The organism is Gordonia cholesterolivorans (genome assembly GCF_039531975.1).
Lineage (GTDB): Bacteria > Actinomycetota > Actinomycetes > Mycobacteriales > Mycobacteriaceae > Gordonia > Gordonia sihwensis.
In genome coordinates, this window is record NZ_BAAARB010000008.1 from 113,142 (window position 1) to 168,122 (window position 54,981).

At 68.6% G+C, this 54,981-nt stretch carries 48 protein-coding genes and 1 pseudogene (1 of these 49 cut by a window edge); 40 read left to right on the top strand and 9 right to left on the bottom strand.

What is annotated here, in order from left to right; all coding sequences use genetic code 11:
• From ABFX36_RS09590 to ileS, 15 genes are all read left to right on the top strand, one after another.
• Window positions 1-1,714: the 3' portion of a UDP-N-acetylmuramoyl-L-alanyl-D-glutamate--2,6-diaminopimelate ligase gene (locus tag ABFX36_RS09590; protein ID WP_062366713.1), read on the top strand. Its footprint begins 362 nt before the window's first position; only the last 1,714 of its 2,076 coding nucleotides appear in the window; the start codon falls outside the window, past its left edge; its stop codon occupies window positions 1,712-1,714.
• A 64-nt stretch (window positions 1,715-1,778) separates the two neighbouring features.
• Entirely contained in the window at window positions 1,779-2,870 is a 1,092-nt protein-coding gene (mraY, locus tag ABFX36_RS09595; RefSeq protein WP_006895326.1) for a phospho-N-acetylmuramoyl-pentapeptide-transferase, read from the top strand.
• Window position 2,871: 1 nt separating this feature from the next.
• Complete coding sequence (murD, locus tag ABFX36_RS09600; RefSeq protein WP_045540523.1) at window positions 2,872-4,368, top strand: UDP-N-acetylmuramoyl-L-alanine--D-glutamate ligase; 1,497 nt, start codon at window positions 2,872-2,874, stop codon at window positions 4,366-4,368.
• Window positions 4,365-6,161, top strand: a complete 1,797-nt coding sequence (ftsW, locus tag ABFX36_RS09605; RefSeq protein ID WP_346076093.1) for a putative lipid II flippase FtsW — start codon at window positions 4,365-4,367, stop codon at window positions 6,159-6,161. Before murD ends, ftsW begins: the two co-directional genes overlap by 4 nt.
• The gene (gene murG, locus ABFX36_RS09610; RefSeq protein ID WP_051999607.1) at window positions 6,140-7,330 is read left to right on the top strand and encodes an undecaprenyldiphospho-muramoylpentapeptide beta-N-acetylglucosaminyltransferase; all 1,191 of its coding nucleotides are present in this window, start codon (window positions 6,140-6,142) and stop codon (window positions 7,328-7,330) included. Before ftsW ends, murG begins: the two co-directional genes overlap by 22 nt.
• Entirely contained in the window at window positions 7,327-8,805 is a 1,479-nt protein-coding gene (murC, locus tag ABFX36_RS09615; RefSeq protein WP_346076096.1) for a UDP-N-acetylmuramate--L-alanine ligase, read from the top strand. Before murG ends, murC begins: the two co-directional genes overlap by 4 nt.
• Complete coding sequence (locus tag ABFX36_RS09620) at window positions 8,802-9,551, top strand: cell division protein FtsQ/DivIB (protein WP_052692379.1); 750 nt, start codon at window positions 8,802-8,804, stop codon at window positions 9,549-9,551. Before murC ends, ABFX36_RS09620 begins: the two co-directional genes overlap by 4 nt.
• Before the next feature lie 176 nt (window positions 9,552-9,727).
• On the top strand, window positions 9,728-10,891 hold the full coding sequence (gene ftsZ / locus ABFX36_RS09625; protein WP_006895332.1) for a cell division protein FtsZ: 1,164 nt from the start codon (window positions 9,728-9,730) through the stop codon (window positions 10,889-10,891).
• Window positions 10,891-11,628 carry a peptidoglycan editing factor PgeF gene (gene pgeF / locus ABFX36_RS09630; RefSeq protein ID WP_006895333.1) on the top strand — a complete coding sequence of 246 codons (738 nt, stop codon included), beginning with the start codon at window positions 10,891-10,893 and terminating at the stop codon, window positions 11,626-11,628. Before ftsZ ends, pgeF begins: the two co-directional genes overlap by 1 nt.
• The gene (locus ABFX36_RS09635) at window positions 11,625-12,365 is read left to right on the top strand and encodes a YggS family pyridoxal phosphate-dependent enzyme (protein WP_006895334.1); all 741 of its coding nucleotides are present in this window, start codon (window positions 11,625-11,627) and stop codon (window positions 12,363-12,365) included. The genes pgeF and ABFX36_RS09635 overlap by 4 nt, the downstream gene beginning before the upstream one ends.
• Before the next feature lie 84 nt (window positions 12,366-12,449).
• On the top strand, window positions 12,450-13,232 hold the full coding sequence (locus ABFX36_RS09640; RefSeq protein ID WP_006895335.1) for a cell division protein SepF: 783 nt from the start codon (window positions 12,450-12,452) through the stop codon (window positions 13,230-13,232).
• A gap of 87 nt (window positions 13,233-13,319) precedes the next feature.
• Window positions 13,320-13,619 (top strand): YggT family protein, encoded by a 300-nt coding sequence (locus ABFX36_RS09645; protein WP_006895336.1) that lies wholly within the window; start codon window positions 13,320-13,322, stop codon window positions 13,617-13,619.
• 327 nt (window positions 13,620-13,946) lie between these two features.
• Entirely contained in the window at window positions 13,947-14,729 is a 783-nt protein-coding gene (wag31, locus tag ABFX36_RS09650; protein ID WP_006895337.1) for a DivIVA-like cell division protein Wag31, read from the top strand.
• Window positions 14,730-14,785: 56 nt separating this feature from the next.
• Complete coding sequence (locus ABFX36_RS09655; protein ID WP_346076101.1) at window positions 14,786-15,568, top strand: hypothetical protein; 783 nt, start codon at window positions 14,786-14,788, stop codon at window positions 15,566-15,568.
• Between the two features lie 301 nt (window positions 15,569-15,869).
• Window positions 15,870-19,058 (top strand): isoleucine--tRNA ligase, encoded by a 3,189-nt coding sequence (gene ileS, locus ABFX36_RS09660; protein ID WP_062366730.1) that lies wholly within the window; start codon window positions 15,870-15,872, stop codon window positions 19,056-19,058.
• A 12-nt stretch (window positions 19,059-19,070) separates the two neighbouring features.
• On the opposite strand, the gene ABFX36_RS09665 is transcribed toward ileS, so the two are convergent.
• The gene (locus ABFX36_RS09665) at window positions 19,071-19,835 is read right to left on the bottom strand and encodes an SGNH/GDSL hydrolase family protein (protein WP_039866949.1); all 765 of its coding nucleotides are present in this window, start codon (window positions 19,833-19,835) and stop codon (window positions 19,071-19,073) included.
• 44 nt (window positions 19,836-19,879) lie between these two features.
• Here ABFX36_RS09665 and ABFX36_RS09670 point away from each other — a divergent pair, with 44 nt between their 5' ends.
• Entirely contained in the window at window positions 19,880-20,065 is a 186-nt protein-coding gene (locus tag ABFX36_RS09670; RefSeq protein ID WP_006895341.1) for a hypothetical protein, read from the top strand.
• Between the two features lie 58 nt (window positions 20,066-20,123).
• Window positions 20,124-21,473, top strand: a complete 1,350-nt coding sequence (locus tag ABFX36_RS09675; RefSeq protein ID WP_045537446.1) for a DNA polymerase IV — start codon at window positions 20,124-20,126, stop codon at window positions 21,471-21,473.
• A 23-nt stretch (window positions 21,474-21,496) separates the two neighbouring features.
• Here ABFX36_RS09675 and ABFX36_RS09680 read toward each other — a convergent pair whose 3' ends face one another.
• A complete protein-coding gene (locus ABFX36_RS09680) occupies window positions 21,497-22,432 on the bottom strand; it encodes an asparaginase (protein ID WP_006895343.1) in 936 nt (311 codons plus the stop codon).
• 196 nt (window positions 22,433-22,628) lie between these two features.
• Between ABFX36_RS09680 and ABFX36_RS09685 the strand changes: the two genes are divergently transcribed.
• The gene (locus tag ABFX36_RS09685; protein ID WP_006895344.1) at window positions 22,629-23,210 is read left to right on the top strand and encodes a WKL family lipoprotein; all 582 of its coding nucleotides are present in this window, start codon (window positions 22,629-22,631) and stop codon (window positions 23,208-23,210) included.
• 53 nt (window positions 23,211-23,263) lie between these two features.
• Here ABFX36_RS09685 and ABFX36_RS09690 read toward each other — a convergent pair whose 3' ends face one another.
• Window positions 23,264-24,250 (bottom strand): hypothetical protein, encoded by a 987-nt coding sequence (locus ABFX36_RS09690; protein ID WP_006895345.1) that lies wholly within the window; start codon window positions 24,248-24,250, stop codon window positions 23,264-23,266.
• An 83-nt stretch (window positions 24,251-24,333) separates the two neighbouring features.
• Here ABFX36_RS09690 and lspA point away from each other — a divergent pair, with 83 nt between their 5' ends.
• From lspA to ABFX36_RS09760, 14 genes are all read left to right on the top strand, one after another.
• Window positions 24,334-24,936: a signal peptidase II gene (gene lspA / locus ABFX36_RS09695; protein ID WP_006895346.1), complete on the top strand. Its 603-nt coding sequence runs from the start codon at window positions 24,334-24,336 to the stop codon at window positions 24,934-24,936.
• Window positions 24,929-25,855, top strand: a complete 927-nt coding sequence (locus ABFX36_RS09700; protein WP_006895347.1) for an RluA family pseudouridine synthase — start codon at window positions 24,929-24,931, stop codon at window positions 25,853-25,855. Before lspA ends, ABFX36_RS09700 begins: the two co-directional genes overlap by 8 nt.
• Window positions 25,856-25,992: 137 nt before the next feature.
• Window positions 25,993-29,529, top strand: a complete 3,537-nt coding sequence (dnaE, locus tag ABFX36_RS09705) for a DNA polymerase III subunit alpha (RefSeq protein ID WP_006895348.1) — start codon at window positions 25,993-25,995, stop codon at window positions 29,527-29,529.
• Window positions 29,530-29,598: 69 nt separating this feature from the next.
• Window positions 29,599-29,880 (top strand): hypothetical protein, encoded by a 282-nt coding sequence (locus ABFX36_RS09710; protein ID WP_039866952.1) that lies wholly within the window; start codon window positions 29,599-29,601, stop codon window positions 29,878-29,880.
• The gene (ilvA, locus tag ABFX36_RS09715; protein ID WP_006895349.1) at window positions 29,837-31,219 is read left to right on the top strand and encodes a threonine ammonia-lyase IlvA; all 1,383 of its coding nucleotides are present in this window, start codon (window positions 29,837-29,839) and stop codon (window positions 31,217-31,219) included. The genes ABFX36_RS09710 and ilvA overlap by 44 nt, the downstream gene beginning before the upstream one ends.
• Window positions 31,220-31,507: 288 nt before the next feature.
• Complete coding sequence (locus ABFX36_RS09720) at window positions 31,508-32,353, top strand: MlaE family ABC transporter permease (RefSeq protein ID WP_006895350.1); 846 nt, start codon at window positions 31,508-31,510, stop codon at window positions 32,351-32,353.
• A 1-nt stretch (window position 32,354) separates the two neighbouring features.
• On the top strand, window positions 32,355-33,221 hold the full coding sequence (locus tag ABFX36_RS09725) for an ABC transporter permease (protein ID WP_006895351.1): 867 nt from the start codon (window positions 32,355-32,357) through the stop codon (window positions 33,219-33,221).
• A gap of 3 nt (window positions 33,222-33,224) precedes the next feature.
• Window positions 33,225-34,520 carry an MlaD family protein gene (locus ABFX36_RS09730; RefSeq protein WP_006895352.1) on the top strand — a complete coding sequence of 432 codons (1,296 nt, stop codon included), beginning with the start codon at window positions 33,225-33,227 and terminating at the stop codon, window positions 34,518-34,520.
• Window positions 34,517-35,551 (top strand): MlaD family protein, encoded by a 1,035-nt coding sequence (locus ABFX36_RS09735; protein WP_006895353.1) that lies wholly within the window; start codon window positions 34,517-34,519, stop codon window positions 35,549-35,551. Before ABFX36_RS09730 ends, ABFX36_RS09735 begins: the two co-directional genes overlap by 4 nt.
• Window positions 35,548-36,540 carry an MCE family protein gene (locus ABFX36_RS09740; RefSeq protein ID WP_006895354.1) on the top strand — a complete coding sequence of 331 codons (993 nt, stop codon included), beginning with the start codon at window positions 35,548-35,550 and terminating at the stop codon, window positions 36,538-36,540. The genes ABFX36_RS09735 and ABFX36_RS09740 overlap by 4 nt, the downstream gene beginning before the upstream one ends.
• Window positions 36,534-37,640, top strand: a complete 1,107-nt coding sequence (locus ABFX36_RS09745; protein WP_039866954.1) for an MCE family protein — start codon at window positions 36,534-36,536, stop codon at window positions 37,638-37,640. Before ABFX36_RS09740 ends, ABFX36_RS09745 begins: the two co-directional genes overlap by 7 nt.
• Window positions 37,637-38,737: an MlaD family protein gene (locus ABFX36_RS09750; protein WP_006895356.1), complete on the top strand. Its 1,101-nt coding sequence runs from the start codon at window positions 37,637-37,639 to the stop codon at window positions 38,735-38,737. Before ABFX36_RS09745 ends, ABFX36_RS09750 begins: the two co-directional genes overlap by 4 nt.
• Window positions 38,725-39,894 carry an MlaD family protein gene (locus ABFX36_RS09755; protein WP_039866956.1) on the top strand — a complete coding sequence of 390 codons (1,170 nt, stop codon included), beginning with the start codon at window positions 38,725-38,727 and terminating at the stop codon, window positions 39,892-39,894. Before ABFX36_RS09750 ends, ABFX36_RS09755 begins: the two co-directional genes overlap by 13 nt.
• Before the next feature lie 10 nt (window positions 39,895-39,904).
• Complete coding sequence (locus ABFX36_RS09760; protein WP_039866959.1) at window positions 39,905-40,642, top strand: hypothetical protein; 738 nt, start codon at window positions 39,905-39,907, stop codon at window positions 40,640-40,642.
• Window positions 40,643-40,669: 27 nt separating this feature from the next.
• Here ABFX36_RS09760 and treY read toward each other — a convergent pair whose 3' ends face one another.
• The 3 genes from treY to ABFX36_RS09775 all read right to left on the bottom strand — a co-directional run bounded on the left by treY (window position 40,670) and on the right by ABFX36_RS09775 (window position 45,866).
• Window positions 40,670-42,985: a malto-oligosyltrehalose synthase gene (gene treY / locus ABFX36_RS09765; protein WP_062366740.1), complete on the bottom strand. Its 2,316-nt coding sequence runs from the start codon at window positions 42,983-42,985 to the stop codon at window positions 40,670-40,672.
• Between the two features lie 42 nt (window positions 42,986-43,027).
• Complete coding sequence (locus ABFX36_RS09770; protein WP_006895360.1) at window positions 43,028-45,184, bottom strand: acyltransferase family protein; 2,157 nt, start codon at window positions 45,182-45,184, stop codon at window positions 43,028-43,030.
• A 115-nt stretch (window positions 45,185-45,299) separates the two neighbouring features.
• On the bottom strand, window positions 45,300-45,866 hold the full coding sequence (locus ABFX36_RS09775; protein WP_006895361.1) for a TetR family transcriptional regulator: 567 nt from the start codon (window positions 45,864-45,866) through the stop codon (window positions 45,300-45,302).
• A gap of 127 nt (window positions 45,867-45,993) precedes the next feature.
• On the opposite strand from ABFX36_RS09775, the gene ABFX36_RS09780 reads away from it, so the two are divergent.
• The 6 genes from ABFX36_RS09780 (at window position 45,994) to ABFX36_RS09805 (ending at window position 51,227) form a co-directional block, all read left to right on the top strand.
• Window positions 45,994-47,328, top strand: a complete 1,335-nt coding sequence (locus ABFX36_RS09780) for an adenosylmethionine--8-amino-7-oxononanoate transaminase (protein WP_006895362.1) — start codon at window positions 45,994-45,996, stop codon at window positions 47,326-47,328.
• Window positions 47,325-48,455: an 8-amino-7-oxononanoate synthase gene (locus ABFX36_RS09785; protein ID WP_006895363.1), complete on the top strand. Its 1,131-nt coding sequence runs from the start codon at window positions 47,325-47,327 to the stop codon at window positions 48,453-48,455. The genes ABFX36_RS09780 and ABFX36_RS09785 overlap by 4 nt, the downstream gene beginning before the upstream one ends.
• A complete protein-coding gene (gene bioD / locus ABFX36_RS09790) occupies window positions 48,452-49,150 on the top strand; it encodes a dethiobiotin synthase (RefSeq protein ID WP_006895364.1) in 699 nt (232 codons plus the stop codon). Before ABFX36_RS09785 ends, bioD begins: the two co-directional genes overlap by 4 nt.
• A gap of 108 nt (window positions 49,151-49,258) precedes the next feature.
• Complete coding sequence (bioB, locus tag ABFX36_RS09795) at window positions 49,259-50,296, top strand: biotin synthase BioB (RefSeq protein ID WP_006895365.1); 1,038 nt, start codon at window positions 49,259-49,261, stop codon at window positions 50,294-50,296.
• A gap of 68 nt (window positions 50,297-50,364) precedes the next feature.
• A complete protein-coding gene (gene bsaP, locus ABFX36_RS09800; RefSeq protein ID WP_039866961.1) occupies window positions 50,365-50,604 on the top strand; it encodes a biotin synthase auxiliary protein BsaP in 240 nt (79 codons plus the stop codon).
• Window positions 50,601-51,227: a DUF2567 domain-containing protein gene (locus ABFX36_RS09805; RefSeq protein WP_006895367.1), complete on the top strand. Its 627-nt coding sequence runs from the start codon at window positions 50,601-50,603 to the stop codon at window positions 51,225-51,227. Before bsaP ends, ABFX36_RS09805 begins: the two co-directional genes overlap by 4 nt.
• A gap of 26 nt (window positions 51,228-51,253) precedes the next feature.
• Here ABFX36_RS09805 and ABFX36_RS09810 read toward each other — a convergent pair whose 3' ends face one another.
• On the bottom strand, window positions 51,254-51,934 hold the full coding sequence (locus tag ABFX36_RS09810) for an NUDIX hydrolase (RefSeq protein WP_006895368.1): 681 nt from the start codon (window positions 51,932-51,934) through the stop codon (window positions 51,254-51,256).
• Window positions 51,935-51,988: 54 nt separating this feature from the next.
• Window positions 51,989-52,645, bottom strand: a complete 657-nt coding sequence (locus ABFX36_RS09815) for a hypothetical protein (protein WP_231650325.1) — start codon at window positions 52,643-52,645, stop codon at window positions 51,989-51,991.
• 84 nt (window positions 52,646-52,729) lie between these two features.
• On the opposite strand from ABFX36_RS09815, the gene nadA reads away from it, so the two are divergent.
• Window positions 52,730-53,740, top strand: a complete 1,011-nt coding sequence (nadA, locus tag ABFX36_RS09820) for a quinolinate synthase NadA (protein WP_051999609.1) — start codon at window positions 52,730-52,732, stop codon at window positions 53,738-53,740.
• A 5-nt stretch (window positions 53,741-53,745) separates the two neighbouring features.
• A complete protein-coding gene (gene nadC / locus ABFX36_RS09825) occupies window positions 53,746-54,636 on the top strand; it encodes a carboxylating nicotinate-nucleotide diphosphorylase (protein WP_006895371.1) in 891 nt (296 codons plus the stop codon).
• A 44-nt stretch (window positions 54,637-54,680) separates the two neighbouring features.
• Here the strand turns inward: nadC and ABFX36_RS09830 are convergent.
• Window positions 54,681-54,981: pseudogene (locus ABFX36_RS09830) on the bottom strand (HNH endonuclease signature motif containing protein); the annotation flags it as partial.

Here is a 54,981-nt window from a genome sequence, read left to right on the forward strand (position 1 = left end):
CATCTACGGCGACCCGTCGTCGAAGTTCACCCTCATCGGTATCACCGGGACGTCGGGCAAGACCACGACCGCCTACCTGACCGAGGCCGCGCTGCGGGCCGCGGGACGGGTGGTCGGACTGCTGGGGACCGTCGAGATCCGCGTGGACGGAACCGTGGTCCCGAGCTCGCTGACCACCCCGGAGGCCCCCGACCTCCAGCGGATGTTCGCCGTGATGCTCGAGCGCGGAGTCGACACCGTCGTCATGGAGGTCTCCAGCCACGCCCTCGAACTCGGCCGCGTGGACGGCTGCCGGTTCGCCGTCGGGGGCTTCACGAATCTCTCGCAGGACCACCTCGACTACCACCACACGATGGACGCCTACTTCGCGGCCAAGGCCCGGCTGTTCCGGGCGGATTCGTCGACCCGGGCGCAACGCGCCGTGGTCTGCGTCGACGATGCGTGGGGCGTGAAGATGGCCGCGGTCGCCGGTACGTCCGTGACCACCGTGTCGACCACCGGTGCGGCTGATTGGTCGGTGGTCGGAACGGTACGGACCGAGCCGGGGTCGCAGACGGTTCTGGCGGCCACGCCGGAGGGCTCGGAGGTGGAGCTGACGGTTCCCCTGCCGGGTGCGTACAACGTCGCGAACGCTCTCCTCGCGGTAGCGCTGAGTGCGGCGGCCGGAGTGAACGTGGGGACGGCGGTCACCGGTCTGGCCCGCGTGGCGGTGCCGGGCCGGCTCGAGAAGGTCGAGCGCGGACAGGATTTCCTGGCCGTGGTCGACTACGCGCACAAGCCGGCCGCGGTCGAGGCGGTTCTCGCGACCCTTGCGGCCCAGACGCCGGGACGGATCGCCGTCGTCCTCGGGGCGGGTGGCGATCGCGACACCGAGAAGCGGCCCCTGATGGGCGCGGCCGCGGCACGCGGCGCCGACCTGGTGATCGTCACCGACGACAATCCGCGGTCCGAGCGGCCCGAGGACATCCGGACGGCGGTGCTCGCGGGAGCGCGGGCGGTGGCGGACGCGCGCGGGGAGATCCGGGAGATCGGCGACCGGCGCGAGGCGATCGCCGCGGCGGTCGACTGGGCGCAGGCGGGCGACGTGGTGCTGGTCGCGGGTAAGGGCCATGAGAAGGGGCAGGAGATCGACGGCGTGAAATATCCGTTCGACGATCGGTCTGTGCTGGGCGAGCTGCTCGACGCCCGCGTGGTCGATGACGCCGTCGACGCGCGGCCGGCGCTGCGGGTGCTGCTGGTGGACCCGCAGGCGGGCATCGACGAGGCACGCCGGGCGGTCCGCGAACTCGTGGCGCTGGCCGCCGACACCGGAGTCGGCAGTGCCCACCGAGGAGGGGAGTCGGCCCGCCGGACCTGGGTGATCGCCGGTGAGTTCGCCGATGCGGACGGACGCGACGAGAACGCGCGGTGCGTCGACCACGACGGCCTGGGCCGGCAGATCGTCCGGCTGGCCGTCGATCAGGTGATCGCCGTCGGCGAAGATCTCCGTACCGTACGGGCGCTGCATCAGGGCGCGGTGATGGAGGGGTCGTGGGGTGACGAGGCCGTGCTGGTGGCCTCGCCCGCCGCAGCCGTCGACCATCTGCGTACACGGCCCGCCGAGTCTCCGAAGCCCGGAGACCTGGTGCTGCTGGCCGGGGGAGAACTCGGCGAGACGCTGCTCGCGTACTGGCGTGAGGACGCCGGACTCCCGGTCGAGGTGCTCACCCGCTGACCTGCCGGAGCGGCGGCTCGCGCTAGATTCTTAGTTCACAGATTCCGACAAGTAAGGACATGCAGTGACCCAGATACTGATCGCGGGCGCGATCTCGCTGGCAGTGTCGATTCTGCTGACGCCCGTCCTGATCAAGGTCTTCTCCCGGCAGGGCTTCGGCCAGGAGATCCGGGTCGAGGGGCCGCAGAGCCACCAGTCCAAGCGGGGGACGCCGTCGATGGGCGGTGTCGCGATCGTCGCGGCGCTGTGGCTGGGCTACCTGGGCGCGCATCTGTTCGGGCTGCTCGACGACGGTGGCGGCCCCACCGCCTCGGGTCTGCTGGTGCTCGGCCTGGCGACCGCGCTGGCCGCCGTCGGATTCCTGGACGACTTCATCAAGATCTACAAATCGCGCAACCTCGGTTTGAACAAGACCGCCAAGTCGGTCGGGCAGATGATCGCGGCGGTCATCTTCGGCGTCCTGCTGCTGCAGTTCCCGAACGCCGAGGGCCAGACACCGGCCAGCGAGTACCTCTCGTACACGCGCGACATCAACGTGATCTCGCTGACCGCGGTGGGCTTCGTGCTGTTCTGCTGGCTGGTGGTCGCGGCATGGTCGAACGCCGTGAACTTCACCGACGGTCTCGACGGTCTGGCCGCGGGTTCGGCGGCGATGGTGATGGGTGCATACGTTCTGATCACGTTCTGGCAGTACCGCAATCCCTGCGCGCCGCTCCCGGCCAACGCCGAGAACGCCAGCGCCTGCTACGACGTGCGCGATCCGCTCGACCTCGCGATCGTCGCGGTGGCGGCGGGCGGCGCCTGCCTCGGCTTCCTCTGGTGGAACGCCGCGCCGGCGAAGATCTTCATGGGCGACACCGGTTCGCTCGCGCTCGGCGGTCTGGTGGCGGGTCTGTCGCTGACGACGCGCACCGAACTGCTCATGGTCGTCATCGGCGCGCTGTTCGTCGCCGAGATGGTCTCGGTGGTGGTGCAGATCGCCTTCTTCCGCACCACCGGCAAGCGGGTCTTCCGCATGGCGCCCTTCCATCACCATTTCGAGCTCGGCGGCTGGGCCGAGACCACGGTGATCATCCGGTTCTGGCTGCTCACGGCCATCTCCTGTGCGCTGGGACTGACCCTGTTCTACGGCGAGTTCATCTCGCATGCGGGCTGACATGGGGCTTTCGCTGGAACAGGCCCGCGTTCTGGTGGCCGGCGGTCGTGCCACCGGAGTGGCCGTCGTCGACCTGCTGCTGGAACTCGGTGCGAAGCCCGAGGTGATGGATCAGACGTTCGCGGACCCGCAGGCGGGCGCCGATTTCGTACGCCGGGGCGTGCCGGTGCACACGCCGGAGGAGTTCGTCGCCGATGACGGCACCGCGGAGTTGCCCGAGGGCATCGAGCTGATCGTCGTCTCACCCGGCTTCCGCCCGGACACGCCGCTGCTGGTGGCGGCCGCGGCAGCGGGTACGCCGGTGTGGGGTGATGTGGAACTCGCGTGGCGCGCCGATCGCGCCGGGTTGTTCGGACCCGCGCGCACCTGGCTGGTGATCACCGGAACCAACGGCAAGACCACCACGACGGGAATGATCGAGTCGATCGTCACGGCCGCCGGACAGAGCGGTCTGGCCTGCGGGAACATCGGTCTCACGGTGGCCGATGCGCTCCGCGCCGAGCCGCGCGCCGACGTCCTGTGCGTCGAGATGTCGTCGTTCCAACTGCACTGGGCGCCGTCGGTCCGGCCGGACGCCGGCGTGGTGCTGAACGTGGCGGACGATCACCTCGACTGGCACGGCTCACGCGAGGCGTACGCCGAGGCCAAGGCCGGAGCGCTGACCGGCCGGGTGGCCGTGGTCGGTGAGGACGATGCGGGCGCGGCGGCGCTGCCGGTCGGGCCCGACTCCCGGCGGGTCGGATTCACCCTCGGCGTACCGCGACCGGGAATGCTGGGCATCGTCGACGGCACGCTGGTCGACTGCGCCTTCGGGGACGGCACCCTCGCGATGATCCCCGCCGCCGATGTGCGGCCGGCGGGACCGTCGGGACTGTCGGACGCCCTCGCCGCGGCTGCGCTCGCTCGCGCCGTGGGAATCGATCCCGAGGCGGTGGCGCGCGGACTGCGGGCCTACCGGCCGGCCGCGCATCGCGGTCAGGTGGTCGCGCGCATCGACGGCGTCGCCTTCGTGGACGACTCGAAGGCCACGAATCCGCACGCTGCCCACGCTGCGGTGGTCGCACACGAGCGTGTCGTGCTGATCGCGGGCGGATTGCTCAAGGGCGCACCCGTCGACGACCTGATCGCCGGAACAGTGTCGCGGTTGGCCGGAGTCGTCGCGATCGGCCGGGATCGGCAGATCATTCTCGACGCGATTGCGCGACACGCCCCAGAAGTCCCAGCCGTCACAGTATTCACAGGGGACGATGGCTCTGTGATGACTCAGCGGACTGGTGAACGGGCACGTGCCGTCTCCGCGACCGGATCGTCGGACGCGGTGATGAGCCAGGCGGTCGGTGCCGCCTGGGAGTTGGCGCAGGCGGACTCGCCAGGGGTGGACGCGGTGCTCCTCGCACCGGCGGCCGCCTCCCTGGACATGTTCGCCGGGTATCCGCAGCGCGGCGAGTCGTTCGCCGCCGCCGCGACCGCCCTCGCCGACTCCCGCGCGAACCGATGAGTTCCGGCGACGAGAACACCGGCGTCGCGGAGGACGTCGAGGATTCGGCGCCGCGCTCCGCCGCCGAGGGCGAGGACGCCGCCGAGGCGCCCGGCGACACCTCCGACCGTCCTGACGCCCCCGAAAGCGCTGATGGAGAGTCGGAGGCGAGAGTCGCAGACCGGTCGGCTCGGCGCCGGAATCGCCGGACCGCGTCCACTCGGAGCGCCCGGCGTGGCGGCACCGCGGACGCGGACCCGCTTCGCAGGCTTCGCCTGATGCGCGGATCGGATCTCAAAGCGGGTGCGGCGTTCCTCGCCGGGGGAGTCCGGAATCTGCTCGCGCGGCCCCTGACCTCGTTCCACCTGATCGTCTCGATCACCGTCATCCTCATCGCGCTCGGCCTGATGATGGTGCTCTCGGCGTCCGCTGTGGAGGGCTACGCGAAGGACGGCTCGGCCTACGGGATGTTCACCACGCAGGTGATGTTCGTGGCCCTGGGTCTGGTGCTGTTCTACATCGCGCTGCGGATGCCCGTGCGGACGCTGCAGAAGGCCTCCCTGCCCATTCTGCTGATCTCGATCGTCCTGCTGATCCTGGTGATGATCCCGGGCTTCGGCGTCGCCGGCGGCGGTGCGCGCCGCTGGCTCTCGTTCGGCGGGCTCACGCTGCAGCCGTCGGAACTGGCGAAGGCGGCGCTGTGCATGTGGGGAGCCGCGGTCCTCTCGACTCGCGATCCGCGCACGTCCACGGCCCGCGATCTGATCTTCCCGCTGATCCCGGTCGCCTTCGGCGTCGCCTTCCTGGTCATCATCGAGCCGAATCAGTCCACGACGATGATCCTGGGGATGATCGTCGCGACGCTGTTGTGGTTCGGCGGGCTGCCGGGGCGGTTCTTCGCCGCCTTCGGCGTGGTCTTCGCGGTGGCCGGCGTCGCGCTGGCCTTCGCCGAGTCGTACCGTGCCGCGCGCATCTTCAGCTTCCTCGGCCGTGACTCCGATCCGCTCGGCGCCGATTATCAGCCGAACCAGGCGAAGTTCGCGCTGGCCGACGGTGGACTGTTCGGCAAGGGGCTCGGCCAGAGCACCGCCAAATGGAACTATCTGCCCAATGCGCACAACGACTTCATCTTCGCGATCATCGGCGAGGAACTCGGACTGGTCGGCGGGATCATCGTCCTGGGGCTGTACCTGCTGCTCGGGTACGTCGGGATGCGGATCGCCCGCCGTTCGGTGGACCCATTCCTGCGTCTGATGTCGGCGACGATCACCGTGCTCTTCCTGGTGCAGGCCTTCATCAACATCGGATACGTCGTCGGCATCCTGCCGGTCACCGGCATCCAGTTGCCGATCCTGTCGTACGGCGGTACCTCGGCACTGACGATGCTGGCGATGCTCGGTTTGCTGGCGAACGCCGCACGGCACGAACCGCAGGCGGTCGCGGCGCTGGCCGGGCCGGCGCCGAAGGGGTTGTCGCGGTTGCTCCGTCTCCCGCGGCCCGAAACGTACCGGGCTGCGGGCTCGTCGCCGCGGCGCCGGCCGACCGCCGCGCCCATCCGGCGACCGGCACCCATCCGCGGTTCGTCCGGGACCGGCCGTCGCGAGGCGCCCCGCACATGGGCGGGCCGCCCGCGGACGCCCGAGGCATCCGGGCCGCGAATGCGACGCCGGTCGGGCGAATCGAGCTCGGGGGAGATCCACTATCCTCCTAGGGGTGCGCGACCGTCCCGGTCGTGGCAGGAGTCCAGGTCGCCGGCTCCGCGCGATCGTGCGCGGCGGACCGGCAGAGGCGGATGGGAGAACGGTCGCCGGTGAGCAAGCGGAAGCGGTCGCACGAGGGGGGATCGGCACTTTCGGTGGTGGTCGCAGGCGGTGGAACCGCAGGCCACATCGAGCCCGCGCTCGCGGTGGCCGACGCCGTGCGGGAACTGGAGCCGGACGCGCGGATCACGGCCCTCGGGACGAGTCGCGGTCTGGAGACCACGATCGTGCCCGCGCGCGGTTACGATCTGCGTCTGATCCCGCCGGTTCCCCTGCCTCGGAAGGTGGGCGTGGAACTGGCCAAGACTCCGTGGCGAGTGGCACATTCGGTGGCCGCCACGCGCAAGGTCTTCGCCGAGGTCGACGCCGATGTGGTGGTGGGCTTCGGCGGTTACGTCGCACTGCCCGCGTATCTCGCGGCGCGCAGTCGACTCCGCGGTGCCCGGCGGATCCCCGTGGTGCTCCACGAGGCGAACGCCAGCGCAGGTGTCGCGAACAAGGTGGGCGCCCGGCTCGCCGACCGCGTCCTCGCGGCCGTCCCCGACTGCGGGCTGGCCGGCGCCACGGTCGTCGGAATCCCGGTGCGCGGAGCGATCACCCGACTCGACCGTGCTTCGGCCCGTGCCGAAGCGCGCCGATTCTTCGGTCTGGACCCGGATGCGCCGACCCTGCTCGTCTTCGGCGGCTCGCAGGGGGCGCAGCGGCTCAACGAGGCGGTCGCGCCGGCCGCTACGGCGCTGGGCGCGGCCGGTATCGGTGTTCTCCACGCCTACGGCCCCAAGAACACGATCGACCCGGTCTCGCCGCCGGGCGCCCCGCCCTACGTCGGGGTCAGCTACCTCGACCGGATGGACCTCGCGTACGCGGCCGCCGACCTGGTGATGTGCCGGTCCGGAGCGATGACCGTCGCCGAGATCTCCGCCACCGGACTCCCGGCGGTGTACGTCCCGCTGCCGCACGGCAACGGCGAACAGCGACTCAACGCACTGCCCGCGGAACGGGCCGGGGGCGCCGTCATCGTCGACGACGCGGACGTGACGCCCGAGTGGGTCGAGCGAGAGATCCCCGCACTGCTGGGCGACACCGAACGCCTGCGCGCGATGAGTGCCGCCACCGCGGGGCTCGGCCACCGCGACGCCGCCGTCGAAGTGGCGACGGCGGCACTGGAACTGGCTGCCGCGCGGCGCGGCGACCGCGCGACGACGCAGGACGGACCCCGATGAGCGACCCGGCGATCGAGAACACGCTTCCGGCGCAGCTGCAGCGGGTGCACATGGTCGGCATCGGCGGCGCGGGCATGTCGGGCCTGGCCCGGATCCTGCTCGCTTGCGGCGGTCAGGTGTCCGGTTCGGACGCCAAGGATTCGCGCGGGGTGCTGGCGCTGCGGACCCGCGGCGCGCAGGTCCGGATCGGCCACGCACCCGACGCCCTCGATCTGCTCGACGGCGGTCCGACCGTCGTCGTCACCACCCGGGCCGCCGTGCCCGACGACAATCCGGAACTCGTCGAGGCACGACGCCGCGGTATCCCGGTGCTCTACCGGCCCGAGGTGCTCGCCCTGCTGATGCGCGGACACCGGACCGTGTTGATCTCGGGCACCCATGGCAAGACCTCCACCACGTCGATGTCGGTGGTGGCACTGCAGCACTGCGGTGTCGATCCGTCGTTCGCCGTCGGCGGTGAGTTGAACGAGTCGGGCACCAACGCGCATCACGGCAGCGGCGAGGTCTTCGTCGCCGAGGCCGACGAGAGCGACGGCTCCCTGCTTCAATACGTGCCGGACATCGTCGTGGTCACCAACATCGAGGCCGACCATCTGGACTTCTTCGGTACCGAGGCGGCCTACGTGCAGGTCTTCGACGAATTCGTCGCACTGATCCGCCCCGGCGGAACGCTGGTGGTCTGTCTCGACGATCCGGGAGCCGCGGCGCTGGCGCAGCGATGCGTTGCGAGCTGCGCCGAGCGCGGGGTCGCGGTCCTGGGATACGGCAGTGCCGCGCGGATCACGGTGGAGGGTGTGCCGGTGGTCGCCGAACTCGTCGAGCTCGCGGCGCACGGGACCGGGGGGCTGGCCACGGTCCGACTCTCCGAGCCGCTGGTCGACACTCCGCGCGTACGGGAACTGGCCGTCACTCTGCCCGGCAGGCATATGGCGCTCAATGCGCTGGGAGCCCTGATCGCATGCGCACGGACGGGGCAGGACGTCGACACCGTGGCGGAGGGTATCGAGAGCTTCGGCGGGGTGCACCGGCGGTTCGAATCGCGGGGCCGTGCCGCCGACGTCGACGTGTACGACGACTACGCGCACCATCCGACCGAGGTCCGCGCCGTGCTCACCGCCGCCCGGGACGTCGTCGGCGCGCGGTCGGGGCGTGTGCTGGCCGTGTTCCAGCCGCATCTGTATTCGCGGACGGCGGAGTTCGCCGCCGAGTTCGCCGCGGCGCTGAGCTTGGCCGACGAGGTGATCGTGGCCGACGTCTACGGTGCCCGTGAACAGCCGCAGCCCGGGGTCACCGGCAGGCTGATCTCCGATGCGGTGACCGCTCCCGCGGTGTTCGTCCCGGATCTGTCGGAGATCGCGAACGCCGTGGCTCACCGTGCCCGGCGCGGTGATCTGGTGCTCACCATCGGCGCCGGCGACATCACCATGCAGGCTCCGGCCATTCTGGAAGCGCTGGAGAGGGCCGCGGCCGAATGAGCCGGCGGCGTACGGCGGAACCGGACCGGGCGCGGCGCACGCGTCCGAGCGCCGCCTCGTCGCCGCGGCGGTGGCCGCTCATCGGCTCGGTGATCGCCCTCGTCGTCGTGGTCGGCGGGCTGGTGGCGATCGCCTATTTCACGCCGCTGATGTCGGTGCGGTCGGTGGAAGTGACCGGAGCGACCGCGATCGATGCGGGGGAGGTGCTGCGCACCGCGCAGGTACCTGAGGGCTCACCGCTGCTGCAGGTCGACACGGCGGAGATCGCGAATCGGGTGTCCGCGCTGCCGGAGATCGAGTCGGTGAACGTCAGCCGGAAGTACCCCTCGACCCTGACGATCGCGGTCACCGAACGGACGCCGGTGGTGACCGTCGAGCAGTCCGGACGGATCGGCGTGATGGATCGCCTGGGCATGGTCTATCTCACCTTCGGGTCGGCCAAGGATCTGCCCAAGGCCCTGCAGGGGCTGCCCGCACTGCAGATGACCGACCCGTCCGCGGCCAATCCGACGACGCGGGCGGCGCTGACCGTGGTGCAGGATCTCCCGGACTGGCTGGCCTCTCGGGTCGTGGCAGTCGCGGCCGACTCGCCGTCGGACATCACGCTCCGTCTCAAGAGCGGCAAGAAGGCCGTGTGGGGAGACGCGGGGCGGACGGCCGACAAAGCCGAAGCCCTGCGGAGTCTGCTGATCGTCGACGGACAGCAGTACAACGTCTCGAGTCCCGAGTACGCGTCGGTCAGCTGAGTCGGCGTGTCCGCGGACGGGGACTCGGGAGGAAATCCGACACTGATTTCGCGACACGCCGCGAGCCTCCTGGCACCACGGCGCCGCGATCAATACCGTCGTCCTCAACACCAGTACTTGACATAACTATAACCCTATGGTTGAGCTTTAGGGTTTGTTCGAAGTAGGAAGGCATCATGACGCCACCGCACAATTATCTGGCCGTCATCAAAGTCGTCGGCATCGGCGGCGGTGGCGTCAACGCTGTCAACCGCATGATCGAGCAGGGGCTCAAGGGCGTCGAGTTCATCGCCATCAACACCGACGCGCAGGCCCTGCTCATCTCTGATGCCGACGTGAAGCTGGACATCGGCCGCGAGTCGACCCGAGGCCTCGGCGCCGGCGCCAATCCGGATGTCGGCCGCATGGCCGCGGAGGACGCCAAGGACGAGATCGAGGAACTCCTCAAGGGCGCCGACATGGTCTTCGTGACCGCGGGTGAGGGCGGCGGCACCGGCACCGGCGGTGCGCCGGTGGTCGCATCGATCGCCCGCAAGCTCGGCGCGCTGACCGTCGGTGTCGTGACCCGCCCGTTCTCGTTCGAGGGCAAGCGACGTGGCAACCAGGCCGAGGCGGGCATCGCGGCGCTGCGCGAGTCGTGCGACACGCTCATCGTGATCCCCAACGACCGCCTGCTGCACCTGGGCGACGCGCAGGTGAGTCTGATGGACGCCTTCCGCAGTGCCGATGAGGTCCTCCTCAACGGCGTGCAGGGCATCACCGATCTCATCACCACGCCGGGCCTGATCAACGTCGACTTCGCGGATGTGAAGGGCGTGATGAGCGACGCGGGAAGTGCGCTGATGGGCATCGGGGCCTCGCGCGGCGAGGACCGGGCGCGCAAGGCGGCCGAGTCGGCGATCAACTCGCCGCTGCTCGAAGCGTCGATGGAGGGTGCACGCGGTGTGCTGATCTCGATCGCCGGCGGGAGCGACCTCGGTCTGTTCGAGATCAACGATGCGGCTTCGCAGGTGCAGGAAGCGGCACACGAGGACGCCAACATCATCTTCGGCACGGTCATCGACGACAACCTCGGCGACGAGGTTCGAGTGACGGTGATCGCCGCGGGCTTCGACGCCGGCGCACCGTCCAAGCGCCAGCAGGGCGCCCACGCCGCCACGGCGAGCAATGCCGGCGTCGCGCAGGCGCAGGCGGGGGAGACCGCCAAGCCCGATGCGAAGGACCCGCTGTTCGGCACCTCCCGGGAGCGCTCGGGCAACCCGTTCGGCGAGCCGACGCCCCGCCGCAACTCGGTGCGGCTCGACGACGATGACGTCGACGTCCCCGATTTCATGAAGTGATGGCGGCTGACGATTCCTTCGTCGTCCGGCGCGCGGTCACCACGCGCGCCGGCGGCGTCTCCGCGGCACCGTACGACTCTTTCAATCTCGGCGATCACGTGGGCGACGACCCCGCCGCGGTGGCGGCCAACCGGGAGCGGCTGGCCCGGGATCTCGGCGTGGAGCCCGCCCGGGTGGTGTGGATGGAACAACTGCACACGAGGAACGTGACCGTCGTCGACGGACCGGTCGCCGAACCGGTGCCCGCTACCGACGGACTGGTCACCGACCAGCGCGACCTGGTGCTCGCGGTGCTGACCGCGGACTGCGTTCCGGTGCTGCTGAGCGATGACGAGGCGGGGGTGATCGCCGCCGTGCACGCCGGTCGCGTCGGTGCCCGGATCGGTATCGTGCCGGAGGCGTTGCGCGCGATGATCCGGCTGGGAGCGCGGCCGGAACGGATCGGGGCCTTCCTCGGCCCGGCCGCGAGCGGCGAACGGTATGAGGTGCCCGCGGCGATGCAGGCCGATGTGGAACGGCATCTGCCGGGCAGTTCGTGCCGAACCTCCACTGGGACGCCCGGGCTCGACCTGCGTGCGGGTATCCGGCGTCAACTGCTCGAGGCCGGTGTGTCGGCGGTGGCCGTCGACCCGCGCTGCACGATCAGCGACACGTCGCTGTTCAGCCATCGGCGCGGCGCGCCGACCGGCCGCCTGGCTTCAGTGATCTGGATGGACAGCGCCGGAGCGCGGCGGTGACCGACGAGCGGGATCCCCGCTCATCCGAGCTCGCCGACGGACTGGCCGCCACCGCGCGTCGCATCGCGGCCGCCGCGACCGCGGCCGGACGCGATCCGGCCGAGATCGGCCTGCTCGTCGTCACGAAGTACTTCCCGGCCGACGACGTGGTGCGGCTTCTGCGCCTGGGTGTGCGGGAGTTCGGCGAGTCCCGTGAGCCGGAGGCCGGGCGCAAGACGGCGGCGGTCCGTGCGCGGGTGGACGTCGATTTCGCCGTCGACATGATCGGACGGGTGCAGCGCAAGAAGGCAGGCGGTATCGCCCGCTGGGCGCGCCGCGTGCATTCGGTGGACTCCCTCCCACTGATCGAGGCCTTCGACGGCGCATCGGCGCGCGCTCTGGAGGCAGGTGACCGGGACCGGACGCTGGGCCTGTTGCTGCAGGTGAGCCTCGACGGCGATCCGGAGCGCGGCGGTCTGGCCCCGGCGGAACTGGCTCCGGCCGCCGAACGGGTGCTCGCCTCGCCGGACACGCTCAGCCTGGACGGACTGATGGCCATGGCCCCGCTCGGAGCGGACCCCGACGAGGCCATGGAGCGGCTGGCCCGGATCCGCGCGGACTTCCTGCGACGGTTCCCACACGCAGTCGAGCTGTCGGCGGGGATGTCCGGAGATCTCGAAGCGGCGATCGCGCACGGATCGACGTGTGTGCGTGTCGGAACCGCAATTATGGGGACGCGGCCGATAGTCTCGCTTTAGTCACACTGGTCACAACAGAACCACTAGCGATCAGGTGTAGCGCCCATCCACCCGCAATGACTTCACCGTTCAGGAAGGCTCGTAATGACGACGATGCAGAAGTTCAAGGCATATTTCGGCATGGTGCCCCCGAGCGAGTTCGAGGACGACTACCTGGCCGACCCCGAGGACCAGCCGGCCATGTCGGCACGTGAGCGTGCGTACATGGAGAAGTACCGCAGCAACGGGACCCGCGAGGACGCCTTCTACGGCGACGAGCAGTTCCGCGAGCGGGACTACCGGGGCGAATCCCGCTACCGCGAGGCCGACTACCGGGAGCCGGAGTACCGCGAACCGTTCGGAGAGGCCGAGCCGCGCTACCGCGAACCGGCCTACCGCGAGGCGGAGTTCGCCCGTTCGGCCGACGACCGCGCTTTCGCGGTACGCGCCGAGTCGGATCGCCCGTTTGTGGGCGCCCGCCGCTCGCCCGACGTGGAGTCGGTCCGCAGGCTCGAGCCGCTGAATCGTTCGTCCAACGTCACGGTGCGCGGCGCCAACGCCGTCGCGCTCGACCCCCAGGTCGACAACGATCCGCTGTCGGAGAGTGCCATGAAGAAGATCTCGACGCTGCGGCCGGCCGACTACTCGGAGGCCCGCACGATCGGCGAACGGTTCCGCGACGGCAGCCCGGTCATCATGGATCTGGCGGATATGAGCAACGACGAGGCCAAGCGTCTGGTCGACTTCGCCGCCGGCCTCGTCTTCGCGCTTCGCGGTTCGTTCGACAAGGTCGCCACCAAGGTCTTCCTGCTCTCGCCCAACGGTGTGGACGTCAGCCCGGAGGAGCGTCGCCGCATCGCCGAGAGCGGCTTCTACAGTCAGTCCTGAGCCGCAGCTCGTCGTCGTCCGCCGCGCCGCCCCGGTCGTTTCCGGGGCGGCGCGGCGTTCTGCACGGTTATCAGGCACCCTTGAGGGGTGAGCACCTTCCTCTGGATCCTGTACTTCGTACTGTTCTGTTACGTTCTGCTGCTCCTCGGCCGCTTCGTCGTCGAGCTGGTGCAGTCCTTCGCGCGCCGGTGGCGTCCGTCCGGGCCCGGCGTGGTCGTCATCGAATTCGTCTTCACACTGACCGATCCGCCGGTGAAGTTGCTGCGGAGACTGATCCCGCCGCTGTCTCTGGGTCCGGTGCGGCTCGACCTCTCGCTGATGATCGTGCTGATCGTGTTGTCGATCCTGATGCGGGTGGTTCTGGGCTTCGCGATCCACACCACGTGACTTCCACGAATGTGATTAATCGAATAGTCGCTGGTGGTCGGTGTGCAACGCCAATTCTGCTGCCTCAGCGTGTCATTTACGAAGTCCACGGTGACCCGATGATTGGGCCTAGATTCGATTGCGAACGGGTCGCGGGCAGACAACACGCCTTGGTCCTGGTGTGACGAGATGACACGCTAGTTGCGTAGTGGTACTGGTATTAATAGAAACGCGATCAAGATTGGGGCAGTTCGTGTTCGCCTGTGCGGACCTACGTTCCGGCTGACCGTGCCAGAAGACGGCGTGTACGAAATCAACACGCGAAATGACCTAAGGGGAGAGGCAGAAATGCGGCTCACACCAGCTGATGTGCACAACGTCGCGTTCAGCAAACCGCCGATCGGCAAGCGCGGTTACAACGAGGACGAGGTCGATCAATTCCTCGACTTCGTGGAGGCTGAACTCGCACGGCTGATCGACGAGAACAACGACCTGAAGCAGCGCGTCGGCGAACTCGAGACCGAACTCGACGAGGCGCGTTCCGGTGCCCCGGATCGCACTCAGGCGTTCGCGGCCGTCGCGGAGCCTGCTCCCGCGCCCGCACCGGAGCCCGCCGCGGCGCCGGCTCCCGCCGCTGACGAAGAGGCCAGCATGCGTGCGGCACGTGTGCTGGCGCTGGCCCAGGACACCGCAGACCGAGTCACGGGCAGCGCCCGGAGCGAGGCCGAGAGCCTGATGGCCGACGCTCGCCAGCGCTCGGACGCGATGGTGGCCGAGGCGAAGTCGAACGCCGACGCCACGCTCGCCGACGCTCGCCAGCGCAGCGAGGCACTCCTCGCCGATGCACAGACCCGGGCTGAGACCCAGGTGCGCCAGGCGCAGGAACGCGCGGACTTCCTGCAGCGCGACGCGGAGCAGAAGCACACCGAGATCATGACGACCATCAACCAGCAGCGCACGGTGCTGGAAGGCCGCATCGAGCAGCTCAAGACGTTCGAGCGCGAGTACCGCACTCGACTCAAGACGTACTTGGAGTCGCAGCTCGAGGAACTCCAGCAGCGCGGCAGTGCCGCCCCGGTGGAGAACGGACAGGCGAGTTATGCCGCTGAGGGCGGATACTCGCAGAGCTGATCTGGGGCTGACACCGACGTGTACACGCACATCTTCCCCGAACCGACGAGGGTGACATGCTGAGCCTTGCGCTGGCCGCCACCCTCGTCGGTTTCGGCCTTCTGGTGGTCGCACTGGTGACCAGTAATCTCCCGCTCGCGATCGCCTGCGTGGCGGTCTGCGTCGTCGGCCTGATCCTTCTGGTCATCGACACACTGCGGGCCACCCGGCGCGGTGGCGCCGGCGCCGAGGACGAGCCCTTGTTCACGATCCGCGGGCGTGAATCCGCGGCGCGCGAGGAGCCCCTCGACGCCGAGGACGAGGGTCCGGCTCGTGAGCACGTGCCCGTCGACTCGGGCGATGTCGGCGGCGGCGAGTCGGCGGGTCTCGGTTCGATCGTCTCGGCCACACCCGAACCCGTCTCGGAAGTGCCCACCGATCCGGGCAACGGCGAACTGTCCGCTCTGTCGGGCGGATTCTCCGCTCCGCAGCCGGGTGCGGAGCGCGCTCCCGAGGGCGCCGGAGACGTCAACGACTACCTCCGCTCGACGGGGTCGTTCCCCGTGCAGTCGGCGAGCGGGCCGCGCACGGGACCGCAGCCGGTTCCGCAGGGGCCTGCGCAGACTCCGCAGCAGCCGGCGCCGTCGGCAGCAGCGGAGAGCGGCGCACCGGAGACGAGTGCACCGCAGGCGGACGCGCTGCCGGAGACATATGTCGGGCGGCGGCGTCTGGCCGGCGATCCGACGGACGACATCGTGGTGCGGTCGTCGGACCCCGAGTTGCCGGCCATGCAGTTCGTCTGGGACGACACCGAGGACGATGGCGGGCGGTCACCGAAGAGCGACCCTTCCGACGACTGAGCCACCGCCCGAGCAGACCTCCCGGCCCGGTGCGGTCGGGCCCCGTGCAGTAGACTGATTGTTCGCAGCGACGACCCGGCAATCACCGGTGAGCTCCCGGAAGAACGGACCCGCTGGGTCTCAGTAGAACCGGGCGGGTGCGGCCCGACACAGCCGTCACGATGAGAGGCACGCCCCTCGGGCGTGCAAGCGGGGTGGTACCGCGCGCAGACCGTGAACTCAGGCGAGTCCACACAGTCGCGTCCCCGTGCCCACAGGGCCGACGAGAGCGTCGGCGAAGACCAGGTACGAGGAGCAGCGCGTGAGCGACACGACCCCCGAATCACAGCAGAGCACCACGGCGCGCGCCTACCCGATCGTCGATCTGACCGACGGAACCGGGCGGGGAGCGCCGTCGTTTCCCCAGGTCGAGGAGACCGTCCTGCAGTACTGGGCGGAGGACGACACCTTCAAGGCGTCGATCGCCAATCGCGAGGACGCACCGGAGTTCGTGTTCTACGACGGTCCGCCCTTCGCCAACGGACTTCCGCACTACGGCCACCTGCTCACCGGTTACGTCAAAGACGTGATCCCGCGGTACCAGACGATGCGCGGTAAGAAGGTCGACCGCCGATTCGGCTGGGACACCCACGGTCTGCCCGCCGAACTCGAGGCCGAGCGGCAACTCGGGATCACCGATAAATCGGAGATCGAGACGATGGGCGTCGACAAGTTCAACGAATACTGCCGCGACTCGGTTCTCCGCTACACGGGCGAGTGGCGCGACTACGTCACCCGGCAGGCCCGCTGGGTCGACTTCGAGAACGACTACAAGACGCTCGATCTGGACTTCATGGAGTCGGTCATGTGGGCCTTCAAGCGCCTGCACGACAAGGGCCTGGTGTACCAGGGATACCGCGTGCTCCCGTACTCCTGGTACGAGCAGACGCCGCTGAGCAACCAGGAGTCCAAGCTCGACGACGCCTACCGCATGCGCCAGGATCCGGCGGTCACCGTGACGATGCCGCTCTCCGCGCCGGGATCACCGCTCGACGGCGTCAACGCGCTGATCTGGACGACGACGCCGTGGACCCTTCCGTCGAACCTGGCGATCGCGGTACATCCCGAGACCGAGTACTCGCATGTGCGGACCGCCGACGGCGACGAGTACCTGCTGGCCTCGGCTCTTGTCGGTGCGTACGCGAAGGAACTCGGCGAACCGGAGACGGTCGGGGTGTACCTCGGCAAGGAACTGGCGGGGCTGAGTTACCGACCGCCGTTCGACTTCTTCCTCGGCCACCCCGCCTCGCACGTGGTGCTGCTGGCCGACTACGTCACCACCGACAGCGGCACCGGCGTCGTCCATCTCGCGCCGGCCTTCGGTGAGGAGGACATGGACGTCGCGACCGCCAACGGCATCGAGGTGGTGCAGCCGCTCGATCCGGGCGGCCGTTTCACCGATCTGGTGCCGCCGTACCAGGGCCAGATGGTCTTCGACGCCAACCCGAACATCATCAGAGATCTCAAGGCGGCGGGCCGCATCCTTCGGCACGAGACCATCGAGCACTCCTACCCGCACTCGTGGCGGTCGGGCCAGCCGCTGATCTACATGGCCGTGCCGTCGTGGTTCGTCGCCGTCACCGAGATCAAGGACCGGATGCTGGAGTTGAACCAGCAGATCACCTGGTCGCCGGCCCACATCCGGGACGGGCAGTTCGGCAAGTGGCTCGCCGGAGCCAAGGACTGGAACATCAGCCGCAACCGCTTCTGGGGAGCGCCGATCCCGGTATGGGTCTCCGACGATCCGGCGTACCCGCGGGTTGACGTCTACGGCAGTCTCGACGAGCTCGAGCGCGACTTCGGGGTGCGGCCGGAGAACCTGCACCGGCCCCACATCGACGAACTGACCCGGCCGAATCCCGACGATCCGACCGGGCGTTCGACGATGCGACGCGTGCCGGAGGTCCTGGACTGCTGGTTCGAGTCCGGGTCGATGCCGTACGCGCAGGTGCATTACCCGTTCGAGAACACCGAGTGGTTCGACGGCGGCGGCGATCAGCTGGCGCACAATCCGGGCGACTTCATCGTCGAGTACAACGGACAGACCCGCGGCTGGTTCTACAACCTGCACGTGCTGGCCACCGCCCTCTTCGACCGCCCCGCGTTCAAAACGGTGGCCGCACACGGCATCGTGCTCGGCGATGACGGTCAGAAGATGAGCAAGTCCAAGCGCAACTACCCCGACGTCAACGAGGTATTCGACCGCGACGGCTCCGATGCGATGCGCTGGTTCCTGATGGCCTCGCCGATCCTGCGCGGCGGCAACCTGGTGGTCACCGAGCGCGGCATCCGCGAGGGAGTGCGCCAGGCTCTGCTGCCGATGTGGAACGCATACAGCTTCCTGCAGCTGTACGCGGAGCGCCCGGCCACGTGGCGCACCGATTCGCAGCACGTCCTCGACCGCTACATCCTCGCCAAACTGGCCCAGACGCGCGACGAGATGACCGCGGCGCTCGACGTCTACGACATCGCCGGCGCCTGCGAGAGTTTCCGCGAGTTCTGCCAGTCGCTGACCAACTGGTACGTGCGGCGGTCGCGGGCCCGGTTCTGGGCGGGCCAGGACACCGACCCCGACGCCTTCGACACGCTGTACACGGTGCTGGAGGTGGCGGGCCGGCTCGCCGCACCGCTGCTTCCGCTGGCCACCGAGGCGATGTGGCGGGGATTGACCGGTGAACGGTCGGTGCACCTGACCGACTGGCCGGCCGAGGACGAGCTGCCCTCCGATACGGAACTGGTGGCGGCCATGGATCAGGTGCAGACCGTGTGCTCGGTCGCGTCGAGTGTCCGCAAGGCCAACAAGCTGCGCGTCCGTCTCCCGCTTCCGGCGCTGACCGTCGCCGCGCCCGCGGCCGAACGGATGGCGCCGTACACCGATCTGATCGCCGACGAGATGAACGTCAAGCAGGTCGTGCTCTCGACCGACGTCGACGCCGTCGGCCGCGTGGAGGTGGCCGTGAACGCACGAGCGGCCGGGCCGCGGATCGGCAAGGACGTCCAGCGCGCGATCAAGGCGGTGAAGTCGGGCGACTGGGAGTTCGGCACCGATCCGGAGACCGGCGAACAGACCGTCGTCGCCGACGGGATCGTCCTGAAGGGCGAGGAGTTCTCACGGAAGCTGGTCGCCGTCGCACCCGATTCGACCGCCGAGATGCCGGGCGGGGCGGGTCTGGTGGTCCTCGACACGGCGGTGACGCCCGCACTCGAAGCCGAGGGCTGGGCGAAGGACCGGGTCCGCGAACTGCAGGACGCGCGCCGCAACCTCGGGCTGGAGATCTCCGACCGCATCTCGGTGCGCCTGGCGGTGCCCGAGGAGCGGGTGGAGACCGCGAGGCGTCATTCGGACATGATCGCCGGCGAGGTGTTGGCGACCGCGTTCGACGTGACCTCGGACCGACCGGGGGCGATCGAACTCGGAGACGGCGTCACCGCCGACATCGAGAAGGCGTAGTCGCCGCTCGGCTCACGCGCCGAGCGCGGTCATCTCCGGGAACCTGGGCGAGAGGTCGTCGCCGCTGGAGGTGCCGCGCAGGCGTCTGCCGATCCACGGCACGGCGAACTCCCTGATCCAACGCCGGTTCTCGGCGCGCCGGCGGGCGGGCGACAGGTCGGGGAGCGGGGCCTGCTCCAGCGGCCGGAGGCCGTGCTCGACGCCGAGCGCGTCGAGCACGGCGATCGCCATGCGCTGATGGCCCGCGGCCGACATGTGCAGCCGATCGAAGTCCCAGAGGCGGACGTCGCGGTAGTCGTCGATCCGCCAGAAGTCGACGATGGTGGCGCCGTGGCGGTCGGCGATCTCGCGGACGCCCTCGTTGTAGATCGCGAAGCGCCCGCGAAGGGCGCTGAAGAGGGGCCAGCCGCCCGGATCGTGCGCGGTGAACAGCACGAGTCGCGCACCGGACTCGGTCAGTCGCGCCACGGCGGCGTCGTACGTCGAGAGCAGGGCGTCGATGTCGACCTTGGGCCGGAGGATGTCGTTGCCGCCGGCGTAGAGGGTGATCAGATCCGGGTCGAGTGCGAGCGCCGGCTCCACCTGTTCGGCCACGATCGGCTCGAGCTTGCGACCGCGGATGGCGAGGTTGGCGTACTCGGCGCCGGGCTCGAGCCGCGCCAACTCGGCCGCCACCCGGTCCGCCCAGCCGCGGACTCCGTTCGGCCGCTGCGGGTCGTGGTCCCCGACTCCTTCGGTGAAGGAGTCGCCCAATGCTGCATATCGAAGGAAAGGCACGTCTGCCGAGAGTACGCCCGCGGGGCCGGCGATAGAATCGGGCCATGAGCGGCGACGATCTCGAGCGACTCCAGCGCTGGGAGGACAACGGCGCGCAGTGGGAGGTCGTGTCGCTGCGGCCGGACTCGGCGACCATCGCGCTGCTGCGCTGCGACGCGGGTGAAGAGGTCGACCGCTTCGTCACCACCGATCCCCGAGTGCTGGCCCTGTGCCGCCGTCCCCGTGACTGACTCCGCACCCGGCACCGCCGGCGGGGAGCGCAGCGCGCGCTGGGTGCTGCACATCGACATGGATGCCTTCTTCGCGTCGGTGGAGCAGCTCACGCGGCCGACCCTGGCCGGGCGTCCGGTGCTCGTCGGCGGCACCGGTGGCCGCGGCGTGGTGGCCGGAGCCAGCTACGAGTCGCGGACGTTTGGTGCCCGTTCGGCGATGCCGATGCATCAGGCGCGGCGGCTGGTCGGCGGCTCCGCGGTGGTGGTTCCGCCGCGCGGATCGGTGTACTCGGTGGTGAGCCGCCGCGTCTTCGGACTCGTGAGAACCTTCGTCCCGGTCATCGAGACGCTCTCGTTCGACGAGGCGTTCGGCGAACCGCAGGAGCTCGCGGGCGCCACCGCCGCCGACGCGCTCGACTTCGCCCACCGGCTGCGCGCCGCGATCCGGGAGGAGACGGGGCTGCCCGCTTCGGTGGGCTTCGGCTCGGGCAAACAGATCGCCAAGATCGCCTCCGGAATGGCCAAACCCGATGGGGCCAAGGTGATTCCGCCGTCCACGGAATTGGACTTCCTGCAAGCGCTGCCGGTGCGCAAGCTGTGGGGGATCGGCCCGGTGACCGGAGACCGACTGGCTCGGCTGGGAGTGGAGACCATCGGCGACCTGGCAGCGCTCTCGGATGTCGAGGTCGCCTCGGTCCTCGGCGCCACCGCGGGACCGTCGCTGCACCGGCTCGCGCGCGGGATCGACGATCGCCCGGTGACCGAGCGGGCGGAGGCGAAGCAGATCAGCGCCGAATCGACCTTCGCGGTCGACATCGTGCGCGCGGCCGAACTCCGGGCGGCCGTCTCGGGCGCGGCGTCGCATGCGCATCGACGGCTGCTGGCGGACGGCCGCGGCGCGCGGACCGTGGTGGTGAAGTTGCGCCGCTCCGACATGTCGATCCTGACCCGCTCGACCACTCTGCCCGCGCCGACGACCGACCTCGATGCGCTGACCGCGGCGGCGCACCGGGTGATGCTCGATCCCTTGGAGGTGGGGCCGATCCGCCTGGTCGGCGTCGGATACTCCGGGTTGTCGGACACTCACCAGGAGACGCTGTTTCCCGATCTCGGTGACCTCGGTGACTCCGCGTCGCCCTCCGGCACGGGGGCTGCGGCCACTGGTGCGCCCGGCGTCCCGGACGAGGACACCGCCGCCGAACCCGTCGTCGACTGGCCCACCGGTACCGACGTCTCGCATCCCGATCACGGCCACGGATGGGTGCAGGGCGGGGGTCACGGCTTCGTGACCGTCCGGTTCGAGACGCGCGCGACCGGTCCGGGCCGCGCGCAGACCTTCCGACTGCCCGAGCCGAGACTGACGCGGGCGGACCCGCTCGACAGCCTCGCCTGGGACGAGGTCGCCGAATCGGGGGATCCGGACTAGACAGTACAGCTGGGGCTGTGCGGTCAGGGGGACGACGCCGCGAAGAAGGCGGCGATCGCGTCGGCGTCGGCGCCGCGGGAGAGCAGGGCGATGAGGGCCATCCGCGCCTGCGGCGCCCGCAGCCACGGGGAGAAGATCGCGCCGGCCCGGACGAGATCGACGCCGCCGCCACCACCACCGTAGGTCGGCTCCACCGGGCCGTACGGGACCCGGGTCGACACGACCACCGCCACGTCGCGCTGCACCGCGAGATTCACCTCGGCGGTGATGTCGGGATGGGTGTTGCCAGAGCCGGTCGCCGACAGCACGATGCCCGCCGCCCGCTGGGCGACCGCCGACGCGATGGTGCCGGGTGAGACGCCGGGGTAGAGCGCGAGCAGGTCGACACGGGCCGGCCTGCCCTCGGGAAGAGTGTCCGAGACCAGCGGTCGCGGCAGGTCGGGATGGACGGTGTCGAATGCGGTGACCTCGGTGGTCGAGGTCTTGAACACGCCGCGCGCGCCGAGAACCCGGCCGCCGATCGCCACCAGCACACCGCGTCCGCGCGAGTCCGCGTCGGCCGCCAGCGCCACCGCGGCGGCGATGTTGGCCGGACCGTCGGAGAGCGGGTGATCGGCCGGGAACTGCGCGCCGGTGAACACCACCGGGCGGGGGTCGGCGGCGAAGACGTCCGCCAAGTAGGCGGTCTCCTCGAGAGTGTCGGTTCCATGCGTCACCACCACTCCGGCGACCGCGGGATCGGCGAAGGCCTCGGCGATCGCTGCGACGATTGCGAACTGGTCGCGGACGGTCATCGCCGACGAGTCCTTGGCCATCAGCTCGACGGGTGCGACCCGGACGTCGTCGGCGGTCGCCGGGACGAGGTCGGCCGCGTGCAGGACCGGCACGGCCCCGTCGTCGGTGGTCTGCGAGGCGGCGGTGCCGCCAGTGGTGATCATCACGACCTGACGTGTGCTCATGGTCTCGATTCTTGCATCCCGCGTCGATCGTGTCTGCAGCTCGCGGTGGGGCTGGCGAGACAGATGAGACCAAGCTGAGAAGTCACCCGATACCGGCCTGAGCGAGTGTGCGGATCGCGGGCTCTTTGGCATAGTGGTCTGAGTTCGGGTCTGGGAGGGCCCGCTGGAATCCGACCCCAATGTGAGGACTACTTCGGTGAACATTCGCAGAATCGTGACCGGTGCCGTGCTTGCCGGCGCCATCGCCGCGACCGCGGCGTGCGGCGGCAACGACAACTCCGACGCTCCGCCCGTGCCCAGTGCCACCACGTCCAGCGCCGCGGCCACGAGCAGTGCGGCCACCGGCACCGAGGCCGAGATGACGAACCCGAACAAGGTTCCCGGCGTCGCCGCACTCAACGACATGCTTCAGAAGGCGCTCGATCCGAATATCAAGCCGGCGGCCAAGACCGACCTGGTCGAGGGCTCCGAGGTGGACCCGAACCTCTTCACGCAGCTGGTGAAGGCCAAGAAGGAGAACCCGGACGTCACCTACGAGATCAAGAAGCCGATCCTGAAGGCCGGGCCCAACCGAGCCAAGGTGAAGGTCGAGGTGAAGCTGCCGAACAACCCGCCGACCAAGATCGACGCGTCGATCGTCTTCGACAACGGCCGCTGGAAGCTCTCCAAGGAGACCGTCTGCCCGCTGCTGAGCCAGACCGACGTGCAGTCGCCGCTGTGCGTTTCGCCGTCGAGCAAGGCCAAGAGCGCGACCTCGAGCAAGAAGGCCGCGGGCTGATTCCGGTCAGCCGCTGACCGGAGCACATCCATTCGCCCTCGCCAGGCGTGGAGTCATTCCGACTTCCGCCAGGTGAGGGTGAATTCGTTCTGCTGCAGGATGGGCCGGTTGGGGTCGTCGCCGGTCAGTTCGCGGCCGCCCTTCATCGTGAGGTCGCCCGAGACCGGCAGCAGCGAGCGGAGATCGACCGTCAACGAGCCCGAGCCGCTCATCGAGAACTTCGCGATGTGCAGCTTCGCGTCGGACCCCGGGATAGAGAAGACCGAGTCGACCGGTGTCTCGTCGACCCGCACGTCGAGTTTGAGGATGTCGCCTTCGCGAGCGGTCAGTGTCACGGTCATGGTCTGGGTGACCGTCGCGGCCGCGGACACCGTCCGCAGCGACTGCCATCGGGCACCCGGGGCCACCGGGGTGGTCGGCACCGGCACCGCGTAGTCGAGCGCCCCGACGAGCGACTGCTCCAGCGCGCTGCGTGCGGGTGACTCGGACGATTCGTCGGGCTTGAGGCGCAGCCGGGTGGGCACCAGGCCCGGGGCGTACGAGATGCCGCCCGTGGATCCGTCGAGCGCGCCGAGCAGGCCGTCGAGAGCGGTGTCCTTGCTGGTGGGCGTTCCGATGGAGAACTCGAGACTGCTCGGATCGTCGCACACGGCGCGCGCGGTGATCGGAGTGACGAGTTGCTGCTCGGTCTTCTGCACCTGATTGGTGTTCTCCGTGCGCGAGGTCGGTGCCACGCTCGCCTCGAGCGACGAGGTCTCCAGCGTGACCCGCTGGGCGGCATCGGTCCTCGGCGAGACGGTGAGCGGCTGCGCCGGACCCTCGCCGGGGGAGAGGACGGTCACCTCGGCGTCGGGCACGGTGATCGACCGCGCGCCGTCGGACTTGCTGGCCGGCGTCGTGGCACACGGACCGTCGCCGGAGGCGTCGTTCGAAGACGAACACGCCGCGGCGCCGGACGCCAGAACGACCGCCGCGGCGGCCATGCCGACGGCGCGGCGGGCAGTGGTGGAACGCGGGGAAACCGGAGACGAGACAGTCACCCGAGCCAGAGTAGTGCGGGCCGCGGGCCGTCCCGACGAGGCGGGGTGCGACGCCGACGCGGCCGATGTGGAGAATTGAGGTCATGAACCAACCTGCGGCGCAGCGCGCCGGAGACCCGGCGCGCCGCCGCGGAGTCGGGCTGATCCCCGTTCTCATCGCGGTGGCGGTCGCCGCCTACCTGATCGACGTCCTCAGCAAGGTGCTGGTGGTTGCGAAGATGGAACCCGGTGAGACGGTGTCGGTGATCGGCGACTTCCTCACCTTTCACCTGGTCCGTAACAGCGGCGCGGCGTTCTCCATGGCCACCGGCTACACGTGGGTGCTGACCTTCGTCGCGCTGGCCGTCGTCGTGGTGATCGCGCGCTACGCCAAGCGGCTCGGTTCGCTGGGCTGGGTGATCGGCCTGGGCCTGGTGCTGGGCGGGGCGCTGGGCAATCTGACCGACCGGATGTTCCGCGATCCGGCGCCGCTGCGCGGCCATGTGGTCGACTTCATTCAGGTGGGGAGTTGGTGGCCCACCTTCAACATGGCCGATTCGGCGGTCGTCTGCGGTGCGGTTCTGTTGGTCGTGCTGACCCTGCTCGGTTACGACTACGACGGATCCCGCACCGGATGGGCGGCTCGGCACGGCAGTGAGAAGCACCCGGCGGAGTCGGGCGAGGACGAGGAGGACCACGATGCGTGACTCGCGGGCGATGCCGGTCCCCGACGGTCTCCACGGGATGCGCGTGGACGCGGGCGTGGCGCGCGTGCTCGGTCTCTCGCGCACGGTGGTCGCGACGCTCGCCGACGCCGGTGACATCACCGTCGACGGCGTCCCGGTGGGCAAGTCCCACAAGCTGGCGGCCGGATCGTGGCTCGACGTGCTTCTTCCCGAGCCGGAGCAGCCGCTCACGGTGGAGCCGACACCGGTCGAAGACCTCGAGGTGCTCTACCACGACTCCGACATCATCGTCGTCGACAAGCCCGCCGGCGTCGCGGCGCATCCGTCGCTCGGCTGGTCGGGGCCGACCGTCATCGGAGCGCTGGCGGCGGCCGGCTTCCGCATCTCCACCTCGGGTGCGCACGAGCGCCAGGGCATCGTGCACCGCCTCGACGCGGGTACCTCGGGGGTGATGGTGGTGGCCGCGTCCGAACGCGCGTACACGCTGATGAAGCGGGCGTTCAAGGAACGCACCGTCGAGAAGCGGTACCACGCGCTGGTGCAGGGGCACCTCGATCCGCCGTCCGGGACGATCGACGCGCCGATCGGTCGACATCCCGGGTCCGATTGGCGTTTCGCCGTCACCGCGGGCGGTCGTGAATCCGTGACGCATTACGACACCCTGGAGATGTTCGCGGCGGCGTCGTTGCTCGACGTTCATCTGGAGACCGGACGCACGCACCAGATCCGTGTGCACTTCTCGGCGATGCACCATCCGTGCTGCGGCGACCCGACCTACGGCGCCGATCCCCGGCTCGCGGGCCGGCTGGGGCTCGAACGGCAGTGGCTGCACGCCCGGATGCTGGCCTTCGCGCACCCCGCCGACGGTCGTCGCGTGGAGTTCACCTCGGAGTACCCGGCCGATCTGCAGCACGCCCTGGACGTTCTCCGGGAGCCGTGAGACGAGGAGGTGATCGGCCCTCGCGCGGGCCGCTCGTCTCATCCGTCACAGGTCCGCGTGCCACGGCGGAAGTGTCCGAGGTCTTCTCTACAGTGGAGTGGTCTCAAGTTGGTTCGATCGCCTCAAGGAGTCGCCGCGTGTCCGGGTCGTTCGTTCATCTTCACAATCACACCGAGTACTCGATGCTCGACGGTGCCGCGAAGATGTCCCCGTTGTTCGCCGAGGCCGAGCGCCTGGGCATGACGGCGATCGGGATGACCGACCACGGCAACATGTTCGGTGCGAGCGAGTTCTACAACACCGCGCGCAAGCACGGCATCAAGCCGATCATCGGCATCGAGGCGTACATCGCACCGGAGTCCCGTTTCAACACTAAGCGGATCCAGTGGGGCACGCGCGACCAGAAGTCCGACGACGTCTCCGGTTCGGGTGCGTACACGCATATGACGATGGTCGCCGAGAACGCCACCGGGCTGCGGAACCTCTTCAAACTGTCGTCGCTGGCGTCGATCGAGGGACAGCTCGGCAAGTGGGCGCGTATGGACGCCGAGATCATCGCCGAGCACGCCGAAGGGATCATCGCGACCACCGGCTGCCCGTCCGGTGAGGTGCAGACGCGGCTGCGGCTGGGCCACGAGGCCGAGGCTCTCGAGGCGGCGGGCAAGTGGCAGGAGATCTTCGGCAAGGAGAACTTCTACCTCGAGCTGATGGAGCACGGCCTCGAGATCGAGCAGCGGGTGCGGTCGGGGCTCCTCGACATCGGCCGCAAGCTCGGCATCAAGCCGCTGGTCACCAACGACTGTCACTACGTCACCCGCGATCACGCCAAGGCGCACGAGGCGCTGCTGTGCCTCCAGACGGGCAAGACGCTGTCGGACCCGACACGGTTCAAGTTCGACGGCGACGGCTACTACCTCAAGTCGGCGGAGGAGATGCGAGCGCTGTGGGACGACGTCGTCCCCGGCGGCTGCGATTCGACGCTCGAGATCGGCGAACGCGTGCAGTCGTACGAGGAGGTCTACGCGCACCACGACCGGATGCCGATCTTCCCGGTGCCGGACGGCTACACGCAGGAGACGTGGCTGGCGCGCGAAGTGATGGCCGGTCTGGACCGCCGGTTCGACGGCAATCCGCCCGCGGACTACATCTCGCGCGCCGAGTACGAACTGTCGGTCATCAACCAGATGGGTTTCCCGGCCTACTTCCTCGTCGTCGGCGACCTCATCCGGCACGCCCTGGAGGTCGGGATCCGCGTCGGGCCGGGACGAGGCAGCGCCGCGGGGTCGCTGGTGGCCTACGCGCTCGGCATCACGAACATCGATCCCATTCCGCACGGTCTGCTGTTCGAGCGGTTCCTCAACCCCGAGCGCGTGTCGATGCCCGACATCGACATCGACTTCGACGACCGTCGCCGCGGTGAGATGATCACCTACGCCTCCCAGAAGTGGGGCCACGACAAAGTGGCTCAGGTCATCACCTTCGGCACGATCAAGACCAAGGCCGCGATCAAGGACTCGGCCCGCGTCCAATTCGGTCAGCCGGGCTTCGCGATCGCAGACCGGATCACCAAGGCGCTCCCGCCGCCGATCATGGCCAAGGACATCCCGGTCTGGGGCATCACCGATCCCGAGCACGAGCGGTACTCGGAGGCCACCGAGGTCCGCACGCTGATCGAGACCGATCCGGACGTCAAGCGGATCTACGACACCGCCCTCGGCCTGGAGGGGCTGGTCCGCAACGCGGGCGTGCACGCCTGCGCGGTGATCATGTCGAGCGAACCGCTCACCGACGCGATCCCGGTCTGGAAGCGTGCGCAGGACGGCGCCATCATCACCGGTTGGGACTATCCCTCGTGCGAGGCCATCGGTCTGCTCAAGATGGACTTCCTCGGGCTGCGCAACCTGACCGTCATCGGTGACGCGATCGAGAACATCAAGACCAACCGCGGCATCGACCTCGATCTCGACAAGCTGCCGCTCGAGGATCCGAAGACCTACGAGCTGCTGGCGCGGGGCGACACGCTCGGCGTCTTCCAGCTCGACGGCGCGGCCATGCGCGAGCTGCTGAAGATGATGCAGCCCACCGGCTTCGAAGACATCGTCGCCGTGTTGGCGCTGTACCGCCCGGGGCCGATGGGTGTGAACGCGCACACCGACTACGCCAAGCGGAAGAACGGTCTGCAGGACGTCAAGCCGATCCATCCCGAGTTGGAGGAGCCGCTCAAGGAGATCCTGGCGGAGACCTACGGCCTGATCGTCTACCAGGAGCAGATCATGCAGATCGCTCAGAAGGTGGCGGGCTACTCGCTCGGACAGGCCGACCTGCTCCGTCGTGCGATGGGAAAGAAGAAGAAGGAGATCCTCGACGAGGCCTACGACGGTTTCGCGGAGGGGATGAAGAACAACGGCTTCTCACAGGGGGCGATCACCGCCCTGTGGGACACGGTTCTGCCGTTCGCCGGCTACGCCTTCAACAAATCGCACGCCGCCGGCTACGGGCTGGTCTCGTTCTGGACCGCCTATCTCAAGGCCAACTACCCGGCCGAGTACATGGCGGGGCTGCTGACGTCGGTCGGCGACGACAAGGACAAAGCGGCGATCTACCTCGCGGACTGTCGCAAGATGGGCATCACGGTGCTGCCACCCGACGTCAACGAGTCGCGTGCCGACTTCGCCGCGGTGGGGGAGGACATCCGATTCGGTCTGGCCGCGATCCGCAACGTCGGGTCCGGAGTGGTCTCCTCGATCATCTCGGCGCGCGAGGAGAAGGGCACCTACACGAGCTTCTCGGACTACTTGGGCAAGATCGACGTGCAGGCGTGCAGCAAGAAGGTCACCGAGTCGCTGATCAAAGCCGGCGGTTTCGATTCGCTCGGTCACGACCGCAAGGGCCTGTTCCTCGTTCACTCCGAAGCGATCGACGCCGTGCTGTCGACCAAGAAGGCCGAAGCGGTCGGCCAGTTCGACCTCTTCGGCGGTGTCGGAGACGACGACGGCGGTGCCTCGGACGTGTTCGCGGTCAAGGTGCCGGAGGACGAGTGGGAGACCAAGCACAAGCTCGCTCTCGAACGAGACATGCTGGGCCTGTACGTGTCCGGCCACCCACTGGCAGGACTGGAGCACGCGATCGCGGCGCAGACCGACACCTCGATCACCGCGCTCCTCGAAGGGTCGGTGGCCGACGGCGCGCAGATCACCATCGGCGGCATCATCTCCTCGGTGACCCGACGGGTGAACAAGAAGGGCGAGCCGTGGGCGGCGGTCCAGCTCGAGGACATGGTGGGCGGCGTCGAGGTGTACTTCTTCCCGCGCGCGTACGTCGCGTACGGGATGGACCTGGTGCCCGACAACATCGTCCTGGTCAAGGCCCGTGTCAACAAGCGTGACGATTCGACGATGATCAGCGCCAACGACCTCGCGGTTCCGGACCTGTCAGCGGTCGGCACCACCAAGCCGCTGAATCTCACGCTGTCGGCCCGCGTCTGCACGCCCGACCGGGTCAGCGCGCTCAAACAGATCCTCGTGCGTCATCCGGGGACCTCCGACGTTCATGTGACGCTGGTCAGCGACCGGAAGCAGACGCAGTTGCGGTTGATGGACTCACTGCGCGTGGCGCCGTCGTCGGCCCTGATGGGGGATTTGAAGGCACTCCTGGGCCCGAGCTGTCTGACCTGAGAAGGGCAGGCACGAGGCCGAGATTCGGTTCACCGAATCTCAACTCGTCGACTGAGCTACACTGTGGATATGACCACGCTGATCCGACAGGCACCTCAGCCCGCAACTGTGCATCGCGCCGTGCAGGTTCCGGTGTTCGGGGTGCCGTGGCCGCTGTACAAGCTGGCCGCTGTGGTCGCCGGCGTGGTCGTCGCCGCGCTCGTGTTCACCTTCACCGGCTCCGGGACGGCGTCAATGTGGGCCAGTGCAGTCGCGGTGATCACGGTGTGGTGGGGCGGCTATGTGCTGCTTCGTGAACGGTGGGACGATGGAGAGCGTGACTTCATCGCCGAACACCACTCCCGCCGCTGATTCGACCCTCACCCCGGCGAGCATTGAGGCTGCGGCACGTCGTCTGGACGGCGTCGTACGCCGGACACCGCTGGAGGACTGCCCCCGCCTGAGTGACGCCACCGGTGCGCGAGTGCATCTCAAGCGCGAGGATCTGCAGACCGTCCGCTCCTACAAGATCCGCGGCGCCTACAACGTCATGGCGCAGCTGAGCGCAGATGAACTGGCCGCAGGCGTCGTCGCGGCGAGCGCGGGCAATCACGCACAGGGCGTCGCGTTCGCGTGCGCCACCATGCAGGTCAAGGGTCGGATCTACGTACCGACGACCACTCCCAAGCAGAAGTGCGACCGGATTCTGTGGCATGGCCGAGGGTTCGTCGAGCTCATTCCGGTCGGTGAGACCTACGACGCCGCGGCGGCCGCGGCCCAGAGCGACGTGATCCGCACGGGCGCCACGTGGATCCATGCCTTCGACGACCCGCGCACGGCGGCCGGGCAGGGCACGATCGGCAAGGAGATCCTCGAGCAGCTCGGAGCCGATCCCGACGTCGTCGTGTTGCCGGTCGGCGGTGCGGGCTGCATGGCCGGAATCGTCACCTACCTGCGTGCGGCGTGCCCCGGCGTCGCGATCGTCGGCGTGGAGCCGCACGGTGCCGTGTCGCTCGCGGCCGCGCTGGTCAACGGTGCACCGTACACGCTGCCGACCGTCGACTCCTTCGTCGACGGTGCGGCAGTGCAGCGCATCGGCGGCCTGGGGCACGGCGTGATGGCGGCCGCCGGGGCCCGGGTGGTGAACCACCCCGTGCTCGCCGACGTCACCTCGCACCCGCGGGTGCCGGTGATCGAGGCCTCGGAGATCGACCTCGCGCCGGGCAGCGTCACCATCACGAATGTGAGCGAGGGGGCGATCTGCTCGACCATGCTCGAGCTGTACCAGAACGAGGGGATCATCGCCGAGCCCGCGGGCGCGCTCGCGGCGACCGCGGTGCGCGAACTCGATCTTCCCGCCGGTGCCACCGTGGTCGCACTCGTCTCGGGCGGCAACAACGACGTCTCCCGCTACGGCGAGATCATCGAGCGGTCGTTGGTGCACCGCGGTCTCAAGCACTACTTCCTGGTGAACTTCCCGCAGGAGCCGGGCGCGCTGCGCCGCTTCCTCGACGACGTCCTCGGTCCCGACGACGACATCACTCTGTTCGAGTACGTCAAGCGGAACAACCGCGAGACCGGGGCCGCGTTGGTCGGCGTGGAACTCGGCGACCCGTCGGATCTGTCCGGGTTGCAGGACCGGATGAAGCGCTCCCGTCTGGACGTCGAACAACTCGAGCCGGACACTCCGGCGTACCGCTACCTGACGTAGGCGGACCCAGCGCGACGGCGGTCGCTCCCGGTAACGACGGGGGCGGCCGCCGTCCTCGTCTCGACCACCCGATCACCTGGTTACCGGCGTCGTGGGAGGGTCACCTGCCTATTTCCTACATAGGTGAAGTTATGTGTGGCGCCTGGCACACTTTCCCGAAATCGCTGTGTATATTACGACCGAACACCCCCTCGGGGGTGGGGCCGGCGGGGGGCGCGGCGACTGTCGACTCCCCACCGCACCCGCGGAGGCGAAGAGGGCGAAGGCAGGGGATTGAGCACAGACACGGTGGACGCGCACCCACGTGCTGCTGCGCGTCGTTGGTCCGACAGCGGCGCCCGCAAATGGTTCGACGAGCACATCAAGAAGTCCTTCGAGACCTTCGGCCGTCAGCTCGCGATGTTCGTCGAAGTGTTCAAGGTCCTCATCGAAGACATCGTCAAGAAGCGCTTCCCCTTCGGCGAGTTCATCCGGCAGTGCGCGTTCATGGCCTCCACGTCGGTCTTCCCGACGCTGCTCGTGGCGATCCCGATCGGCGTCATCGTCTCGATCCAGGTCTCGAACATCGCCGGCCAGATCGGCGCCACGTCGTTCTCCGGCGCCGCGACCGGCCTCGGCGTCATCCGGCAGGGCGCGCCGCTGGTGACTTCGCTGCTGCTGGCGGGTGCGGTCGGCTCGGCCATCGCCGCCGACCTCGGCTCGCGCACGATCCGCGAGGAGATCGACGCCATGCGGGTGATGGGAGTCAACCCGATCCAGCGTCTGATCTCGCCCCGGCTGCTCGCCACGATGGTGGTCTCGTTCCTGCTCTGCGGCTTCGTCTGCTTCGTCGGCTTCATCACCGGCTACCTGTTCAACGTCTACTTCCAGGGCGGGACGCCCGGCAGCTACACGGGGACGTTCGCTTCCTTCGCCGGCGTGCCCGATCTGTTGTTCGCCCTGGTGAAAGCCGTGATCTTCGGCGCCATCGTGGCGATCGTCGCCTGCGACCGCGGCCTCACCACCAGCGGCGGCCCGGCCGGTGTCGCGAACTCGGTGAATGCGGCGGTCGTCAACTCGGTGATCCTGCTGTTCACCGTCAACGTGGTGCTCACCCAGGTGTTCGCACTCGTCGTGCCGGCGAAGGTGGTGTGAGATGGCCGCGTCACGCTACGTACCGCCGCTGCTCAAACCGCTCGGCTGGCTGCGGAAGCTGTGGGAGGCGCCGCGCGACGGCATCGTCGCGATGGGGCACCTGATCACCTTCCTCGTGAAGTCGATCGGACTGGCGCCCATCACCTTCACGCACTACCGGAAAGAGGTCTGGCGACTGCTCTCCGACGTGGCGTGGGGCAACGGCGCGATCGTCGTCGGCGGCGGAACCGTCGGCGTCATGGTGATCCTCGGTGTGATGGGCGGCGCGACCGTCGGCATCGAGGGCTACACGGCGCTCAACCTGCTCGGCATGTCGCCGATCACCGGCGGACTCTCGGCGTTCGCGACCACCCGTGAGATCGCTCCGCTGCTGGCCGCGACGGCGTTCACCGCACAGTCGGGCTGCCGGTTCACGGCGCAGCTCGGGTCGATGCGGATCAGCGAGGAGATCGACGCGCTCGAATCGATCGCGATCCGGCCGCTGCCTTATCTGGTGACGACCCGGATGGCCGCGGCGGTCCTGTCGATCATCCCGCTGTACGCGATCTCGCTGGCCGCCAACTACATCGCCTGCCAGTTCATGTTCCAGATCCAGTCGGGACAGGGATCGGGCACCTACCTGCACTACTTCGACGAATTCATCCTGTCGCGCGATGTGGTCTTCTCGTTCCTCAAAGTCATAGTCTTCGTCCTGCTCACGACCTTCATCCAGTGCTACTACGGATACTTCGCGTCGGGCGGTCCGGAAGGCGTGGGCGTCGCGGCCGGGCATGCGATCCGGCTGTCGATCATCACGATCGTCTTCGCGAACCTGATCCTCACGCTGGTGTTCTGGGGCACCTCGGCCGGCATCAAGATATCGGGGTGACGGATGCGAATCGATACTGGTGGGCGCGATCCGTCGCTCAAGACGTACTTCCTGCGGGGGCTGGCGTTCCTCGCCGTGGCGGTGGTCGTGTTCGCACTGCTGCTGGCCCGGTACGAGGGCAAGTTCGACGACCGCACCGAGGTCACCGCGGAGCTGACCGACGTCGGCGACGGACTGGTTCCCGGCGCCGACGTCCGCTACAACGGCTTCATCGTGGGGTCGGTCGATTCGATCACCCTGGTCGGCAGCGGTGACAACCCGACGAAGGACGTCGCGTTGATCCTGAACCCGGACCAGGCGTCCGGCATCCCGGCGAACACCACCGCGCGCACCGTTCCGTCGAACCTCTTCGGCGTGAACTCGGTGGAGCTGATCGCGCCGGCGAATCCCGCCTCGGAGTCGATCAGCGGCGGCGACGTGGTGAAGGCCGACACCTCCGAGCCGACCATCCGGCTGCAGGACGCGCAGAACGAGCTCCGCTCGCTGCTGCGGAGTGTCCCGCCCGAAGATCTCGGCATGGTGCTCGGCACCATCGCCGACGCGCTGCAGGGCGGCGGCGCAACCTTCTCCACCTTCGTCGGTGTTCTCGACACCTACTGGAAGACCATCAACGCGCAGTTCCCGCCGGGCGCACCGTCCGGTTTCGAGAACTTCGACCGGGCGATCCGCGGTCTGGCGCAGTCGACCCCGCAACTGCTCGACGCGCTCGGCAAGTCGGTGGTTCCGGCGATGACGATCGCGCAGAACGCCGACCAGCTGACCGCACTGCTGTCGGCCGGCCAGGGGATGCTCGACCAAGTGCACACCCTCTTCGCCAAGAACGGCGACGGCGGCAAGCGGATCGTGCGTGATCTGAACACGATGCTCGGAGCGATCACGCTGGAACCGAACTCACTGCCCGAGGCGCTGCAGCAGCTCTACGTCCTGGCGGGCAGGGTGCTCGGAGTCTTCACCGGCGTGAACGGCCACGTTCAGCTGAACCTCGGCGTCAGCTTCAGTGCGTTCGCGCAGTACACGCGCCAGAACTGCCCGGTTTACGACGGCGGCCCCTACGGGACGGCCCGTGGGCCGGGATGCGTCGGCCCCGGGACCGGCACGGGCCCGACCATGTCGGGACCGTTGACGGTGTACCCGCCGGGAATGAAGCGGGCCGCCGCCCAGAAGCCGGTCAGTGCTGTGACGACCGGAAAGGACGAGAAGACGCTCAAGGGCGCGCTCGGACGGAAGCCGACCTCGGCCGACAGCCTCATGCTCGGCCCGCTGGTCTCGGCCGTGACACCGCAGGAGGGAGGCCGGTGAGCGCCGCTAAATCGACCATCCGCAAGCCGCTGATCGGATTCACCCTGTTCGCGATCGTCGCGCTGGCGATGACGTATCTGATCTGGTCCACGCTCGAGCGCTCGGTGAGCGGGCCGACCAGCGGGTACACGACCACGTTCAACGACGCGTCCGGGCTCGCGGAGGGCGACGACGTCAGAATGGCGGGCGTGCGCGTCGGGCGCGTGGAGAGCATCGACCTCGACGACGGCAGGGCCCTCGTCAGGTTCGAGGTCCAGCACGATCAGAAGGTGTACGCGAACACCCGGGCCGCGATCCGTTACCAGAACCTGATCGGTCAGCGGTACCTGGCGCTTTCGCTGGACGGTCCGACACCGCAGGCTCAGCTGAGCGAGGGCTCGGCGCTGCGTCTGCCGGGCGAGGACTCGTTCGACGTCACCAAACTCCTCGCCGGATTCCAGCCGGTCTTCGACACGCTGACACCCGAACAGGTCAACACGCTGTCGGAGAGCCTGATCCAGGCCTTCCAGGGCGACGAGGTGTCTCTCTCTCGCACGATCGCCGAGATCGGGCAGGTGGCGAGCGACATGGCCGACCGCGACCAGGTGCTCGGCGCGATCATCACGAACATGGGGGTGGTGATGCGCGAACTGGCCTCACAGGGCGACCAGGTGCAGACCCTCCTCGACAGCACCGGAAAGCTGATCGAGGGTCTCAACGGCAACTCTCAGCAGTTCGGCAAGGCGATCGATCAGCTCGGCCAGACCACCACCGGTTTCGCCCAGGTGTTCGCGCAGAACCGCGCGACCCTCAAGTCGGCCGGCACCGCCGCCGACGACGCCACCGGCAAACTGATCGCCAACGGCGCCAAGATGGACCGGCTCGCGGTCGAGCTGCCGATCTTCCTCGGACACTTCCCGAATGTGATGATGCAGGGCAACTACTTGAACATCTACGCGTGTGACCTCGACATCTCCATCGGCGACGTCCTGTTCCCGCCCGGCCTGATCAACAAGATCGGTGGCACCAACCACTCGGTGGTGTGCCGATGAAGAAGCGTCTCGCCCGGTCGTTCCACGGCAACCGCCGGCTGTGGTACGGGATCCTCGGTGTCGTCGTCATCGCGATCGTCCTGGTCGCCGTGGTCGGGCTGAGTTCGGCCGGACTCGGTAAGCGGACGTACACCGCAGACTTCGAACAGGCGGGCGGAATCCGTCCCGGTGACAAAGTCCGCGTGGCGGGCATCGACGTCGGCGAAGTGTCGAAGACCGAACTGGCCGGAGACCACGTCGAGGTCGCCATGAAGGTCGACAAGGACGTCGAGGTCAAGGACGACGGCTCCGCCGAGATCAAGATGTCGACGCTGTTGGGGCAGCGGTACGTCGACATCGTGCTCGGGCAAAGCGACAAGGCGACGCCGAACGACCGGATCCAGCACACGTACGTGCCCTACGACCTCCAGCAGACCCTGGCCAAGGGCACCCCGGTGCTTGCGGGCATCGAACCGAATGACCTCACCAACAGCATCCGCACGCTGAGCACGCAGCTGGCGGGTGCGCCCGCGATCATGGGACCCACACTCGATGCGCTGACCCGGATGTCGAACGTGCTCAACAATCGGCACGATCAGATCAACCAGCTGCTCAAAGACACCGATGCGGTCACCAAGCAGGTCGTCGACAGTCAGTTCGCGCTGTCGATCATCGTCGGCCAGGGCGCCCAACTGGCGAACAAGATCGTGGCTCGCGAACAACTCGTGACCCGGATGCTCGACGGCGTGGCCGCCCTCACCGATCAGGCGTCGGCGGTGGCCGCGGAGAACGGCGACCAGTTCGCACCGGTGATGGCGAACCTCAACACGATTGCGAACGGACTCGAGAAGAACCGCGACAACCTGCGCAAGCTGCTTGACGTCCTGCCGGTCACCGCCCGGTTGACCACGAATCTCACCGGTGACGGGCCCTATGCGAACGGCTACCTGCCGTGGGGCCTGTTCCCCGACAACTGGCTCTGCGCGGCGCGGGTGGTGGACGGATGCTGAGGATGTCCCGGATCAAGAGCGCGATGGCCGCGGTGGCGCTGGTCGCGGTGACGGCGACGACCGTCAGCGGCTGCTCGCTGATGCCCGCCACCTGGACCGCGGCGCTGGGCCAGGCCAACACCGTCACAGCCTATTTCGACGACGTGTCGGGAATCTTCACCGGCAACGACGTCGCGGTTCTCGGAATGCCGGTCGGTCGCATCACCTCCGTGGAGCCCCAGGGCACTCGGGTGAAGGTCACGATGACCGTCGACAACAGCGTCGACGTGCCCGCCGATGTGACGGCGGCGATCGTCAACACCTCGATCGTGACCACGCGGCACATCGAGCTGTCGCCCACCTACACCAAGGGACCCAAGCTCGGCGACGGCGACGTGATCCGCCACACCGAGGCGCCGGTGGAGATCGGCACGCTGTTCGATTCGATCGACAAGATCGTCAAGGCCATGTCGGGAGACCGGCCCGGCGAGGGGCCGATCGCCGACTTCGTCGACGTGACTTCGGGAATCGCCTCCGGCAACGGCGAGAAGCTGCGGCAGGCGCTCGATGCGCTCTCGAAGGCGGGCAAGCTCGGCGCGGACAACGGTGACGCATTGATGTCGATCATCAAGTCGCTGAGCACGCTCACCACGGCGCTCACCGACAACTATCCGAAGATGCAGCAGTTCTCGTCGTCGATGACGCAGGTCTCGGACATGCTGGGCGACCAGTCGGTCGGCCTCGTCGCGTCGCTGCACGACCTGAACAAGACCCTGCAGAACACCTCCGAGTTCCTCGCCGCCAACTCGGGTGCGATCAGCGGTGCGACCGGCAGGATGGCGTCGCTGGCGGCCAATCTGTCGGACTTCTCCCGCGAGGTGGTGGAGACGATCGATGTGGCGCCCCTGCTGTTCCAGAACCTCTCGAACTCGATCTCGGCCGAACAGGGTGCGTGGCGGACCTCGGTCTTCCTTGACAAGTCGCTGCTCGACAACCAGATGCTCAACAAGTTCTGCAATGCGATCAACCTGAACCAGAAGGGCTGCGACACCGGTCAGCTGAAGGACTTCGGCCCCGACCTGGGCATCTATTCCGGACTGTTGGAGCTGAGCAAGAAATGACCAGGATTCGCAAGGCCGGTCTCGCGGCGGTCTCACTCGTCACCACGGTCAGCCTCACCGCATGCGGCGCCGTCCCCGGCGTCACGGTGGAGCAGATCCCGCTGCCCGCCCCGGGCGGGATCAGCGACTCGATCACCGTCCACACCTCGTTCGAGAACGCACTCAACCTGCCGAACAAGGCCAAGGTCCGTCTCGGCGGCCTGGATGTGGGCGAGGTGGAGTCCATCGTCGCGAAGAACTACCGCGCCGAGGTCACGATGAAGGTGGCGAAGGACACCGAACTGCCGATCGGCACCGGAGCCGAACTGCGTCAGGCGACACCGCTCGGCGACGTCTTCGTCGCGCTGCAGCCGCCGGCGGACACCTCGAAGGGGATGGTGCGCGACGGCGGCACCCTGGCCGGCCCCACCTCGGCGGCGGCGACGGTGGAGGACCTGCTCGTGAGTCTGACGGGTCTGGTCGACTCGGGTTCGGTGAGCTCCCTGCAGCGGATCTTCACCGAGCTCAGCACCGCCATCGGCGGCAATGCTCCCGAACTGCACGGCGCCATCGAGGGATTCACGACCGCGATCGACAAGTTCAACAAGAACTCGGCGGCGGTCGACCAATCGATGGCCGTCACAGCGCGGTGGTCGAAGGAACTGGCGAACGGCCGCAACCAGATCGCCGCCGCGATCAACAAGCTCCCCGCGGCGATCAACACGGTCAACGACCAACTCGGCATGATCCTGACGACCCTCGACAAGACGAACAAGGTGACCGCCGCGACCAACGATTTCCTGAACACCGAGCAGGCCGACTTCGGCGAGATGCTCGGCCACCTCAACACCACGCTGGTGGCGCTGGAGAATGCGGCGCCGATCTTCGGGCCGCTCGCCGACCGCATGGCCGAGCTGAACCCGAAGTGGGTCAAGTCGACGTCCGGAAGTGCGGCGGCGGTCTCGGCCAAGGTGTACTGGCTGACGCCGGGCGCCGGATTCGATTCGGCGTCGCGGTTGCCCGAAGGCGCGGACGTCACCAACGGCATGCACAGTCTGGAACAGACACTCGCCCGCATCATCGCTCGTCTCACCGGAACGAAGGGATGCTGCTCATGATGCGATGGCTGCGCAAACGCAAGATCATGATCGGCAACCTGGGGCTGGTCGTGGTGATGCTGGTGGGTCTGGCGTTCCTCGCCTTCAACAGTCTCAGTTGGCGTCCGTGGCAGAGCACGTATCAGGTCATGGTGCATTTCCCGGTCTCCGGCGGCCTGCAGGACACCAGCAAGGTGATGCTGCGCGGCGCCCAGATCGGCGAGGTCCGTTCCATTCAGGTCACGCCCAAGAGCGTCGACGTGACTCTCGATCTGCGCGACGACTACAAGATCAACAAGGGAGCGACGTTCTCCGCACTCGGCCTGTCGGCAGCGGGCGAGCAGTACGTGAACATCACCCCGACCACCGATGACGGCCCGTACCTGCAGGACGGAGATGTGATCCAGGTGGGCCAGACGCACGTGACGGCGGCCTTCCCGGGGATGCTGCAGTCGACGCTCGACGTCATCAGCCAGATCGATGCGCCGAAACTCACCGCGACGCTCAAGGAACTCGAGATCGCACTCAACGACCGCGGGCCCAACCAGCTCAAGTCGGTCTTCAACTCCGGAGGCGTGATCTTCGCCGATCTGGCGAAGGTGCTGCCGGAGACCACCACCCTGATCAAGAACTCCGGAACGATCCTCAAGACCACGGCGCAGGTCCAACCGGATCTCGGACGCCTCGCCGGCGGGCTCGACTCGCTCTTCGACGCGACGGTCGCGGCCGACAAGGAACTGCGGACGCTCCTGGGGAACGGACCGGAACAGTTCACGAGCCTCGCCGGATCGCTGGCGACGATCACCGATCCGCTCAGCGACGTTCTGACCCAGTTCCTCGACGTCGCGCGACAGGGTGCACTGCGCGCGCCGGCGCTGGCGACCCTGTTCCCCGCGATCCGGGACGGGTCCATTCAGGCACAGAAGATGTTCCACGACGGCGCCTGGTGGGCGCTGGCATCGGTGTATCCGCGGCCGTCGTGCAACTACCAGATCGCTCCGGTGCGTCCGACCAAGATCCTCGAACTCACCGTGCCGAAGAATCTGTACTGTGTCACCGAGGATCCGACCATGCAGGTCCGCGGGGCGGCGAACGCACCGCGACCGAAGGGCGACGACACGGCGGGTCCGCCTCCGGACTACGATCCGAACGCCCGCACGGTACCGCTCGACAAGTGATGAAGGATTTATGAGTTCAGACGACTCGAAAGACATCTCGGACGCCCGGCCCGACGACGCAGATGCCGACGACACCGCCGTTGCCATGGACGCCTCGGAGTCCGGCAATGCGGCCAAGCGCGCCGAGCGGAAGGCGGGCAGGGAGAAGGCCGACAGCGTCTCGGTGACGATCTCGATGCGCCGGGTGAAGCAGGCGATCGTCGGACTGCTCGTCGTCGCCGTGATCGCCGTGATCGCGGTCGGCGGATGGCAGTTGTACGAGAAGGACCAGAAACTCGCGGCGTTCGACGACAGCAAGGCCGCCGCGTCGAACTTCGTCGGCACGTACTTCCAGGCGATGAGCGGTCCCAATGCGGACGCCAAGTCGCTGCGCGACGCGGTGGGCCCGCTCAGCACCGGTGAGTTCAAGAAGCGACTGGACTCGGACGCGGTCGTCAGCACCGAGTTCATGAAGGAGAACAAGGTCGAGAACATCAAGACCACGGTGACCTCCTCGATGGTCGAGTCCTTCAGTGCCGATCAGGCGACGGTGGTCCTCGGTGTGGACGTGACGGGCACCAGCGCCATCAGCACCACCGGAGGCAAGAATGCGATCCTGCTCCAGCTGAACATGAAGAAGGTCGACGGCGACTGGCTCGTGAGCGCGATCGAGGCAGGTCCCGGAGTCACCGTCGGCTCTCAGCAGGCGCAGCAGCAGATCCCGACACCCGCCCCGACGCAGACGCCCGCGCCGGTCCCCGGCGGATAGCCACCCGGATAGCCGTCCCGCGGCGGCTCAATCCGCCGGTTCGAGGACGGCCAGCGGACCGTCGCCCAGGAGGACGTCCGCACCGACGGTTCCGGTGAACACCGCGCCGGTGACGGCATCGCGCCAGGTTCCGGCGGGCAGTTCCACCTGGGCGGCAGCTCTGGTCTCGGCGCCGGTGAACATCAGGGCCAGCCGAACCGCGACGAGGACCACCTGCGGTTCGCCGTCGCGGCCGCGCGCGAAGCTGACGATGTGCGAGGCGCAGACCCCGCGCGCGGGGACGTCGATGAAGTCGCTGCCCGGGGCGAAGGCACCCGGATGCCTGCGCCGGACCGCCAGAGCGGTCCGCACGGCCTGGAGCTTCGGATGGTCGAGGCGCTGACCGTAATCGACAGGCCGCCGGTTGTCGGGGTCGGTCAGCGAATGGTCCCACCACTCGGTGCCCTGGTACACGTCGCCGACACCGGGCAGCAGGAGCGACAGGGCCTTGCGCGAGATCGACTCGGCGCGGCCGGCGTCGGCGATGAGTGCGACGAACGCGGCGATCAGCTCCGCCGCGAAACCGTGCTGCAGACTCGTCAGCCACTGCTGAACGGCCGACTCGGCAGCGTCGTCCACGTCGGTCCACGACGACACGATGCCGTTCTCCCGCATGGACTTGCGCGCGAACTCCGCGAGTCGACGGGCCAGGTCGGCGTCCGGCCGGCCCTCGTCGGGCCACACGCCGACCACGTTCTGTAGGAGGAAGTAGCACATCACCGGGTCCGGCGGCGGTGCGATCCGCTGCAGCTCGTCGACCAGGATCCGCCACCGTTGGGGCGTCTGTGCGATCACCGCGATCCGGGCGCGGACGTCCTCGCTGCGTTTGGTGTCGTGCGTCGACAGTGCAGTCAGCGCCCGCGGCCAGTGGGCCGCACGCTCGGTCATCCGCGCATGGAAGTCGTTGCGGTTCACGGCCGGGACCCGCGGATTGCATCCGAGTTCCTGCGTGGAGACCAGCCGTGCGGTGCGGTGGAACCCGATGTCCTCGGTGGCCTTGCCGTAGACCGCGACCGCGGCTTCGCCGAGTCGGGCGACCGCTTCCGGAGCGTAGTCCGGGTCGTGGAAGGCGTCACGGAGGACGTCGAACCCCGGTGACAGGATCGGACTGGCGTCCCGCAGCCGTTCGATGTCGGCCAACACCGTGCTTCGCAGCGAGGGGTAGTCGGGACGGGCGACCGACGCGGAGCAGATCATCAGGGCGGCGGCCTGCTGCACGAGGTGGGCGCGAACGTGCGGCGCACGCCGGCAGAGCAGATCGCCGACGCGCTGGAGTCGGTCGGGGAACAGGTCCACGAGCACGGTCTGGCGAAGTGCGCGCGCCAGAGCGCCGAGTTCGCCGCCGCCCGGGACGCCGGAGACGGATTTGAAGGTCTCGTCGAGTTCCACCATCCCCGTCGGTGCGGTGAAGCGGGCTTCGATCAGCCGGAGCTGGTCGTATCCGGTGGTGCCGTCGACGGGGAGGGCGGGGTCGAGCCGCTCGCCGATCGCGAGCCCCTTCTCTATGTAGAGGAGCCGATGGTCGCCGAGATCGGCGCGCAGCCGCCGGAGGTAACCGGCGGGATCGCGCAGCCCGTCCACGTGGTCGACGCGGACGCCGTCCACCAAGTCGTCGGCGATCAGTTCCCGGAGCCACGAGTGCGTCGCGTCGTAGACTTCCGGAACCTCCTGCCGCAGTGCGGCGAGCCCGTTGACGGCCAGGAACCGGCGGTAGCCGATGCGGCGGCTGTCGTGCCGGACGAGGCGGTACCGCTGGCGGGCGTGCACCGCGTGCGGGTCGTCGCCGGGTGACGCGGTCCCCGGGGCGGTGGGTACGGCGAGCGTGCCGAGGACCAGCCGTCCGCGCTCGTCGAGTCGCAGATCGGCGAGGTCCTCGTCGCGGCCGAGGTAGGGCAGGTTGACGATCCCGCCTGCGGCCTCGGTGTCGAGATCGAAGTACTCGGCGTACCGGGAGTCCAGGCCGTTCACCAGCACGTCCGACCACCAGGGATTGTGATCGGGGTCCGCGATTCCGACGTGGTTGGGGACGATGTCGAGGATGACGCCGAGTCCGAGGGCCCGGGCGTGCTCGCGAAGCAGCCGGTAGCCGTCGGGCCCGCCGAGAACACCGGAGATCCGCCCTGGCGGGCACCAGTCGTAGCCGTGCCGCGATCCGGGCATCGCCTCCAGGACGGGGGAGAGGTAGAGGTGACTGACACCGAGTTCGCACAGATGAGGCAGGATCCCGGCCACCTCGGCGAACGTGAAGTCAGGCGTGAGCTGGATGCGATAGGTGGCCACCGGGTCGGCGGGGGTGCCGGCCATACCTGTCCTCCGATCGCCTGCACTGGCCCCGGAGGTGAGGCGTCAGTGGATCTCCGGGCCGGTCCACGGCAGTGCCGCGGAGAGCTGACGCGACAGTTCCCGGGTGAGGCTCCGGACGTAGGTCGCGCTCAAGTGGTGATAGTCCTTGTACACGATGATGTTACCGACCACGGCGGGGCAGAAGTCGGCGGTGCAGAGCCCGTCGGAGAGGTCGAGCCGATGGAACAGCGGGTTGCGCGCGGCGTAGTCGGTCGCCGGATCGACCGGATGCAGTGCGCTGGTCCGCACCGTGCCGCACGAGCGCGCGGTGCCGCCTGCGGCGAGGCACTCGGGTGTGTTGATCGGCCCGCGGTCGTTGTGCGGCCACGGATCGTCGCGGATTCCGACGACGGGGATCCCGGCGCCGGTCAGTTCGTCGAAGATCCCGATGTACCCCTGCGGGACGTGATCGGCGGCGCCCGACGGGTCCGGCCGCGTCGAGTTCGTGAACACCGCGTCGGGGCGAGTCCGTTCGAGGTCGGCCATCACGTTGAGAATCCAGGTGCGGCACTCGGGATACGGCGTGCCCTCCAGCTTCGTCGGGTTCTCGTCGGACGTCAGCGGGCAGCCCATTTTGAGATAGGTGAGGACCTTGAATCCGTTGGCCTTGCCGATCGCGTCGAGGGCACCGATCCACATCTCGGCGTGCGAGCCGCCGGCGAGGGCGAGGGTCCTGGTGCCGTGCGGGTCGCCGTAGACGCCGATCGCGGGCTCGGTCGCGGCGAAGTCGCTCATGAATCCGTCCGGGCCGGTCTGCGGAAGGTCGTCGGCCACCGCGAGCGGCGTCGGCTGCGGGTCGAGTGCTGGAACGGGCGCGTTCTCGAGCAGGGCGCGGGCACCCGGATACAGGGCGGGGTCGAGGTTCGCGGTGTCGACGGTGACCGTCGCCATGTGACGGTCCCACGCCCGAATGGCTCCGGCAGTCCCGGCGGACATCGCGACCAGCATGACGGTCAGGATCGCGGCGTAGGTGATCCGCGGGTGCGCCGGCCACCGGATGTGCGCCATCGACGAGCGGCCGCCGCCGCGCAGCGGATCCTCCACGTACCGTTTCATCAGCCACGCTAGTCCCAGGGAGACGGCGAGGATGCCCGCGCCTTCGAGGACGTTCGCGTGCTGCGTTCCGCGCCAGGTGAGATAGAAGATCAGCAGCGGCCAGTGGATCAGATACAGCGAGTACGACAGTCCGCCGAGCCACACGGCGGGCCGGCTCGCGAGCATCCGGTTCGCGGCCGGCGCCGGGCGGTCGGAGGCCTGACCGGCCCAGATGACGAGGAGCGTGGCCCCCACCGGAACCCAGGCGAGCGCTCCCGGGTATTCGGCGACACCGTCGATCCACCAACCGCAGGTGGCGATCAACACCAGCGCTGCGACGGTGACCGCGCTGCGGATGCGGTCGGCGATGGGCCACCGCGGCATCCAGATCGCCAGGAGCCCGCCCACCAGCGGCTCCCACAGGCGCGAGCGCGTGTCGTAGTAGTTGAAGGGCTGATCGACGTGCAGCCGGTGCTGCGCCCAGACGAACGAGGCGACGGCGACGGCGGCGACGACGACCGCGAAGACACCGCGGATGACGCCTGCGCGGGTCAGCATCTCGTAGCGGCGGCCCGCCACCTTGATCAGTCCGGCGATGGCGAGCAGGACGATCAGGGCGCCGACGAAGAACTGGCCCTGCATGGACATGGACCAGAGGTGCTGCAGCGGGCTGTTCGCTGAGCTCGCGGCGAGGTAGTCCTGAGAGTTCTTCGCGAGGTAGTAGTTCTGGTAGTAGAGCGCGCTCGCGAAGGTCTCACGGCCGATGTTGAGCCAGCGGGTCTGTGCGATCACCAGGACTGTCAGGATCACGACCCCGATGAGCACCGTGTACAGCGCGGGCAGGAGTCGTTTGAGCAGACGCTGGAACCGCGGCCAGGGGTTGATCGTCTCCGCGAGCCCGAAGCTGACCGACTGGCTGTGAATGGTGTGCCGCAGGAGCGAGCCGATGAAGAAGTAGCCCGAGAGAGTGAGGAACACGTCGACGCCGCCGGAGACCCGGCCGAACCAGACGTGGAAGCATGCGACCAGGGCGATGGCGATGCCGCGGAGACCGTCGAGGTCTGAACGATAGGCGGGCACCGTCGGGGCCGTTGCCGTGGCAGGGCGATCGGTGGACGCGGGCACTGTCGTTGGTTTCTCTCTCCGGGCACGGGCCTCCCGGGCGGGTGGCCGCCTCAGTAATCTACGTGCCCGCCTGCGCCGGACGAAATCTCGGCCTGCGGCGGGTGCGGTGCGCGGGTCAGTGCGTCTGTGCGGCGCTGCGGGCCCGGGCGCCGTCGAGGATCACCTCGAGCGCGTCGTCGAACTCCGCGTCGAAGACCCGGCCGGACGGTCCGGTGACGCCGAGCCGCTCCATCTGTGTCCGGGTCTGCTCCTCGATCGTCAGACCGATGGTCAGCTGGCAGATGGCCGTCGCCAGACCCGACTGGGCCTGGCGGTCGAGGCCGCCGCGGGCGGCGATGTCGGCGATCACCGTCTCGATGCCGCGGTCGGCCAGTCCCGACGCCCAAGCCGAGGAGACCACCTCGGCGCTGTCCGGGACGGCGAGCAGCGCCTGGCGCATGTCCGTCGCCAACCGGTGCAGATCGGCGAGCCAGTCGATGTCCTCGGACGCCCCGGGAACGGTCGAGAGGATGTCTTCGGCGAGCGCGGCGAGCATCGACTGCTTGTTCGGGAAGTGCCAGTACAGCGCGTTCGGCCGGACGCCGAGATCTGATGCCAGCCGCCGCATCGTGAGATCGGCGAGGCTGTGCTCGGCGAGGATGGCCCGCGCCGCAGCGAGAATGTCCGATCTCGTGTTGCTCACACCGCCACCCTATCCTGACCTGCCCTGTACGTCGTACAGGCGTCTCCTGTACATCGTTCAGGACGTCCTGTACGGTGTCCAGGAATCGAGGAATCCGTGTGGGATGTGCAACGAACAGGAGGCCGGTATGGACCAGACCACCATCGCGCAGATCGATGCGAAGCACGTCTGGCACCCGTACGGCGGCTTCCCGTCCAGTACGCGGCCGCTGGTGGTGCGGGACTGCGCGGGCGTGCACATCCGGCTCGCCGACGGCACCGAACTGATCGACGGGATGAGCTCGTGGTGGTCGGCCGTTCACGGCTACCGTCACCCGCGACTCGACGCGGCGCTCGCCGAACAGGCCCGTCGTATGTCGCACGTGATGTTCGGCGGGCTCACACATGAGCCCGCGGCGAGACTGGCCCAGACGCTGGTGAGCCTGACTCCCGATCCGCTCCAGAAGGTCTTCTTCGCCGACTCCGGTTCGGTGTCGGTGGAGGTCGCGGTGAAGATGGCGGTGCAGTACTGGCGCAGTCGCGGGCGCAGCGAGAAGCACCGCCTGCTGACCTGGCGGGGCGGCTACCACGGCGACACCTTCGCGCCCATGAGCGTCTGCGATCCCGAGGGCGGCATGCACTCGATGTGGCGCGGAGTGATCGCCGAGCAGGTCTTCGTCCCCGCGCCTCCGGACGCGCGTGCGGGTGCGTCCGCCGACGAGGCCTACCTGACCATGTTCGACGCGCAACTCGAACTGCATCGCGATCGACTGGCCGCAGTGATCGTCGAACCGGTGGTCCAGGGTGCCGGCGGGATGCGGTTCCACTCGCCGTCGCTGATCGCGGGGCTGCGGCGACTGTGCGATCGCCACGACGTGCTGCTGATCTGCGACGAGATCGCCACCGGCTTCGGCCGGACCGGCACCCTTTTCGCGGTCGACGCCGCGGCCGTCAGCCCCGACATCGTGTGCGTGGGGAAGGCGCTGACCGGCGGCTACCTGACGCTGGCCGCCACCCTCACCACCGATGAGATCGCCGCGACCATCAGCCGCGGCGAGGCGGGAGGTCTGGCACACGGACCGACCTTCATGGCCAACCCACTGGCCTGCGCGGTCGCCTGTGCGTCCCTGGAGGTACTCGCCGAATCGGACTGGCGGACGCGCGTGCCGCAGATCGGCCGCCGGCTCAGCGCGGGGCTGGCGTCGTTGACCGAGGTGGCAGGCGTCGCCGACGTACGCACACTGGGGGCGATCGCGGTGATCGAGCTCGATCGCGAGGTCGACGTCGCTGCGGCCACCGACGCGGCGATCGCGCGCGGAGTGTGGGTGCGGCCGTTCCGAAACCTGATCTACGCCATGCCGCCGTACATCATCACCGATGCACAGATCGACGTGCTGACAGCAGGCATGACCGCGGCGGCGAGGGCGTCGGTGGAGGCGTCGGTGGAAGCAGACACCCGCGAGGACGAGGAGTTGGCATCATGAGCGCACCGTGGCTGGCGGACATCGCCGCGCGGACCCTGAACGCAGGACTGCACCGGGAACCCGTGGTGCGCCAGGCCGGAGCGACCGAGATCAACCTCGCGTCCAACGACTACCTCGGGCTGTCGAGCCATCCGGACGTGATCGCCGGGGCACACGCCGCACTCGACCGGTGGGGTGCGGGCTCCACCGCCTCCCGTCTGGTCGCGGGAACCACGCAGGCGCACATCGACTTCGAGAACGACCTCGCTGAGTTCCTGGGTTTCGAAGCCGCTCTGGCCTTCTCGTCCGGGTATCTGGCCAACGTCGGCGCGATCACCGCGCTCGTGGGCCGGGGTGATCTCATCGTGAGCGACACCGGAGCGCACGCCTCGCTGATCGACGGATGCCGGCTGTCGCGGGCGCGCGTGGAAGTGGTGCCGCGCGGCGACGCCGATGCCGTGGAGCGAGTGCTCGCCGCACGGTCGGAGGAACGCGCGCTGGTCGTGACGGATTCGATCTACAGCATCGACGGCCGGATCGCTCCGCTCCGCGAGTACTACGACACGGCCACTCGGCACGGCGCGATCATGCTCGCCGACGAGGCGCATGCGCTGGGCGTGCGCGGCCCCGGCGGGCGGGGAGTCGCGGCCGAACAGGGACTGTCCGGCGCTCCCGGTCTGGTGATCACGACGGTCGGGTCTAAGTCGCTCGGTGCACAGGGCGGCATCGTTCTCGGCACGCATCTGCTCCGCGAGCATCTCATCGACCATGCCCGGACCTTCATCTTCGACACCGGTCTCAACCCGGCCGCCGTCGGGGCGGCGCATGCGGCGCTGCGCATTCTGCGCGGCGATCCGCAGATGCCCGACCGGCTCCGCGCCGGAGTGCGCCGGCTCGCCGCCGCCTGCGGTGGCGGGATCCCCGACGCCGCAGTGGTGTCGCTGATCGTGGGCGACCCGGTGGCCGCGGTCGACGCCGCCGCGCTGTGCCGGGAGCAGGGCGTCTTCGTCGGATGCTTCCGACCGCCGTCGGTGCCCGAGGGCACTTCACGGTTGCGCCTGACCGTCCGCGCCGACCTCGATGACGCCGACCTCGACTTCGTGGCCTCAGTCGTGACCGGCGCGCTGCGCCGGGTGGAGGCCGCATGACCGCGCGGATCATGGTCGTCACCGGCACGTCGACGGATGTCGGCAAGACGGTCGCGGTCGCTGCGCTGGCGGCCGCCGCCCAGGCCGCCGGACTCCGCGTCGGCGTGTGCAAGGCCGCGCAGACGGGGGTCGCGCCCGGCGAACCGGGCGACCTCGACGAGGTGCGCCGCCTGGCCGGACCGATCCCGGTGCGCGAGCCGGCACGGTATCCCGAGCCGCTGGCCCCCGAGACCGCCGCCGCGCGGGCCGGAATGGAGCCGGTGACACTCGATGCGATCGCCTCGGCGACCGAGGGACTCGCCGCCGTCACCGATCTGGTGCTGGTGGAAGGTGCGGGCGGCGTGCTGGTGCGACTCGGTCCGGACTTGACCGTGCTCGGCGTCGCCCGCCGACTCAGCGCGGAGATGCTGGTGGTCGCGGACCCGGGGCTCGGAACTCTCAACCACACCGAACTCACCGCGCGGGCGATCGCCGCAGCCGGGGTGAGGCTGCGCGGTCTGGTGATCGGTTCCTGGCCCGGCGAACCGGATCTCGCGATGCGGTGCAACCTCGCCGACCTTCCACGGCTGACGGGAGCGCCGATCGTCGCGACCGTCCCCGCAGGGGTCGGGCGGTCACCGGCCGACGACTTCCGCGCCGCCGCACCGAAGTGGGTCGACGCCTCGCTGTTCCACGTGGACGCGACCTGTTCATGACGCCGAGAACGCGCCGCACAGCGCCGGCCGAGGGGGATACGCCCTCACCCGGGGCGTCACCGGCACGTTCCTAGAAACCTCACACCCATTCACGAAGGAGATCTCCCCATGACCACGACCGCCGACACCTCGGCTCCGGCAGCCGCGGACACCGCCGACATCCTCGCCGTCGCGCGCGAGCAGGTCCTGGAGCGCGGTGAGGGACTGAGTCAGGACCAGGTCCTGCGCGTCCTGCAGCTCGACGACGACCGCCTGACCGAACTGTTGCAGCTCGCGCACGATGTGCGGCTGCGGTGGTGCGGTCCCGAGGTGGAAGTGGAGGGCATCATCTCGCTCAAGACCGGCGGCTGCCCCGAGGACTGCCACTTCTGCAGTCAGTCGGGACTGTTCGCCTCTCCGGTCCGCAGCGCCTGGATCGACATCCCGTCGCTCGTGGAGGCGGCCAAGCAGACGGCCAAGACCGGAGCGACGGAGTTCTGCATCGTCGCCGCCGTGCGTGGACCGGACAAGCGACTGATGACTCAGGTCGCCGCGGGCATCGAGGCCATCCGCAACGAGGTCGACATCCAGATCGCCTGCAGCCTGGGCATGCTCACGCAGGAGCAGGTCGACGAGCTCGCAGCGATGGGTGTCCACCGCTACAACCACAATCTGGAGACCGCGCGCAGTCACTTCCCGAAGGTCGTCACCACGCACACGTGGGAGGAGCGCTGGGGCACCCTGAGGATGGTGCGTGAGGCGGGCATGGAGGTCTGCTGCGGCGGCATCCTCGGCATGGGGGAGACCCTCGAGCAGCGCGCGGAGTTCGCCGCCGATCTCGCGGCGCTCGAGCCCGACGAGGTGCCGCTGAACTTCCTGAACCCGCGTCCGGGCACGCCCTTCGGCGACCTGGACGTACTGCCGGCCTCGGAGGCGCTGAAGTCGGTGGCCGCGTTCCGGCTCGCGCTGCCCCGCACCATCCTGCGGTTCGCGGGCGGCCGCGAGATCACCCTCGGCGATCTCGGAGCCAAGCAGGGCATCCTCGGCGGCATCAACGCCGTCATCGTGGGCAACTACCTGACCACTCTCGGCCGGCCCGCGGAGGACGATCTCGATCTGCTCGACGACCTGAGCATGCCCATCAAAGCCCTCAATGACACGCTGTGACCCGCGCCGGTAGCCTCGAAGGTCGTGGCCCGTCCGCCGCGGCTATCAGATTCCAGGAGGCGTCGACCATGACGAGCGTGATCCCCGGTCCGCTGCAGCAGCCGCTGCGCTTCGGCGTGTACACCGGCATCGAGCTCGAACTCCAGGCTGCGGACGAGGTTCCCACTGCGGCGCGACTCGGCCTGGAGCCGCCGCGCTTCTGCGGCCAGTGCGGCCGCCGGATGGTGGTGCAGGTGCGGCCGGACGGTTGGGATGCACGGTGCTCCAGGCACGGAACGGTCGACTCGTCGGAGCTGGGACAGCGATGAACGCGCGCCGGGTGGTCGCGGTCGTACTCGCGCTGTTCGCCGCGGCGGTGGCGGTCGGAGGACTGTGGGTGCTGTTGGCTCCCGCACCCGATGTCGTCGTCGAACACGGCGGGCAGATGCGTTTCGCGACCGAGGCCGACCCGGCGAAGCTCTTCGACGGGGTGGCGATCTTCTCCTTCCTCTGCCTCGGACTGGGCGTGCTGATCGGACTCGCCACCTGGTTCGGGCTGCGCACGTCGAGGGGTGTCGGCGGATTCGCGTTCGTGGTGCTGATGTCCATCGCCACGTCGGCGCTCGCGCTGAACCTGGCCGACCGCTTCGGCCGGATGTCGCACGGCGAGATCGAGCGGTCCGTACCGGGCTCCTACTCCGGGACGGTGAACCTCTGGCTCGACGGCGACGTCGGTCCGGCCTGGGTGCTGCTGCTGTGTGCGCCGACGGCCGGCGCGCTGGTCTATCTCGTGTGCGTTCTCTCGAGCGCGCACGCAGATCTCGGCGTGGGCGATCTGCCTGCGGACGAGTTCGGTGAGATGCGCGAGCCGTTGCCGGTCGGTGCGGTCGGAGCATCCGACGGCGGCGAGGTCGTGCCGCCCTCGCAACCGGGAGACCCGAGCGGACGCTGAGGCGGGACGTGGGGAAGTGCGGGCCGTCACATGGGTGGGCGCAGCGCGGCGAATTCGTCGGTCACCCTGATCCGAGCGTCCGCGAACTCATACAGCGCGGGCGGACGGCCACCCGTCCGGCCGGTGCGGCCGACGGTTCCCGTCGCCACGACCACTCCGCGGCGTGAGAGGACCCGCAGCAGATTCGTCGAGTCGACCGGGTAGCCCAGCGCCGCTCCATAGATCTCGGAGAGTTCGGACATCGGGAACTGGCTCGGCGCCAGAGCGAACGCGATGTTGGTGTACGAGAGCTTGCCCGCCAGACGATGCCGTGCGAGGTCGATGACGTCGCGGTGGTCGTAGGCCAGTTCCGGCAACTCGTCGACGGCGAACCATGCGGCATCGGCGACGGTCTCGGCGGGGATATCGCTCGGCACCAGCGCCAGGAAAGTCGATGCGACGGTTCGCTGTTCGGGCACGCGGTCCGGGTCGGAGAACACCGACAGCTGTTCGAGGTGGGCCACCCGAGTGAGCCCGGCGCGGGCACCGAGCCATCTCAGCGCGGCCGCCCCCAGCGTCTCGCGCTCAACGATCGGTCCGCCGGGCAACGCCCATCCGGCCTGCTCGCACCGATGCAGCAGCACATGCAGCGCCGGGACGTCGACGTCGGTTTCGCGCACCTGGAAGACAGCGGTGAGCACCTCGACGCGCACGGTGGTTTCGGCCATGCGATCCAGATTAGGAGACGGTCGTTCCGCTGCGCATTCGGTCCCGGTGGACGGTCACGGGTGAGTGACCCAGGTGCTCCCGCCGCACATGATGAACAGTCCCGACGGATCCCGCGACACCCGATCGACGCTGCTGTCGCAGGGATCGCCGACATTGTGGACGCTTCCGTCGTCGTCTCCGTGCTGGAGCCAGTGCGGCGTCGGCCTACCGGAGTAGCCGCAGACCAGACTGCGGCCGGAGGCGTCTGTCTGGAAAGTGCGTACTTCCGAGTCCGAACACTCCGAACCCTCGACGACCGGCGGTGCCTCCTCCGTGACCGGCTCCTCGACAGCCGGCGGGTCGGGTCTCTCGGTCTGGGACGGCGGGGATTGCGTGACCGACACGGTGACGGTCGCCGGCGGAGCTGCGGCGTCGTTCGATCGCTGAGGGTCCATCAGGACGATCGTGACCGCGACCGCGACAGCCACCGCCAATAGAACCGCAACGGCCACGAGTATCCGCGTCACATGTCGTGTCGCCATCGATGCAGTCACCTCTTCGGCCTCGTCCCACGTGAATGGAAGCACCGTAGCCCACTGCACCGGCAGGCCTTGGCGTTCCCGCTGACAGCGCGCCCGAACGCTGTCACGACCGGGCGGGAATGCGTCGTCGATCACAGGTGTTACGATGACGAGGTGTTTTCGATCTATGGTCGAAAACCTCTGGCGCACAGCCCGCGCTCGAGACCACGCGATGGGAGAGCAGTCGTCATGACTACTGGAACCGTGATCACCCGGACCGAGACCGAACTCGGCATGCCCGACCCCCGCCACGGTATTCCGCCCGCCTACGGCGGCGTGGAGCCGACGGCCGAGTGGGCCGAGGAGATCAAGCGGCTGGCGAAGGCGCGCAACGCCTCGATCCTGGCTCACAATTACCAGCTGCCCGCGATTCAGGACATCGCCGACCATGTCGGCGATTCGCTCGCACTGTCGAGGATCGCCGCGGAGACCGATGCGGACGAGATCATCTTCTGCGGTGTGCACTTCATGGCCGAGACCGCCAAGATCCTGAGTCCAGAGAAGCGGGTACTGATCCCGGACGAGCGAGCGGGCTGCTCGCTCGCCGATTCGATCACCGCGGACGACCTGCGTGCTTGGAAGGCTGAGTTCCCGGACGCGGTCGTCGTCTCGTACGTCAACACCACCGCTGAGGTGAAGGGACTGACGGACATCTGCTGCACCTCGTCGAACGCGGTGGACGTGGTCGCGTCGATCGATCCGGACAAGGACGTGCTGTTCCTGCCGGACCAGTTCCTCGGTGCCCACGTGAAGCGTGAGACGGGGCGCGACAACATTCACATCTGGGCGGGCGAGTGCCACGTGCACGCCGGCATCAACGGCGATGAACTCACCGAACAGACCGAGAGTCACCCCGGCGCCGACCTGTTCATTCATCCCGAGTGCGGGTGCGCCACGTCGGCGCTCTATCTGTCGGGCGAGGGCGTCGTGCCGCAGGAGCGCGTCAAGATCCTCTCCACCGGCGGCATGATCGACGCCGCGCGAGCCACTCACGCCAAGCAGGTGCTGGTGGCGACCGAGGTCGGCATGCTGCACCAGCTGCGTCGTGCGGCGCCGGAGATCGACTTCCAGCCGGTCAACGATCGTGCAGCCTGCCCGTACATGAAGATGATCACCCCGGCGGCGCTGCTGCGATGCCTCACCGAGGGCAAGGACGAAGTCCACGTCGCTCCGGATGTGGCCGCCCGTGCACGGCGCTCGGTGGAGAGGATGATCGCGATCGGCAATCCCGGTAGCGGAGAATAGGCGGAGTGAACTCCTTCATCGGTCAGCAACAGGCAACCGGCGATCTGGATCTCGTCGTCGACGAGGAACTCATCGCTCTGATCCGCACGGCACTCCTGGAGGATCTTCGATACGGTCCCGACATCACCACGCTGGCGACCGTGCCACCGGAGACGGTCGCGGACGCGAAGATCGTCTCCCGCCAGCCCGGCGTGCTCGCCGGCCTGCCGGTGGTCCGGGCCGTGTTCGACGAGGTGATCGGGAGCGATAACTACGTAGTCACCGAGCAACTCGACGATGGCTCGCGCGTCGAACCCGGGTCGGTCGCTCTCGCGCTGCGTGCCCCGGCGACCTCGTTGTTGACCGCGGAGCGTACCGCCCTCAACCTGCTGTGCCATCTGTCCGGTATCGCCACGGCGACGGCTGCGTGGGTCGACGCCGTGGACGGCACGCGTGCACAGATCCGGGATTCGCGGAAGACGCTGCCCGGTATGCGCGCGCTGCAGAAGTATGCGGTCCGGGCGGGCGGCGGAGTGAACCATCGGATGGGTCTCGGTGATGCCGCGCTCATCAAAGACAATCACGTGGTCGCCGCGGGCGGTGTCGCGCAGGCGCTCGAAGCGGTCCGCGCTGCGGCGCCGGATGTTCCGGTGGAGGTGGAGGTCGATTCGCTGGAGCAGCTCGACGAGGTCCTCGAGCTCGCGCCCCAGCTGGTTCTGCTCGACAACTTCGAGCCGTGGCAGACGCAGATGGCGGTGCAGCGCCGAGACACGCGGTCGCCCGAGACGAAGCTCGAATCATCAGGCGGACTGGCACTGGACTCGGCGATGGACTACGCGAGGACCGGTGTGGACTACCTCGCCGTCGGGGCATTGACCCACTCGGTCACGGTCCTCGACTTCGGCTTGGACATGTGACCGACGGTGTTCGCGCACTCCTGTGCCCGGCCGGGTGTGTCCGGTCAGGCGGCCAGGAGTGTGTCGAGGTAGTTCTCGATCCGGGATTCGCTGGGTTCGGGCGGCGGTTGGGGTTGGTGGTCCGGTAGGAGTTCGGCGTGGTGGATCTGGTTGATCCGCCATCCGGGCGGTCTTGTCCCGCCGCGGCTGGTGTTGTCGCTGGGTCGCCAGACGACGCGGCCGGCGTGGGGTCCGTCGATCAGGATCATCGTCTGCCATTGCCCGGGGCGGGGTCCGACGGAGCGATTGTGGCGTCCGCATGCGGCGCCGAGGTGGTCGATGTCGGTGGGGCCGCCGTCGGCCCAG

Coding starts and splice junctions, on each gene's coding strand:
- murD (WP_045540523.1), top strand. CDS start 2,872: ATGGGGCTTTCGCTGGAACAGGCCCGCGTTCTGGTGGCCGGCGGTCGT.
- ftsW (WP_346076093.1), top strand. CDS start 4,365: ATGAGTTCCGGCGACGAGAACACCGGCGTCGCGGAGGACGTCGAGGAT.
- murG (WP_051999607.1), top strand. CDS start 6,140: ATGGGAGAACGGTCGCCGGTGAGCAAGCGGAAGCGGTCGCACGAGGGG.
- murC (WP_346076096.1), top strand. CDS start 7,327: ATGAGCGACCCGGCGATCGAGAACACGCTTCCGGCGCAGCTGCAGCGG.
- ABFX36_RS09620 (WP_052692379.1), top strand. CDS start 8,802: ATGAGCCGGCGGCGTACGGCGGAACCGGACCGGGCGCGGCGCACGCGT.
- ftsZ (WP_006895332.1), top strand. CDS start 9,728: ATGACGCCACCGCACAATTATCTGGCCGTCATCAAAGTCGTCGGCATC.
- pgeF (WP_006895333.1), top strand. CDS start 10,891: ATGGCGGCTGACGATTCCTTCGTCGTCCGGCGCGCGGTCACCACGCGC.
- ABFX36_RS09640 (WP_006895335.1), top strand. CDS start 12,450: ATGACGACGATGCAGAAGTTCAAGGCATATTTCGGCATGGTGCCCCCG.
- wag31 (WP_006895337.1), top strand. CDS start 13,947: ATGCGGCTCACACCAGCTGATGTGCACAACGTCGCGTTCAGCAAACCG.
- ABFX36_RS09655 (WP_346076101.1), top strand. CDS start 14,786: ATGCTGAGCCTTGCGCTGGCCGCCACCCTCGTCGGTTTCGGCCTTCTG.
- ABFX36_RS09670 (WP_006895341.1), top strand. CDS start 19,880: ATGAGCGGCGACGATCTCGAGCGACTCCAGCGCTGGGAGGACAACGGC.
- ABFX36_RS09675 (WP_045537446.1), top strand. CDS start 20,124: ATGGATGCCTTCTTCGCGTCGGTGGAGCAGCTCACGCGGCCGACCCTG.
- ABFX36_RS09680 (WP_006895343.1), bottom strand. CDS start 22,432: ATGAGCACACGTCAGGTCGTGATGATCACCACTGGCGGCACCGCCGCC.
- lspA (WP_006895346.1), top strand. CDS start 24,334: ATGAACCAACCTGCGGCGCAGCGCGCCGGAGACCCGGCGCGCCGCCGC.
- ABFX36_RS09700 (WP_006895347.1), top strand. CDS start 24,929: ATGCGTGACTCGCGGGCGATGCCGGTCCCCGACGGTCTCCACGGGATG.
- ABFX36_RS09710 (WP_039866952.1), top strand. CDS start 29,599: ATGACCACGCTGATCCGACAGGCACCTCAGCCCGCAACTGTGCATCGC.
- ilvA (WP_006895349.1), top strand. CDS start 29,837: ATGGAGAGCGTGACTTCATCGCCGAACACCACTCCCGCCGCTGATTCG.
- ABFX36_RS09725 (WP_006895351.1), top strand. CDS start 32,355: ATGGCCGCGTCACGCTACGTACCGCCGCTGCTCAAACCGCTCGGCTGG.
- ABFX36_RS09730 (WP_006895352.1), top strand. CDS start 33,225: ATGCGAATCGATACTGGTGGGCGCGATCCGTCGCTCAAGACGTACTTC.
- ABFX36_RS09740 (WP_006895354.1), top strand. CDS start 35,548: ATGAAGAAGCGTCTCGCCCGGTCGTTCCACGGCAACCGCCGGCTGTGG.
- ABFX36_RS09745 (WP_039866954.1), top strand. CDS start 36,534: ATGCTGAGGATGTCCCGGATCAAGAGCGCGATGGCCGCGGTGGCGCTG.
- ABFX36_RS09750 (WP_006895356.1), top strand. CDS start 37,637: ATGACCAGGATTCGCAAGGCCGGTCTCGCGGCGGTCTCACTCGTCACC.
- ABFX36_RS09755 (WP_039866956.1), top strand. CDS start 38,725: ATGCTGCTCATGATGCGATGGCTGCGCAAACGCAAGATCATGATCGGC.
- ABFX36_RS09760 (WP_039866959.1), top strand. CDS start 39,905: ATGAGTTCAGACGACTCGAAAGACATCTCGGACGCCCGGCCCGACGAC.
- treY (WP_062366740.1), bottom strand. CDS start 42,985: ATGGCCGGCACCCCCGCCGACCCGGTGGCCACCTATCGCATCCAGCTC.
- ABFX36_RS09780 (WP_006895362.1), top strand. CDS start 45,994: ATGGACCAGACCACCATCGCGCAGATCGATGCGAAGCACGTCTGGCAC.
- ABFX36_RS09785 (WP_006895363.1), top strand. CDS start 47,325: ATGAGCGCACCGTGGCTGGCGGACATCGCCGCGCGGACCCTGAACGCA.
- bioD (WP_006895364.1), top strand. CDS start 48,452: ATGACCGCGCGGATCATGGTCGTCACCGGCACGTCGACGGATGTCGGC.
- bioB (WP_006895365.1), top strand. CDS start 49,259: ATGACCACGACCGCCGACACCTCGGCTCCGGCAGCCGCGGACACCGCC.
- bsaP (WP_039866961.1), top strand. CDS start 50,365: ATGACGAGCGTGATCCCCGGTCCGCTGCAGCAGCCGCTGCGCTTCGGC.
- ABFX36_RS09805 (WP_006895367.1), top strand. CDS start 50,601: ATGAACGCGCGCCGGGTGGTCGCGGTCGTACTCGCGCTGTTCGCCGCG.
- ABFX36_RS09810 (WP_006895368.1), bottom strand. CDS start 51,934: ATGGCCGAAACCACCGTGCGCGTCGAGGTGCTCACCGCTGTCTTCCAG.
- nadA (WP_051999609.1), top strand. CDS start 52,730: ATGCCCGACCCCCGCCACGGTATTCCGCCCGCCTACGGCGGCGTGGAG.